The sequence below is a fragment of the Arthrobacter gyeryongensis genome (genome assembly GCF_039543785.1).
Classification (GTDB): Bacteria; Actinomycetota; Actinomycetes; order Actinomycetales; family Micrococcaceae; genus Arthrobacter; species Arthrobacter gyeryongensis.
In genome coordinates this window covers 281,875-337,206 of record NZ_BAABKK010000024.1, presented here as the reverse complement: position 1 = coordinate 337,206, position 55,332 = coordinate 281,875, and the positions used below count along the sequence as shown (strand labels likewise).

Below are 55,332 nucleotides of genomic sequence, written 5' to 3'. Positions count from 1 at the left end.
GCACTGCTTCGCGATCTGACCGTACGTCACCACCGCATCCCCGAATATTTCATCACCTCTTCCAGCGCCCAACAATCCAAGCGCCACAGGGAGGGTGATCCCGCCCAGGCAAAGGGACGGATCAAGCCCATACATTTCCCGAAGCAGGAGAATCATGGGATCGTGCTCGGCGTCGGGGCCTTCGACGATCGGTCGAAAGAAGCCGACCCTGTCTGCATGCCGGTGCAGGGTGTCTGCCAGCCCAAGGCTGACCAACGATTTGCCGGACTCCGGCGTGACAGCACTGACGTAGATACCCGTGACCATACCGCTTTGCCCTCCGTCTGCCGCTGATTCGCCCTGTCGTGAGGATCGTCCGGATCTGAAGGATTGGCCAGTGCCAAAGGTCATGCGGAGACGTGCCTCTTCAGAGCAGCCCCCGTGGCATGGACTCGGCGGCCTGGGCGGGGAGCAGATAGTGGACGAACCAGTTGGCCGCGAGTGATGCGGCGTGTTTGAGTGTTCCGGGTTCTTCGAAGAGGTGTGTGGCTCCCGGGATGATCTCCAAGCGCGTCGGGGAGCGCATCATGGCCATGGCCTGGCGGTTGAGGGCCAGGACCTGCGGATCTGCGCCACCTACGATCAGCAGGGTCGGTGTGCGCACGCTGCCCAGCCGCGGGCCAGCAAGGTCCGGGCGGCCGCCTCGTGAAACAATCGCGGCTATCCGCGCTTCGGGTTCGGCCGCGGCCCACAGCGCGGCACCGGCGCCGGTGCTGGCGCCGAAATAGCCGATGCGGCTGCTCGAGGTGCCATCGTTGCTGCCTAGCCAGAGGGTTGCTGCCGTGAGCCGTTGCGCGAGCAGGGCGATGTCGAAGACGTTCCCCCGGTCGACTTCCTCGGCCGGGGTCAGCAGATCCAAGAGGAGTGTGCCAAGTCCGGCGCCCTGGAGGACGGAGGCGACGAACCTGTTGCGGGGGCTGTGGCGGCTGCTGCCGCTGCCGTGCGCGAACACGACGAGGCCGTCGCACCGAGCTGGCAGGTGCAGGGTTCCCCGGAGTCTGAGGGCACCGGAGGGGATTTCCACTTCTTCGTCGACGCCGGCATGCTCCGCATTCCGGACGGAAGGCAGCCGCTGCTCTGCGGCGTCGAGCAGTTGCACCACCTCTTCGTCCCCGGTGGGGGCGAAGTCACGGTAGTGGTAGCCGACCGCCTGGAAGTCCTGCGCCGATACCAGGCAGACGACGTCGTCGGGCTCCGTCAGCGAGGACAGCAGCCGGGCCGGCGCCACCGGCACGGCCAAGATCACCCGGGTTGCGCCCAATTGCCGCGCAACCCGGCAGGCAACGCGCGCAGTGGACCCGGTCGCGCAGCCATCATCCACTACGATTGCCGCGCACCCGTGAAGGTCCCTCCGGGGCCGGCCCTGGCGGTACCTCACCACTCGGGACTCCAACAAATCACGCTCGCGACGTTCGGCGGCGCTCATGTCCTCTTGGGTGACCCCCGTGGCCGCGATGATGCGTGAGTCAAGCACACGGGCGTTTCCTTCCCCGATGGCCCCATTGCCAGTTCGGGTTGGAACGGCACGCCCAGCTTGCGCACCACAATGACGTCCAGCGGCGCGTCGAGCGCCTTTGCAACCTCGAACGCTACCGGCACCCCGCCGCGGGGCAACCCCAGAACCACCACGTCCTGCCCCTTCAACGGGGCCAGTCGTTGTCCCAGTCTCCGCCCGGCATCCACCCGGTCCCGGAATTCATGCATCACGGTCACCAACCTGCCCGGATCCCTGCCCCTTTTCTATTCCGGGCGCACGTCAAGTTGGTTGTGGACGGCGCTCACGTGGGGTGAGGACCAGGCGGCTTTGCCCGCTGCTCTGCGTTCGTTCCAGCTCGCGACCCTGCCGGTGAGTGTCACTTCGGTCCCGTCGACCGCCACTACGATCCTGTCAGCGTCCAGTGCCGCCTGCCGGGCGATCGCGTTCTTGACCCGGGTCTTGGTATCGAACGCGGATGCGCGGCCCTTGAGGGTAATGAGGTTCTGCACCGACCGGACGCCCCGAAGGTGCTCGACGGCGTGCGCTGCTGCTTCGCGTTCGTAGTTCCAATCCACGTTTCCCGTCAGGGTGATGGCGTGGTTGCGGACTTCCAAGGTGACCGCGCCCTCGGGCACGACCGCGTTGGCCCGCAGCGCACTGAGCGCGGCCTCGGCGATGTCGGTGTCAGTGACCGGCCCGCCGAGGTAGTGGACGGTGAGTTCATCGGCGAGGGCCGTGACTCCCCGGACCCGCAGGGCCGCCTTCCTGGCCGCCAGCAGTGCTGAATACGTGGGAACCTCGCCCGTGAGGGTCACGGCTCCAGACATGGCCGCGACGCCGATGTGGGACGCATCGACCTCCGGTGTCCAGTCAAGCTCATTCAGCACGGCCTGCTGCAGATCATGGTCCGGGCGGGGGCCGTTGGCGGAGGCGGTCATGACGGATCCTTGTCCGCTGCGGTTGATGGGTTCTCAGGCATGGTGCACACTCCGGCGGCTGGTAGTGACTGGGCTAGCTGTTTAGCGCGTGAGTTTCACCCGCCGCACCCGGCAAACGACGGTTGGGCAGGGCAGGGACCTGAGTACGGTGTGGGCCGTCGATCCCATGAGGAGGCGTTTGAAACTGCCTCTTCCACGGCTTCCCAGCACCAGCAATGTGGCGTTCGCGGCGGCGTCCAGGAGTGCTTCCGCCGGTTCGTTGTTGGACACCAGTACCTGATGGACAACCATGTCAGGGTAGTTTTCGGCCAGACCGGCGACGGTCTCGGCGAGGACGATTTTTTCTTCTTCCAAGATGGTCTCGGCAACGTCGGCCGCCGGCATGACGCGCTGAATGAGCGGTGGGGCGGGCACGGCGTGAACTACTGTCAGCTCCTGGTTGTCCCTGTCCGCTTCCTCGGCCGCGAAGGAAACCGCTTGCGTGGATTCTTCGGAACCGTCAGAGCCGACAACGATGCCGCGGCGACCCGTCATATCCTGCTCCCCGACTACTGCCACAGGGCACAGCGCGACGGCGGCGATTTGCAGCGCCCTGTCAGCCACGGGTCCTCCTGGCCAGTTATGCCCGGTTCCGATGACAACCATCGAGGCCCCTTTCGAGTGCTTCCTCAGCGCCTGCCCGGGGCTACCGGAGAACAGCAAAGTCTTTACCTGGACCGACGGCTCCATTTCGCCTGCATATGCTGCCGTCTTGCTCAGCAGCTCGTTTGCTGCGGATCTGACCACCTCGCTCGAACTGTCCGATTCGTCGAGCCATCGAGTGTCGACCGCGTGAACCAGCAGCACCGATAGTTTCCGTCGTGCCGCCCGGTCCATCGCCCAAGCCAACGCGGCCCGGCTCGCCTGGGTGTCAACGACGCCGACAACGATTGGTTTTTTCATGACTCTGTCCGCCTCTATGAAATGTGGCTCCCGCAGTCCGGGTGCTGTTCGCACCATTTTCTGCTCGTTTGGCCCGGCCCGGCAGGGCCGGAAGTCCTGCAAGCGAAGCTTTTGCGGGCGCCGTGCCCAGCGACAAAACGCCCCCGCGGATCCTAGGCTGGTCCCTCGTCCAAGGCGGGGCTTTGTGCCCTGTTCTGACAGGCCGGAACACGCCTAGCATGCCGGTGTCGAATAAGTCTGCATGGAAGGTCTTGAATGATGTCCAGCTATCAGTCTCAGAATGTTCCGCCGGGTGGAGTCCCGCTTGAGCTGCCTTATTATGGAGCCCCGCCGATCGAAGCCGTCAAGCGATTCTGGAAGAAATACGCAATCTTCCACGGGCGGGCCAGCCGCAGCGAGTATTGGTGGTGGTTCCTCGCTTCAGCCATCGTCTCAGGAGTCATCAATGCGGCCGGAGCGACTGGGAACGGCAACACGAGCACCTCGACGGCCCTTGGCGGCCTGTGGTTCCTGGCGACGATCGTGCCTTCGCTCGCCTTGGCCGCGCGGCGCCTCCACGACGCGAATCTCAGTGCGTTGTTCTTGTTGCTCGCCCTGGTCCCGGTGCTCGGATGGATCGCGCTCCTCGTGTTTGTGCTCCTACCGGCCAATCCCGGTGGCCAGCGCTTCGACCGACTGGTGCAAGCATATCCGCCGCCATATCCGCCGAACCCGCCGCAGCCGTATCCGCCCCAAGCTTGAGGCGCAGGCAATGCCAGAGGAGCCTAGACCCTGACCCGCGAGTGTTCCCATTCATCGAGGAGGCCGGGCAGCCGGGTCATGAGGAACCGGTAGAAGGCGCCCATCTCGGTGACCCTTGCCTTGGCCGCCGATCCTTCCGGAAGGCTCGACGCGGTGGAGTCGGCGAGGTCGGCGAGGCGCTCGTAGACGGGGTTCTGCCGGAGCGAGGCGACGTACCAGGCGTTGTCGGGAAGGGCATAGCGGTCGCGCCGGCTGCCGGGTTGCGAGACCCGGTGGACGAAGCCGACCGTCTGCAAGTATCGCACGGCGCCGGAGACGGCGGCCGCGCTCGCGCCCAGCCTCTCGGAGAGCTCGGCTGCTGTCAGCCAGCCGTCGTTGGAGACCACAAGGGCCATGAGGGCACGGGCGGGCATCTTGGGGAAGCCTGCGGCCGTGAGAACGGCCGCGGACGTCTCGGCGGCCGCGGGCATCCTGGCGGTACCGTGGTCTGTCACGCCGTGCCCACCTCACGGCGGCGCACTGCCGCGAGCGAGAGCGCCGTGAGGACCGCGGCGATGCCGAGCATCCAGAAGCCGCCGCTCCAGTCGGTCCCGGTGCTTGTGGTAACGGGAGTATGGGTGAACGGCGAGAGGTCCCGGATCTTCTGGTCAAAGCCGAGGATGCCACCATAGACCCCGAGGACGACGCCGACGCCCAGAAGCGCCCACGCGGCAGGGATGGTGGCTCGGGGCCAGATGACGAACACTGCGGCGGGCAGGGCGAGGTAGATGAGTGCCGCGGGGATCTGGTCGACGGCGGTCTGCCAGACGTCGCTCGCGGCGCCTGAGGTGTCTCCGGAGGCGACAAGGGAGGCCCATGCCCCGAGGGCGGTTAACGCCATCACGAGCACGACCGAGACGGTGCCGAGTCCGAGGAAGCTGCCCAGCCAGCGCATCCGGCCCACGGCCTCGGACACCACGGGCTCGGCGGTTCCGGCCACCTCCTCCTGTCGGAGGCGAAGGACGGCCTGCAGACCGCACGCCGCGGCAAGTATTCCGGCTACCTCGAACAGCGCCGCGACGAGGAGCTGGGTCATTGACGTGCCCTGCGCCTCGATCATGCCGCGAAGCACGGCAGTGATTTGGGGGTTGGAGGTGATCGAGGACTGGATCGCGGACCCGAGCGAGCCCGTGAGAAGGCCCGTCGCGAGGCCGCCGATGCACCAGCCGATGATCGCTCCCTGCTGTAAGCGCAGCGCGAGCGAGAAGCTCCCGCGCAGCCAGGGCCGGGCGTCAGCGCGCCCGGATCGTCCCGCGAGCACGCTAGCGCCGACGTCACGGCGAGCCATGACGGCAACGACGACGGCGGTGCACGCCGCCCAGAGTGCGAGGGGAAGGAGCAATGGCCACCATCGGTTGCCTGTGTAGGCGAAAGTTTGCTGGCCCCAGCCGATGGGGGAGATCCAGCTCGGCCATGCGGCCGTCATGGTCATTCCATCGGGACCGGCTTGTCCCGTCGCGTCCCCGAAGCCGCGTAGCAGGTAAGCGAGCATCACAAGGGCCGACGAAATGCCGTTTGCCCCGCGCGACGTGCTGAAGAACTCGGCGCCCAAAAGGCCCACGCCAAGGAAGGCGAAACCCACGGCGCCCGTCGCGAAGCCGGCTACAAGCGAGCCGTCCGGGTCAAGCCCTCCGGCCATGAAGCCGAGTGCCGTCGCGACCGCCACGAGCACGTTAGCCACGGCGCCGTGAAGGACAGTGGCGCCGAGTGGCGCCCATCGCCCGGCCGCAGTCGCGGAAATGAGCGCGGCCCGGCCCGATTCCTCTTCTGCCCGGGTATGCCGGACGGCCAAGAACGTATTCATGAGTCCGGCAAGGACGCCCAGGAATGCGAAGATTTCGAAGAACGTGAACGAATCGAGCGCCGGACCGCGGGGGAGGCCGCGCAGCACCAGGATCGCGGGAGCCGCGGTCGCGAGCTGCAGCACCTGCGCGCGCGTCGCGTCGTCGCCGAAGGTCTTCGCTATGGCCGCGACGGCGAACAGCGCGAGGGCTCCGATTGAGAGCACCCAGACAATCACCTGCCAGCGGTCCCTGCGTAACCTCTGACGGTACAGGATCCACAGCGCGCCCATCTCAGGCTCCCGCTGCGGCGCGGTGGCGCCGATGGTGGGTGCCGCCGTCGTCCGCTGCCTTTGTGGTAGGCGGGGCGACCGTGTCGCCGTAGTGGCGCAGGAAGAGCTCTTCGAGCGACGGGGGCGCGACCAGTAGGCCTTTGACCCCGAGGGAGCCCAGAAGGGGCAGGACCTCGTGGACGCGGTCCGAATCGGCGCCGAACTTGACGCGCCCGTCGGCCACGGTGAGGTCGTGCACCTGCGATAGTCCGTCCAGGGCGTGTGCGTCCACGTTGTCCTGGGCGAACGAGATCTCCGTGCGGGTGAGGTGGCGCAGGGCGTCGAGCGTGCCTCCGTCAACGATCCGGCCTGCGCGGATGATGCTCACGCGGCCCGCGAGTTGCTCGACCTCGGAGAGGATATGGCTCGAGAGCAGGACCGTTGCGCCGTTCTCGTGTACGATCCGCCGGATCTCGCGAGTGAAGACGGCCTCCATGAGCGGGTCGAGGCCGCTCGTGGGCTCGTCCAGGAGATACAGCTCGGCGTCTATGACGAGGGCGGAGATGAGCGCGACCTTCTGGCGGTTTCCCTTCGAGTAGGCACGACCCTTTTTGCCCGGGTCGAAGTCGAAGAGCTCGCACAGTTGATGCTTGCGCTCTTTGTACGCGGCGTGGTCAACGGCGCCCCCGCGGAGGCGGGAGAGGAGATCGATGGCCTCGCCGCCCGAAAGGTTGGGCCAGAGGCTCACGTCTCCCGGGATGCTTGCGACGCGGCGGTGAAGTTCGACGGCGTCCGCCCAGGGATGCATGCCCAGGACCGTCGCGCTGCCCGACGACGGCCGGCCCAGCCCGAGCAGGATGCGCAGCGTGGTGGTCTTCCCCGCGCCGTTGGGCCCGAGAAAGCCGTGGATCTCGCCTTCGCGGACCTCAAGATCGAGGCCGTCGAGCGCTTTGACCCGCCCGAAGTTCTTGTGCAGGTCGACAGTCTGGATGACGGTGTCCATGACCACAAACGTATGCAGTTTTCACAAAGTATTGAATGGTCGAAAGGCCCTTGTGTTCCGGCGCGGTTCGTGCATACGGTTCAGCATTTCTACACAGCTTCTATACAGGAAACGCTTAGCCGAGGCTAACTCTGGCGATCCTACAATTGACGCAGCGACACCGGTCAAGCACCAGCCAAGGAGGCTGCCATGAACTCCAGGGACAGTGGCCACAGGATCGCCCGTCAAGTGACATCGTGGGTGGGGGCCGCGAGCGTGGTGGGCGCCGTGGTGGTGGGAGCGGCAGTCTCGGCACCCGCCGCGGCAGGCACTACGTCTTCGGATAGTACGTCTTCCGGCAACACGTCTTCCGGTAACACCGGGCAGTCGATTACTCCGAACTATGGCTCGCGCCACCACTACCCATCCACCTCGCCGGTGCAGCCTATCGGTCCCGGATCAACGGCCCCGCAGGGCCGAACGTCAGGATCCTGATGGTAACGGCGGCGCGACGCTGGGAGCTATGGAGCACCGAGGCCAGTGTCATCGTCACCGAACCATCGATGCTCGGCCAAGCCGTCGATCTAAGCAAAGCCGTATGCCATGACGTTGAGATGGCGTGCAGCCGTTTCCGCGACGATTCGGAGCTCATGACGCTCGGGAGTCAGCTAGCCGACGGCCGGGAAATCAGCGATGTGCTCGCTGCCATCGTCCGCAGCGCATTGGCTGCCGCGGAAATGACCGACGGGGACGTGGACCCGGCGCTGGGGAGTGCGCTGCTTGGCCTCGGATATGACCGCGATTTCGCTCTTCTCGATGTGCCGCACAGCCCGGGGGCGGAGACACGGGGATCAATGAGTGTGACAACAATGGCCCCGGCGCGGACCCGGATAGTACTCACCGGAAACAGGCTCAAAGTGCCCAAAGGCTTCCTGCTCGACTTTGGTGCAATCGGCAAAGCTTTGGCGGCCGACTGGGCTGCGCACAGGATTTCGTCAACACTTGGCTGCGGTTCGATGGTGAGCCTTGGCGGCGATCTGGCCACCGCTGGGGAGGCTCCGCCGGAGGGGTGGGTGGTGTTGGTCCAGGATTTGCCGGGCGATCCTTCCGGGTGCGTCCGGCTGAGCTCCGGCTACGCATTGGCCACGTCGAGTACGCAAAAGCGCAGGTGGAACCATGACGGCCGGCAAGTCCACCACATCATCGACCCGCACACCGGATTGCCTGCGGAGCCCGTTTGGCGGACGGTCACGGTGGCGGCGGAAAGCTGCGCGGACGCCAATGCAATCTCCACGGCATGCGTGGTGCGAGGGCGCCGCGCGCCGTCGTGGTTGAGGGAACTAGGCATGCCTGCCCGCTTGGTTGACAGCGCAGGCAAAGTATCCGCTTTCGGTGGCTGGCCTCCGGATGGGATGGCGGGCCGATCATGAACACGGTGTTCGATCAGGCTCTTTGGGCGGTGGGCCGTGGCTCCGGGGTCGTGGCTATTGTGCTTCTGACGCTCTCCGTCCTGCTGGGTATTGGCGTCCGGTCGGGGCGGACCGTCGTGGGGATCCCGCGGTTTGCAGTCACGTTGGTGCACCGCAATGTCTCGCTCTTTTCGCTCCTGTTTGTCGTGGTCCATATTGTGTCCTTGCTCCTTGATCCTTTTGCCCAACTGAGGCTGGTCGACTTCTTCGTTCCCTTCCTGGGCGCATACAAGCCCTTCTGGCTCGGACTTGGGACGATAGCCTTCGATCTCCTGATCGTCGTGACGATCACAGCTTTGCTGCGCAACAGGATCGGTCCCAAGATGTTCAAAGCCGTGCACTGGCTGGTCTACGCAATGTGGCCCGTGTCGGTGCTTCATGCAATCGGAAACGGCACGAACGGTCGTGATGCCTGGTTCCTCGTCCTTGCGGGGTCCTGCGTGATAGCAGTTGCAGGGGCGATCGCGTGGAGGCTGCACGAGGACTTCGTCGAATATCGGAACGTGCGCCGCCAGGAAACCCGATGACATCGGATCCAGTCACCATCAGCGTCCGCGGCCAGGTTGCCGGCCCTGCCGGGACATCGCGGTTGTTCGCCGCAGGTTCAGCTGATTTCGCCAGCCACCAGGCAGCCTTTGGTCCGCTTCCGGCAATGGACCGTGCGCCGTTGATTGACGAATTGCTGCGGTCCGGGCTCGATGGCCGTGGAGGGGCCGGATTTGCGGCCTGGCAAAAGTTGGCGTCAGTCCCGGTGGACGGCCGGCGGCCGGTGATCATCGCCAACGGTGCGGAAGGCGAACCGTTGAGCCAGAAGGACGCGGCCCTGCTACACAGTGCCCCCCATTTGGTGATTGATGGCACCTTGATCGCCGGCCAGAGCCTGGGCGCCAAGGAACTGCATCTCTACGCCGGCGCGGCTCAGCTAGCGCCCGTCGCCCGTGCCTTGAAAGAGCGTGGGGAGGCACGCATACGCCTGCACGAAGCGCCCGATACGTTTATCTCCGGAGAAGGAACGGCGGTGGTCAGCGCAATCTCCGGCGGCCTGCCTATCCCGCGTGATCGAATAGGGCGGCTGACCAACAGCGGCCTGAATGGCCGGCCGACACTGGTCCACAATGTAGAGACACTTGGCCACCTCGCACTGATCTCCCGCTTCGGTTCGGCCTGGTTCCGCAGCGTTGGAACCGGTTCCGCCCCAGGGACCCGGCTCATCACCCTGTCCGGCAACACGGCCGGACCAAGGGTCTACGAGATCCCGACCGGTGTGCGCCTGACAGAGATCCTCGTGAGTACCGGCGTCGATGTGCTTTCTGTCCGTGCAGCCCTCGTGGGCGGATACCACGGCACGTGGCTCGCGGCGGACAAGCTCGACGCACCCTTCTCAAAGGAAGGGTTGGCCCCGGTGGGTGCCCGGACCGGTGCCGGAATCATCATGATGCTGGGGTCGGGGTCGTGTGGCCTCGCAGCCACTGCTGACATTCTGACCTACCTCGCGGGCCAATCGGCACGCCAGTGTGGTCCCTGCACCAACGGCCTACCTGCCGTCTCGAGCCTCTTTGCGCGTCTGGCCTACGGGGACACCAAAGGGAAACTTCCGCAGGAGATCAGCCGGCTTGCCGCGTTGGTAACCGGCCGGGGTAGCTGCGCCCATCCAGACGGGACAGCCCGGCTTGCGCTCAGCGCCCTGATGGCTTTTGGCTCCGACGTCGAAGCACACCTGCACGGGCGATGCGAGGCGCTGCGATGACCGGCCGAAAGATGACAATGCACATCGACTGGACCCGTTGCGACGGCCGGGGCCTTTGCATCGAACTACTTCCGGAACTACTCACACGCGACGATTGGGGATACCCGGCGGGCCGCGGCGGGTCCGAAATCGCGATCCCCCAGAACCTGGAATACGCGGCCCAGGACGCAGTAGCGCTCTGCCCAACACAAGCACTCAGGCTGCGCAAGTGACGCCGTTGGCCCCAGCTCCGACGCCTATACTCCGACTATGAATGAGATGAAGCCGCGCGTTCTTTTGGTCGAGGACGACGTGCAGCTTCGAGCGATGCTGGAAGAGTTGTTCGCCGGCGAAGGCTACGAAGTTTCCAGCGCTTCGGACGGACAAAAGGGTCTCCACCTTGCCCTGACCGAGGAATTCGACGTGCTGGTTCTGGACCGGGGCCTTCCCGTCATGGACGGATTGAACCTGTTGACGAAATTGCGCAGGGAGGGCGTCGAGACCGCGGCCCTCATACTCTCCGCGTTGGGCAATCCTGCAGACAGGGTTGAGGGACTCGACGCCGGAGCGGAGGACTATCTCGCCAAACCCTTCGACGTCGATGAACTTTTGGCGCGTTTGCGTGCCTTACGACGCCGGCATATCGCCGCCGCGACGACTTTGCGGATCACGGGTGGACGTTTTGACCTCGAATCACGCAGCGTAATCCGCCCCGATGGTTCCGTCGTGGTGCTGTCCGAAAGGGAGAGCGCCCTGCTCGAGGAACTGGCACGCTGGCCGAACCGGGTGTTCGGCCGCGACGAGATTCTCGAATATGTCTTTCCGAACGCTGAAGAAGCAGGGGTGGTGGATACGTATGTCCATTACCTCCGGCGGAAGCTGGGACGGGGCAGCGTGCGCACGATCCATGGCGTCGGCTACAGGATCGGCACTCTCGCATGAAGGGCCAAGCCGAGGGGGAGTTGCAGCGGTCCTCCTGGCGGCTGGCCCGGCAGACCGGTGCTTTGCTGGTGTTGTTACTGGTGGCGATTGCCGGATCGGTACTTTTGATTGTCAATACGAGCCAGGCCAGCGCAGCCCAACGCCTCCTGACCACCGCCACGGAGCACGTAGATTCAATCGTGGACGCCCCCGCCGGAACCCGGCTGGCGATATCCAACCAAGGCACTTTGACGGTGTCCCCGGGGATGCCAACCGGGCTGCCGGATGTGAAGGCGATGGAGGCTGTCGCGGCCAACAGGGTCGCCGCCGAGGAAGACGTTTCGATAGCGGGCCGCTCGTACATCGTCCGTACCGCTGCTTCCGATGGCCGGATAGTCCAAGCGGTGTTCGATCGTCATGAGAGCCTGGAGGAACTGAACCGGCTGGGCGCGGCCCTGTTGTTGACCTGCGGGGGAGCAGTGGTGGTGGCGAGCCTTCTGGCGGTGTGGTTGGCCCGGCGAGCCATGCGGCCCATGGCCGAGGCGCTCGACCGGCAGCGGCGATTCGTCGCAGATGCAAGCCATGAACTGCGCACGCCGCTGACCTTGCTGAGTATGCGGGCGCAAATGCTGAAACGACGCATGGCTTCCTCTTCGCCGCAGGAACCGATGCTGAACATTGACGCGGATGTGGACGCCATGATCGAAGATTCGCGTTCACTGACCCGATTGCTCGAAGACCTGCTCATCTCTGCGGATTCGCGGAAGGCCGAGTTCACGAACGTCGATGTCGTGGCGCTGGCGGACGACGTCGTCGAGTCGTTTTCGGTCCAGGCCGCGCGCCGCGGCGTCACGGTTGAACGAAGCGGAATAGCCGGCCCCGTGGAGATCGCCGCTGTACCGACGGCGCTGCGCCGGCTATTCGTGGCGTTGCTGGACAACGCCGTCCGGTTCGCCGGGTCACGCGTGGACGTGGGTGTCTCTAGCGACGTTAGGTCGCTTGTCATCACGGTGCGCGATGACGGGCCCGGATTTGCGGACGATGTCAAGATGCGGGCCTTCGAACGGTTTGCAACCTCAGCGCCTGCAGACGCCACGGCAGGGGACGGCGCCGCGCCGCGCCACTACGGTCTCGGACTCGCGCTCGTGGCTGAAGTGGCCGCGCAGCACGGCGGCCGGGTGGAAATCGGCACGCAACCATCCGGAGCGGTCATCATTGTGCATCTGCCGACGATCCGACGAAATCCCGGGAACTCGTCCGCGGCCGGGTCCAAGGTTCGCGCCGCGGTTTCCAGGCTTCGAAGAATGTTCTAAGAACCCGAACCTAGCATTGCGGAATGAGCAGACCATGTGCCACCGCGGGAGAGACTAGATGACGGCCCGGGCTGGAGCAACCGGCCGGCCGACCGGTCAGCGGCGGGTGCCGCAACGGGCGCGCTATCTGCGCCGGGCCCGTTTGGCCGACTTGTTGGAGACGATTGTCTGGTTGTCGGTGGCCCTTGTACTCGCACTGTTTCTGGCGGATAGCGGACTGGTGGAATTCAAGACCGTCCCGGGCGTTTTTACCGCGGTCGGCATCATCGCCGGACTCGTGGGGGCCGATTTGATGCTGATCCAGCTCCTCCTGGCAGCGCGGCTTCCGGTCATTGACCGGGCATTTGGACACGACCGCGCCTTGTTGGTCCACCAGCGCATGGGCAAACCCGTTTTCTACCTCGTTTCCTCACATGTGCTTCTGCTGTGGATCGGCTACGCGCTGACGTCGCGATTGAATGTCTTCGCAGAAATGTGGGACATGTTCATCTCGCTGCCGGACATGAAAATCGCCTACCTAGGGTATGGATTGCTGGCGGTGGTGGCGGTCACCTCGCTGGTCCTTGTCCGGCGGAGGCTTTCCTACGAAGTGTGGCACGTTGTCCACTTCCTGGCATACGCTGCCGTGCTGGCTGCGCTGCCGCACCAGTTCAGCACCGGGCAACTGTTCGCTGATGGAACGTGGGCGCGCTACTACTGGTTGGCGCTCTATTTCGGGGTAGCCGCCGCACTGCTCATCTATCGGTTCATCATTCCCGTGTTGCGGACTCTGCGCCACGACTTTCGGGTCAGCAACATCGTCACTGAGGCGCCCGGGGTGTACTCCATCGAGATGACTGGACGTTCGCTAGCGGACCTGAAGGTCCGCGGAGGCCAATTCTTCATCTGGCGCTTCTGGTCGCGAGGGCTCTGGTGGCATGCCCACCCGTTCTCGCTCTCGGCGGCCCCGGGGGTCCTTCGCCTGAAAGTGACCGTTCGTGAGCTGGGAGGTGGCACCGCTGAGCTGGGTTCCCTCAGGATTGGCACCAGGGTGAGTATCGAGGGGCCCTATGGGCTCTTTACGGACCGGGCCCGCACCACCCGCCGGGCGGTCGCCGTCGCAGCCGGCATCGGAATAACCCCCATCATCTCGCTGCTTGAGCAGGGGGATTTTGGGCCCGGCGAGATGACGGTGATAGTCAGGGCGCCGAACGAAAAAGGGCTCTACCTCTACCAGGAACTTCAGAGACTGTGCAACAGGAAATCTGCCACGCTCTACGTCCTTCTGGGGCGTCGTCCGAAGAGGGGGAACGACAGCTGGCTGCCTGCCCGCGAGGCGAGCCATCGAATGAGCCTGTCCACGATCGTTCCGCATATCCGGGACGCCGACGTGTTCGTGTGCGGTCCGCGCGACTGGACCGACCTGGTGGTCGAGGACGCAAAACGGGCAGGCGTACCCCGGTTCCGGATCCACTACGAAAGGTTTAGCTGGTGAGAGCACGTAGCGCCGTACTTGCCGGCCTCGCTTCCGCCGCCGTCCTTCTGATTGGATGGCAGGCCGGCAACCAAGCGGATTCCGCACCGGGAGGCACTACCGCGAAGGCGGCCAGTCCGCCGTCGGGCGCCGGAAAGCCAACCGGACCGGGCAGCCCGACGGCGGGAAGCACCAGCTCCGGTCCCGCGGGGCCGGCCGCTTCCGGTGCGAAAGACGGAACCTTCGACGGCAGCCGGATCCAGACCCGATACGGCACGGTGCAGGTCCAGGCCGTGATATCCGGCGGCAAGATCGCCGACGTGGTACCGCTGCAGCTCACCGACGTCGGGTCCCTGTCCGGTGAAATCGACCAGCAGGCCGTGCCGATGCTCAAATCCGAGGTGCTATCGAGCCAGTCAGCGAACGTGGACACTGTGGGAGGTGCAACCTACACCAGCCAGGGCTACCTCAACTCGTTGCAGGCTGCACTCGATGAAGCGAATTTCAAGTGATCGCAGGCGGGACTAGCGGTGCTTGTAGTAGTCCCTCCAGATCAGGCGGTGCACGGGGATGCGGCGGGGCAGCGACCTGAGCCCGGGGATGAAGGGCACCAGGGTCAGGAGGAGTGTCAGGATCACCATGGAAAACACGACGAGGACATCGGCGTTAGGCGATGACTTGAAAGGTTCCACTTGGTAGAGGGCCGAGAAGAGCCACAACCATGACTGGCCGGGGTAGTTGCCGGTTTCATTCATCATTCCCCACTGGTCGCCGGTCAGATGCTGGGCGTCAGCGAGGTCGGGGAAGTAGCTGCCGTCGCCGAGGAACAAGATGCTGGCTTTGTAATCGGTGTTATAGAACGAACCTTTTGCGCTCAGCACCGGATCAAGGGTCCCTTGCTGCGCCATGGCAAGAAGGGCTCCGGTGAGGGCCGGTACCGGGCCGTAGTCGCCGGGCGGAACCTTCGCCGGGTCGTTGTCCGTGGCTTTGCTGAGCGCGTCCCCGTACGCGGTGGTCCAGGCGGTGTGCTGGGCGTCGCTTGCCTTCGTCCATTCGTCGATCGCCGCCGGAGGCGCCGGTAGGGTTTGGAGCGGTCCGATGACGAAGTCGTTCGCTGTGTCGATCGGAAGCCGTACGCCGGAAAGGCTTTGCAGGTCAATCGGGCCGAGCCTTTGAGTGGCATCGGGCGTCGAGTTGTAGGGCGGTCCATACCCTGCGGTGCCGCTGGTGCCCCCGAGTTCCGTGGTGGCTGTCGCCACGAAGTCAGCGGGGTCGGCCATGGCCCAGGACTTCAGGGTCACCGTGGGTTCGTCCGGCGAGCTGAAAACCGCAGAGAGTCCCAGGACAAGCAGGCCAACAACCACCAGCCCGACAGCAAGTTCCTTGAACAGGTCGTATTCGCGCGTCGTGCCGGGCCATGGCCTGCTGGCGATGTCGTTTCTTGCGCGCCACGAGGTTGACGCTAGGGACTTGGTCACTTCGTGTCCTCGCTCTCGACAGCCGGATTTGGTGCCGCTGGGCGCAGCTGGGCGTCAGATTCCGCAGCCTCCAACGGGGGCACTACGCCGTGCATCCGAACGAGAACAACATGGAGGGCGACAACGACGGCGACGGCCAGCGGGAGGAGCGTGATGTGCCACATGAGTATCTGGCCCAGATCGGCGACGTTGAACCATGCGCCCACACCGACGGCATTGAGGGCGTCTTTGGCTTGGAAGGCAATCCACTGCGAGTCGAAATTGGTTTGAAGCAGATATCCGGTAAAGGCAGTCACGATTGAGACGACGAACGCGACCATCCCGGTGATCCAGGTCAGCACGCGCCCGCCCCGCCAGGCAGCCATCCAGAATTTGCCCCAGAGGTGGATCACCATGAACATGAAGAACAGTTCAACGCTCCACAGATGGGTGCTGTTGATGAAACGCCCAAAGGCCGAGGCATGGAACCACGTGGGTCCGTTCAAGGCCAGCACGGCGCCGGAAGCGAGGATGTAGACGAACGCGGCAACGGCGCCCATGCCGAAGACGTAAATCCAGGATGACACGTAACTCGGCTGGCCTTCGGGAAGCAGCTTGTCCTGCGGTAGCCGGCGCAACGCCCAGCCCCGGGCCCTTCCTGTCCAGGTGGAGAATCGTGGTTCACGGTCGTCGGCAGTCGAAACCGGGCCGTGGTCGGCGGTCATTTCCGTTTCCTTCCACTCGGAAATGGAAGAACCAAAGCGAGAATGAAAAGCACGACCATCGTGGCAATGACCAACAGATTGCCGAATTGGATCAGGAAATCACCCCACTGGAAATAGATTCCGGTATCCGCCTGTTTTATTCCGAGCATCCTTATTCCGAGCATCACGGCCTCTTTCGATGAAAGACGAACCTTCTACGGGAAGCCTTCCTATGAATGACGCTACAAGCTTTCCGGCCAATAGACACGGGTCCAAGGGCCCTATTGGATGACGCCGGCCGCGCGCATGCTGGAATGGCTTGGAATGCCGACCATCGAAAGGACCCACCATGTCACCGGATACCGCAAACCCCGTGGAAGTCCTGAACGAAGAAGAATGCTGGAATATCCTTTTGGGTTCTACGTTGGGGCGCTTGGCACTAAGCATCGCCAACGAACCGGAGATCTATCCGATCAACTTCGTCGCCCACGACGGAAAAATCCTCCTCCGCACGAATCCCGGGGAGAAGCTGTTCGCACTCACGATCAATGACAAAGTTGCGTTGGAGACCGACGGGGTCGGTAGCCAATCCGTCTGGAGCGTCGTGGTCAAAGGCAAGGCACGGCAACTTGAGTCGGGTGCCGAGATTGAAGCCGCTGAAAGGATTCCCCGCCAACAATTGACCTCTACAAAAAAGCGGGTTTTCGTTGAGATCGTCCCGACGTCCATCACCGGGAGGCGCATTCACCGGGGACCGGAGAATGACGAGCTGGCCCCTGGCGACTTGTACTGAACACATCTGATTCACCGGGACATATCTGATTCATCGGGGGCCTGGGCTGGGTCGACGCACTAGTAGGACCGGGCATGTGGCGTGATGAAGCACAGCGTGGGCGGTCGAACCGATGGTGCCCCGAATGAGTCCGTGGCCCTGGGTCCCGACGACGATGATGGAGGCATCTTCAGCCTCCGCCAAAATTGAGCCAGGGATGGACGTGCCGATCGGTGATCTTATGTCGAGATCAAGGCCCGGAAATGTTTCGTGGGCGCTCCGCTCCGCGGCATCAAGAAGCGCCTGGACCCGGGGTTCCTCTGGGCCTTGAGCCGAGATGCCCGCTGCAGGGACAGGGCGCGGAAACCAGTGTTTCTTCCGGACGTGCACCATCCGAAGGGCCGCACCGGCCAATGCGGCCAGCTTGCACGCCTGCCGAAGCGGTAGCTCCCAGTCGTCGAAGTCGACGCCGACTACAACTGGACCGCCCAGGTGTTCTCCGCCACGGATGACAGCGACGGGGCAATCGGCTGTTGCCGCGAGTTCCAAGCTGACGGAGCCGATCAGTAGTCCCATGAAACCCCCCGCGCCCCTGGTTCCGACGACCAACAATTCGGCGCCGGAAGAGAGTTTCCTGAGGTGTTCGGCCGGCCACCCATAAAACAGCGTCGTCTTGACAGCCAATCCAGGAACCGCTTCGTGGATCCGTGCCACGCCCTCGGCAAGAATGTCCTCGGCCGCGCGTCGCAACCCGCTGCCTTCGACGCCTGGCACGGGACCCAGATCGCGGGTGATTGCCGGCCACAGGGTGCTGTGGACCAAGTGAAGTCCGCAGTTCCGCTGAGCCGCCTGACGGGCAGCCCAACGGACTGCCGGGACAGCTGCGGCGGACCCGTCGTAGCCAATGATGATTTCTTCCGCGGTGTCCATGGTCTCCTTGCCCGTGAGGATGCTTGAACGTGGAATGGCTCCAGGCTCACTCCAAATGCGGGTCACTCCAGGTGCACGTGGCGTCCGGTGACTCTGTGTGCCTGGATCCGGATGAAGAGGTTTCGTGCACCGCCGGCCCATGGCTCGGCCATCACCTTTCCCCAAAGCCGTGTCAGTAGATCCTGGTCCTCAACACGGGACGAAGCCCCGCTGACGAGCACAGACCAACCCTCGCTGCGATCGGGCCGTGAATCGTCGATCTGAAAGGACGATTCAGGCGCCGGGACTGACTCCGCAATCGAACCATCCCCGGCCGTGCGGAAGTAGATCGACTGGCCGTCGACCAGATAGTTCACAGGCAGGATCACCACGCGGCCTTGCTGGACAAAGCCGAAACGGCCGGTGGTGTTTGAGCGCAGGAGATCCCAGCACTGTTCCTGGCTGAGTTCTTCCATGACGTGCAGTCCGCCGTCAACGCGGCCTGCGTCCATGCTGGGGAGTGACATGTCTGCTCCTATGTTCGTCTAGCTCTATTCGATCGTCCGGGCACACGATCGCGGGTATGCAGACCCGCAACTCCCTGCAGCCTATTGAGCGACCTTCTCCTGCTGTAGGGCCGAAAGGCCCGGCGGTGTGACTAAATGCCCTGTGGGTGGGGGCGGAAACGGGCGACACTGGACACAGGTACGCAATCGAATTCAAAGGGAGATTGGCCATGATGTGGGGATGGGGTGGAAACATCGGCATCGGCGGCTGGATCGCCATGGGGCTGATGATGTTGCTGGTCTGGGGTGGCATTGCCACCTTGGTGGTCCTCCTGCTGCGGGGGAACCACTCGGGCGGACGGGGTCTCCAGGGGCCACCCGATGATTCCGAGCGCATCCTCAACGAGCGGTTCGCCCGGGGAGAGATCGACGAAACAGAACTCGCGGCTCGCCGGGCTGCTCTAAGGCGCCGGCAGTGAGCAGGGCTGACGCGGGGTGCGGGGCTACTTCCGCGCGTTTCGCCGCCTCTGGCACCGGTGAAGGGCTTCGATAGCGAGGATTCCGCCGAGCGCGTTTCCAAGTGCCGTCAGCAGAAGATCGTTCCGGGGCCATTCCAAGCCGAAGAAGTCTTGGAGGAAGGGCACTGCCAGCACAAAGACCAGGCCCAGGTGCATCGCTCCGATGATGGTTGTGCGTCGCAGGTTGAGCGGACGCGAAATGACTGCCAGTATCCACAGACCCGTAAGTGAAAGCGTGAGAACGGAAGCCGTGCGGGTGGCACTGCTTGTGTGGCCGCCGACAGCCGTGGAATAAAGGTTGATGGCGAAGACGGCCGCAGCGACGACGAGCCCGGCTGGCCCGGCGAAGGAGAGGGAGCGCTTGAGGAATCCCGGGGCGTAGCGGCGGTTGTTGGGCATGAGCGCAAGGAAGAACGCCGGAATTCCGATGGTGAGGCCGTCTGTGGCGGAGAGCTGGCGCGGCAGAAACGGGAAGTCCCACAAGAGTGCTCCGAAGGTGGCGGAGAGGGCGATGGCGTAGGCGGTCTTGCTAAGGAACAGGACCGAAACCCATTCAATATTCGCGATGACCCGCCTGCCTTCCGCGACCACGCCGGGAAGCCTGTCGAAGCGTCCGTCCAGAAGAACAAGTCGGGAGACTGCCTTGGTGGCGGGCGCGGCCGAGTCCATGGCGATACCGATGTCCGCTTCCTTGAGTGCCAGTGCGTCGTTGACCCCGTCCCCGGTCATGGCGACAGTATGGCCTCCCCGCTGCAGCGAAAGAACCATGTCCCTCTTCTGTTCCGGGGTGACCCGCCCGAATACCACGTTGTTCTCCAGCGCTTCGAGCATCAGGTCCGGATCTACCGGCAATTCCCGTGCGTCGTACCCGTTTTCCGCGTCCAGTCCGACCTCGCGGGCGACGGCGGCAACGGTGCGGGGATCGTCGCCGGAGATGATCCTCACCTCCACGTTCTGCTCACGGAAATAGTCAAGGATCTTTGCAGCGTCCGGGCGCACGCTCTCCCGGAAGGTCAGCAGACATACGGGGGCACAACCGTCCGGGGCTTGATCCTCCGCTGCGTCCCGTACGGGCAACGGGCCGGGCAAGTAGGCCAGGGCCATGGTGCGCAGGCCGATTGAGGCCAAGCGGCCTGCTGCCTCAACGACGCGAGCTGTGTCCGGGGTGTCTTCTCGAAGGACAATCTCCGGAGCGCCCAGCACCCAGCTGCCGCCGACGAATTGGTCTGAGCCGAAGCTGACGGCACTCCATTTCCGTGCAGAAGAGAACGGCACCGTCGAGCTCGGGCGAAGGCTGGTGCCCGAGGGGAAGGCGCCGGCAAGGCACCGGGCGGTGGCATTGGCCTGCGGGTCGGTTCCGAACCAGCCTAGAACCTGCCTCCAGCCGGGCTTCGGCGACGCACCGGCCTCGTGGACGCCGTCGAACACGAGCTTGCCTTCGGTGAGGGTCCCGGTCTTGTCCAGGCAGAACACGTCCACGCGAGCGAGGCCTTCCACGGCCGCTAACTCTTGGATCAGGACTTTCTGACGGGCCAGCCGTAACCCGCCGACAGCGAAAGCGACGCTGGAGAGGAGCACCAGGCCCAGCGGGATCATGGCTATGACGCTCGCGACCGCCCCCACGGAAGCGGTCCTCCAGCTTCCGGTTGTGATGGCTTGTTCCCAACCACCGCTCGCCTGCATTTGCCCGTTGATGACAAGAATCATGACAGGCGGCAAAAGCCAGGTGATCCAACGGAGGATCCTGTTGAGACTATTGCGCATCTCGGAGTTGACCATGGAGAAGCGTTTGGCCCCGGCGGTCAGTTTGCTGGCGAAGGAGTCGGCGCCGACGCGGACCACCCGGGCCCTGCCGTGCCCGGCGACGACGCTGGAGCCGGAGGGCACCTCGGATCCCGGTCCCTTGCTCACAGGATGTGATTCGCCGGTGAGGAGCGATTCGTCAAGTTCCAGGCCTTCGCCGTCGATGATGGAAGCATCCGCGGGCACCTGGTCGCCGACTCGCAGCAGAAGCACGTCGTCGCGGACGACGTCTTGCAGGTCAATATCCTGCGCCGTGCCGTCGCGAACCACCCGGGCGGGGGAGGCGTTGAGAATGGCGAGGCGATCCAATGACTTTTTGGCCCGGTATTCCTGAACGACACCAATGAGGATATTGCCCGCGGCTGCCAGTCCGAAGAGCGCATCCTTCCACTGGCCCAGAAGAAGCAGCAGGCAGAAGCTGCAGCCCACGATCGCGTTGAACAGCGTCAGGAGGTTTGCCCGGAAGATTTGCCCCAGCGTTCTGCTTGGAGCGTCGGAAACGGTGTTGGCCAGTCCAGCTTCCGTCCGGGCCATGACCTCGGCGCCAGACAACCCGGATCCGACGGGGGAGCGGGTCCCGTCGGTGTCGGGATGATTCACGGCTGGTTGTTGGGTCACAGTTTTCCGCACTCCTCCTCGACGGCAGCTTCCTTTCCCGACCGCTAGGTGAGGTGCGGCGACCAGACCCAGTCCCGGATTTCCGGGAGGTCTTCGAAGTGATCCCGGATGTATCGCGCATGTGCGTCCAACTGCCTGCGGCAGAAGTCCACCAGTTCATCCGCGCCCCCGAGCTGCCGGTGAATGCGACGCAGCGCTTCGAGGACCAGGTGGTAGCGGCTCATCTTGTTCAGGACCACCATGTCGAAGGGGGTGGTTGTGGTTCCTTGTTCGTTGTAGCCGCGGACATGGAACCGTTCCGGGCGGGGCCTTCCATGCAGGAGTTGGTGCAGGGCCCGGGCGTAGCCATGCCAGGCCATGATGACTTCTCCGTCTGCCGTGAACAGCTCTTCGAACTTCTCACCGGACAGTCCGTGGGGGTGGGCGTCGCGGGGCGGGAGGACCATGGCATCCATGACGTTGACAACGCGGACCACAAGTCCGGGCAGATGCTCTTGCAGCAACCAGGCTGCGGCCAGCGTCTCCTGGGTGGGGATGTCCCCTGCACAGGCCAGGACGACGTCGGGCACTGCCCGGGCGCCGTCGGGCCGCTCGTTCCCGGCCCAAGACCAGATGGACGCTCCTGCCGCGGCGTGGCGCCTCGCCTCCTCCAAGGTCAGGTACTGCGGGTGCGGCTGTTTGTCGACGACCACCAGATTGACGTAGTCCTTGCTGCGAAGGATGTGGTCGGCAGTGACGAGGAGGGTATTCGCGTCTGGTGGCAGGTAGACGCGGGTGACGGTGCCCGACAGGGACAGCACCGTGTCGATCAGTCCGGGCCCTTGGTGGCTGAATCCGTTGTGGTCGTTGCGCCAGCAGGTGGAGGTCAGGAGAATGTTCAGGCTCGGCACGGGGGCTCGCCATTCAAGTTCCCTCGCATGCTGGAGCCATTTGGCGTGTTGGACGGTCATCGACGCGCTGACCATCGCGAAGGCCTCATAGCTGGCGAACAGTCCATGGCGGCCCGTGAGGAGGTATCCCTCCAGCCAACCCTGGCACAGGTGTTCGGACAGGACTTCCACGACCCTGCCTCCCGGCGAGACATGGTCTTCGGCCACGGCATGATCGCCGGCTCGCGCAGGTTCCAGTAGGCAGCGGTCGGTGGCCTCGAAGACAGCGCCGAGCCGGTTGCTGTTGGTTTCGTCCGGGCAGAAGAGCCGGAACCGCGGATCCGAGGCCGTAGCGATGTAGACATCCCGAAGCAGTTCCCCGAGCGGCCGGGTGGTTTCGTGGACGATCGACCCTCGCGGGGACGCCGGTACCGCGTACTGTTCCAGCTCGGGGATCTCAAGGACGTTCCCGGTCCAGCCCCGGCCCGCACGGGCTGCGCCCATGCGAAGACTTCCCTCCGGAGCTAGCGCGGCCAGTTCGGAGACGAGCCGGCCCGCGTCGTCGAAGAGAGTTACCGGCTGGTAGGAGCGCATCCAGGCCTCAAGCTGCGCCAGGTGTTCGGGATTCTCGCGAACGTTTGCCAAGGGCACTTGGTGGGAGCGAAAGGTTCCTTCGACGGGAAGCCCGTCCACCATGGCTGGCCCGGTCCACCCTTTTGGCGTCCGCAGGATGATGGCAGGCCATCGCGCCGGGCCGTGCACGCCCTGGCTACGCGCCTTGGATTGCAGTTCGCGGATGCGCCCAAAAGACTCGTCCATCGCGGAGGCCAAGGCGCGGTGGACAAGCACCGGGTCCTCGCCGGAGACGGTCACCGGATCCCAGCCATGGGCACTGAGCAGCGCTTCGACGTCCTCGTCGGATTTGCGGCCCAGGACGGTCGGGCCGGAGATCTTGTATCCGTTCAGATGGAGTATCGGCAGCACGGCGCCGTCCCGGGCCGGATTGAGGAAGGATGGCGCCTTCCATGATGCTTCCAACGGGCCGGTCTCGGCTTCGCCATCGCCGATGACGCAAGCGACAATCAGTCCAGGGTTGTCCATGGCCGCGCCTGTGGCGTGCATCAAGGAGTAGCCAAGCTCGCCTCCTTCGTGGATTGATCCGGGAGTGGCCGGGCCGACATGGCTCGCGATCCCGCCCGGCGTCGAAAATTGCCGGACAAGGCGCCGGAGTCCCTGGAGGTCCATCCCCACTTTGGGATAGATCTCCGAGTAGGTGCCCTCAAGATAGACGTTGGCGACGACGGCGGGACCGCCGTGGCCCGGACCAGCGACGAACAAGACTTCCGCTGAGGTTCGCCTGATCAGGCGGTTCAAATGGGCATAGATCAACGACAGTCCGGGGCTGGTTCCCCAGTGGCCCAGGAGCCGGGGCTTGATGTGGCGCGGGAGCAACGGCTCTCTCAGCAGAGGGTTTTCCTGGAGGTAAATCTGGGCCACCGTGAGGTAATTGGCCGCGGACCAATACCGGTTCAACAGCTCGAAGTCTTCGCCTGACGCTGCGGTGACGGGGGTTCCGGTTTCCATGGGCTTGCCTCTTCCGGGTTCGACGGCGTGCCGAATGCACGCGTTTCTGGCGCCTGGACTGTCTGGTCGTCACGGTGCTGGTCTTCACGGTGTCAGATGCACGGCCGGGGCGGTTAGGGCCATAGGGCCCTAGGCTGTGCCACCGCGAGACTGCTATCACAACTCCACGTAGCCATTTCCAACCGCTCGACACAACCCAACCCACGGCACTCGTCCGCCCTTCCCAAGCCTTACCCTTATCCCAAGGGCGACTCCCTCAGGCAACGCATTCGAACGGATACGGCATGTCAGATCTCAACGTCAAGGAGCGGCACCGCATGCGGCTGCCGATCAACGAGGCCGCATGCCTTTCTCCGGAGCAAGTGCTCGAACATCTGGGCTCCAGCCCAGCCGGCCTGACAAACAAAGAAGCCGCGGAACGCCTTGCAGAACTCGGCCCGAACGCCGTTCGGACGCACCGGGCCAACGGTTGGGCGGTATTGGGCCGGCAGTTCGCCAGCCCCATCCTCATCCTGCTGATCATCACGGCAGGGCTTTCCCTCTTCCTGGGCGATGCCACGAATTCGATCGTGATCGGCGTGATCCTCCTGGTCAGCGTGGGTTTGGGCTTCACCAATGAATTCCGCGCCGAACGAGCCTCCGAAGCCTTGCATTCCCGGGTAACCCACCGCGCCGTCGTGCTGCGCGACGGAACCACGCAGGAAGTGGACGTCACCGCTCTGGTGCCGGGCGACGTCGTACACCTGAGCCTGGGCGCCATTATCCCCGCCGATATCCGCCTCCTGGGCACCAAGAACCTCCTCTGCGACGAGAGCATCCTGACGGGGGAGTCCCTGCCAGCCGGGAAGGATCCGGCCCCGGTGGCGCCCGGGTCGTCCCTGGGCGACCTCGCATCCTGCGTCTTCATGGGAACCGTCATCCAGTCCGGCGGCTGCACCGGCGTCGTCGTAGCCACCGGGGCCCGCGCCGAATTCGGCCGTATCGCGCTGGGCCTGGGAGAACGGCAGCCCCAGACCGAGTTCCAGCTTGGGCTGAAGCGGTTCTCGTTCCTGCTTTTGCAGGTGGCTATCGGGCTCACCACGCTGATCTTCATCGCGAACCTGCTGCTGCACCGCCCGCTGATCGAGTCGCTGCTCTTCTCCCTGGCAATTGCCGTCGGCATCACACCGCAGCTGCTGCCCGCCGTCGTGAGCACCAGCCTCGCTACCGGCACCCGCCAGCTGGCCCGCCGCAAAGTCCTGGTCAAACGACTGGTCTGCATCGAGGACCTGGGCGACATGGACATCCTGGTTACCGACAAGACCGGCACCCTCACCGAGGGGCGCATCAGCTTCACCGGCGCGCTGCCCGCCTCCCCGGAAGTGTCCGACGCCGAACTCCTCACCTTGGGTCTGCTGGCCACCGAAACCGACTACTCCGAGGCCAAGCAATCCACTGCCGGGCAGAACCCGCTGGATGCCGCACTGTGGGAAAGCACCGGGGCCGCCGCCTTTGATCCGGCGCACTTTGAGCGACTCGACCTGATCGACTTCGACCATCAACGCCGCCGCACCAGCGTGCTGGTGCGGGAAGCCGGCGGCCCAACACGCCTGGTCACCAAGGGTTCCCCTGAGGACGTGCTCGCTCTCTGCGGGCCGACTTCGCCCAACGTGCAGGCCATGCTGGACGAACAATTCGACGCCGGATCGCGCGTCGTCGCGGTGGCTACCCGCCCAGCCACGGGGATGAGCAACATCACGCCTGCTGACGAAAGGGACCTCGTCCTGGCCGGCTTCCTCGTCTTCCTCGACCGGCCCAAGGCAAACGCGAAAGCGTCCCTGGAACAATTGGCCACGCTGGGCATCTCCGTCAAGATCGCCACTGGGGACAACGCCAAAGTCGCCGAAAAAGTATGCTCCGAACTCGGCATTATTTCCGGCGGAACCCTCACCGGCGCGGACGTCGACGTATTGTCCGACACCGAGCTGGCCGCCGCCGCCACGGAAGCCACCATCTTTGCCCGCGTCTCGCCCGAGCAGAAGGCGCGGATCATCACCCTGCTGCGCCAGAGCGGCGGAGCAGTCGGTTTCATGGGCGACGGCGTGAACGACGCCCTGGCCCTTCACAAAGCCGACATCGGGATCTCCGTGGACAGCGCCACGGACGTCGCCAAAGACGCCGCCGACATAGTGCTTTTGGAAAAGGACCTTGGCGTCCTGGCCGAGGGCGTGATGGAGGGTCGGAGGATCTTCGCGAACACCATCAAATACGTGCTGATGGGAACGTCCAGTAACTTCGGAAACATGTTCAGCGCCGCCACGGCGTCGGTGGTGCTGAGCTTCCTGCCTATGCTGCCGGGGCAGATCCTGCTCAACAACCTGCTCTACGACAGCGGCCAGTTGGCCATCCCCGGCGACCGCGTGGACAAGGAACAGCTGCTGGCGCCCTCGCACTGGAACATCGCCTTCATCCGGCGCTTCATGTTCCTTTTCGGGCCAATCAGCTCAATCTTCGACTTTGCGACCTTCGCGCTCATGCTTTTCGTCTTCAACGCCGTCCCGGGGGAGTTCCGGGCAGGCTGGTTCATCGAATCCATCGCCACGCAGACCCTCATCATTTTCGCCATCCGGACCCGACGGGTTCCGTTCCTGCGAAGCCGTCCCTCGCTTGGACTGTTGAGTGCATCCTTGGGCGTGGTGGCCGCGGGGATCTTCCTGCCGCTGTCTCCAATGGCGGGCCTGCTGGGCTTCGATCCATTGCCGGTGCCGTTCTTCCTGTCACTACTGGGAATGATCGTTGTCTACATGGTCCTGGTGGAATTCGCCAAGCAATGGTTCTTCGCCCGGGCCGCGCAGCAGCTGCCGGAGCTTCCGACGCCTGTCCGCCGTCGGCCGGATACCCACCATATCTCCCGCCGCGCCGCCCGCTTCAGCGCGCCGGTTGCCGGGATTGTGCCACGGCGTCCATCAGTCACTCTTCGTTGAGGCTTCAAATCGCTGATTCGTCCGAAAGCACGACGGCGGCTGTCGCCTCGGCGATGGCCCGTTCCTCGTCGCTCGGGACCACCAGGACCGGAAAAGCCGATGCGTCGGTGCTGATGACGCGGACGCCGGTTTCGGCGGAGCGGTTCCTGACTTCGTCGATGAAGAGGCCGAGGGGCTCGAGCCGCGAGATAACGTGGGATCTGAACCGGCTGGAATGTTCGCCGATGCCCCCGGTAAGGACCAAGGCCGCAGCCCCGCCGACCACCATGTTGTAAGCGGCGATGTACTTGGCCAGCCGGTAGGCGGCCATGTCCGAAGCGAGGATCGCACGGGTGTCCCCGTGCCGCGCGGCGTCTTGGATTGCGCGCATGTCGGCTGATCCGGCCAGGCCAAGCAGGCCTGCCCGATGGTTGAGGAGCTCGTCGACCTCGTCCGCTCCGAGGCCGCGGCGCTGCAGCAGCGTGACAATGGACGGATCCAGATCACCGGAGCGTGTGCCCATGACCAACCCCTCCAGAGGGGTCATGCCCATCGACGTGTCGACGCTGCGGCCCTCCCGTACAGCGGTAACCGAGGCGCCATTGCCAAGATGCGCCACCACCGCATTCAAGGAGCCCGGCGGGACACCGAGGTACGTCCCCGTATCGCGGCAAACCATCTCGACGGAGATCCCGTGGAAGCCGTAGCGCTTGATCCCGTATTTCGTATATAGCTCCTCCGGAACGGCGTAGCGGGAGGCATGGTCGGGAATTGTGCGGTGAAAGGCCGTGTCGAAAACGGCTACCTGGGGCGTGCGCGGCCAACGGGCGGCCGCGGCACGCATGCACGCCACGCTTGCCGCGTTGTGGAGCGGCGCAAACTCGCCTAGTTCCTGAATGGCATCCATGACGGTCTGGTTAACACCGACCGGAGAACTGAAGCGATCCCCGCCGTGGACCACCCTGAGCCCGATTGCGTCAGGGCGATCCCTGCCCGTAATGTCCCGGATTGCCGCGTCGACCTCGTCGAACACGTTGCCAAGGAGGACGGAATCCAGCCTGCCCTCTTGCGGGTCGATGGCCCGTTCCAGCAGGATCCCAGGAGCGGCGTCGGATGGTCCGAGGCGCCGTAGCTGGTACTTCAAGGATGAGGAACCTGGATTCAATACGAGGATCAGCACACTGACGTCCTTTCACGAAGACCACGCGGCACCCGACCACCGAACGCGATACCCCTCGAGGAACATAACCTGGAAATTGCGCTCGCGGGGAGGGTCTTACGGCCCTTGCAGGTCAACGATGCAGCCGACGAAACTGGGAAGAGATTGCTGCTGGTTCCAGGAAGGCACGTGCGCTCGTGAAGACAAAGATCCTCGTTGGTGTCGATGGGTCCGTCGTCGGCAGTGCTGCCGCGGACTGGGCTGCCGAACGGGCCCGTGATCTTGGTCTTCAGCTCAACCTCGTCCATGCCGTTCCGGAACCTTGGGCGTTCCCGGAGAAGGCCCTCCACGACGGCGCGACTGCACAAGCAAAGGACCTGCTGAAAGGCGAGACAGCACGGGTCACCGCACGGTTTCCCTCCCTGGAGGTAGTGACGACACTGAGTTCCGGAGAGCCCGCCGAGACTATGCGCAAGCTTTCTGCGGACGCGGAAATGGTCGTCGTGGGAACCGATAGACGCCCCGGCAACCACGGCGAAGGATTTGGTTCGGTCAGCTTTCAGATCGCGGTCATCAGCCATTGCGCCGTCGCGATTGTGCCAGCCCCCTTAACGCGCGAGTCATCCGGCGTGGTGGTTGGTGTCGATGGTTCCTGGGACGCCGAACTCGCCGTCGAGTGTGCAGCTGACGAGGCGCAGCGAATGGGACAAGAACTCGTCATCGTCCATGCCGGTAGCGGCCGCGATCCTGCCCCGTCCGGGAGATCGGGGGGCGGGACCGGGCCTGCAGAACCTGGACTCGATGGGCACGCACTGTTGTCCAAATCGGTCCACGGCCTGGAGGGGCGGCACCCGGGTTTGGTCATACTCAAGATCCTGGACCTTGAGCGCGCGCCGGCCGAAGCGCTCCTGGACGCCAGTACACGTGCACGGCTGCTGGTCATGGGCTGCAAAGGAAGAGGCGGTGCCCGCGTGCTCGTCGGCTCCGTGGCTCAGCATGTGCTGCTCAATGTCCAGTGCCCGACGCTGATAACCCGCCCCGCCTTACAAACATAGCCGCCAGGCGTGCCGCGCCATCAAGTGTTTTCAACCTCTTGACCCACCAGCAGCACCGGGCACTGTGAGTGAGCCGCGCATGCCCGGCTCACCGAACCGATGGCCTGGCCCAGGAACCCGCCCTCCCCGTGGCGGCCAACGATGAGGAGCTGGGCGTTCCGGCTCTCCTCGACAAGGATTTTGGCCGGTGCTCCGAACTTGACCGTGATGCTCAGGTGCTCTGGTCTATTGGCGTCAAAAGCCCGGTCCAGTGCTTGTTCTACCAATTGCTTCGCGGATTCTTCCAATTCGCCGGTGAATTTGCTGATCCCTTGCTCCATGCGCGAAGAGAAAAAGAGGTCCGGTATGCCGACACAAGTGATGGCTTCCAGCGGCATGTCCAGCCTTTCAGTCATCCGCCCGGCCCATCGCAAGGCTGCCGACGAGTACTCGGAGCCGTCCACACCCACAATGATCCGATTCGACGATGGTTCTGTGTTCATTGCTCCACCCTGTCGGGCGGGCGGCCGACAGGCTAGGGCCGAAAGTCACGGTCCAATTTTCGGAGCCGGTCAAGGGGAACACGCCCCGTCGAATCGACCCCCGGCTTTCGGCTGTGCCCCAAGGCCCGGAGCGCATTCAGGATCGTCGCGAGATCCACCAACTCCTGCAGGAGGGCCCCGGCCACCGCCGGGACGAAGCCGTATGCTGCCGCGGCCATCAACCCCACGCTGAGGAGAATGCCTGTCCAGATGCTGGTGCGGGCGATGTGGATGGTGTGCCGGCCGATGTCAACGGCAGCGGCCACCTTGGATAGGTCATCGAGCATGATGACGACGTCTGCCGATTCGCTGGCCGCGGTTGCTCCCCGGGCACCCATTGCTACACCGACGTCGGACGCGGCGAGGACGGGTGCGTCGTTGACTCCATCACCGACCATCAGGACCGGGCGATCGTTCAATTCGGCGACGGCGGCCACCTTGTCGGCAGGCAGGCAATCGGCCAGGACCCGGGTTATCCCGGCTTCGGCCGCGATATGTGACGCGGTGGAACGGGTGTCACCGGTCAGGAGCATGGTTTCCCGCACGCCGAGGCGTCCCAGCTCGGCCAGGGTGGCCACCGCGTTTTCCCGCAAAGGGTCGCTCATGATGAGCGTGCCGGCGAAACGCCCGTCCACGCCGACGGAGATCCCAAGCTGTCCGCTGGCCACATCTGCCTTCTCGAAGCCGCTTGTGGCTGGGCCGACGAAGGCAGCTTTGCCCACCATCACAGTCTGGCTTCCGCAGACAGCCGTGACACCCTGGGTCGCGTGCTCGTTGGCGCTGGCGACGGGCAACAGAAGGAGGCCGCGGGACCGTGCGGCATCAATCACGGAGGCTGCCAGCACATGCGAGGAAGACTGTTCAGCGGACGCTGCGAGTTGCAGTATCCGATCGGCTGACATGCCTTGCGCGGCGGTCGCGGAAACCTGTATCGCGTGCAGGGCGGGGCGGCCGCGCGTGAGTGTCCCGGTCTTGTCGAAGACCGCCGTCCTGACGCGGGCGAGTTGTTCGAGGGTACCGGCATTCTTGATGATGATCCCCGCGTGGGCTGCCCGGCTGGTGCCGGCAAGGAACGCCACAGGTGCTGCGATCAACAAGGGACACGGTGTCGCAACGACGAGCACCTGGGCAAACCGTTCTGGATCGTGACTGAAGTACCAAGCGATTCCGGCCAGCAGGAAGGCGAATATCGTGAAGGGAACGGCGTATCGGTCCGCAAGCCTGACGGTGGGGGCGCGGCTCGCCGCGGCCTCTTGGACAAGGGCCACGATCCGGCTGTACTGGGAGTCTGCAGCGGTGGCGCTTGCAACCATGCGAACGGCTTCTTCGCCGTTGACTGACCCACTCATGAGGGTGTCGCCCTTGCCGTGCTCGACCGGCAGGCTTTCGCCAGTCAGGGAGGATTCATCGAAAGTCCCGGCGGGGGAGAGCAAGAGACCGTCTACCGGGACGATTTCGGACGGTTTGACCAACAGTGTGTCTCCCGAACGGATGCTCCCCACGGGAACCTCTTCCACAGGGTTGCCCGGGGTCTCGCGGTGCGCAGTCCGGGGAGCCCGCTCCAGGAGGGCTTTCAGCTCGTGAGTAGCCCGGCCGTGGGCAAATTCCTCCAGGGCGTCTCCTCCCGTGAGCATGAGGACGATGATGAGGGAGGCAAGGTATTCCCCGACCACGAGGGTGCTGGCGATGGCCGTCACTGCCAACAAGTCGATGCCCCACCGTCCCCGGAAGAGATCCCTGATCATGGACACGGTCCGGTACGCGGCCACGGCCAGTGCATAGATAGTCGCTGTTGCTTGTGCCGCTGGCATTTGACCGAGGCCCAGCAGTACCCCGACGCACGCTCCAGCGAGGAGCGTGGAGGCCACAAGGGGAAAACGAAGGATCAAGGCCATGGGAGCCGCCCGCTTGGGTGTGCCTCCTCAGGGAAGGAACGTCAGGGAGGTTGAAATGAAGGTGTTGCGGGTTGCCTCGTGGTGGGATTCCCGGCTGAGAATGACCTTCAGTGCGTGTGTTTCAGCCGCCCTGGAGAAGGTGTCGTAGGCGTCGATGATCTGCGCCAGGGTGAAGTGGTGGGTCGCGAATTTCTCGGCGGGGATCTTGTGCTGGGCCACCAGCCGGAGGAGCATCGGCGTCGTGTTGGTGTTGACGAGGCCCATGCTGATGTTGATGTTGCGGATCCAGAGGTCCTGGAGCCGCAGTTCAACGGATTTTCCGTGCACGCCGATGTTGGCCGCAGATTGTGGTGGTATCGATGCGGACGATCGCGTCGGTGGGGTTGACGATGTGGGGATCCGGGACGTCCGTCCAGGACTTTTGTCCGGGTCCGCCGTAGACGAGTGCTTTCATGATGCTCCATCAAAGTATGGCAAGAGGTACCGTCGGCGACGCCGGCAGCAAAGTCAGTGGAACAGCTCGGAGCGGGCATCCCACGGGGGAGTGTTCCAGATATCGGGCCGGGCGGTCTTGAACCGTCGACCAGTGAGAGCATCCAAGCTCAAACGCAGATAGTGGCTCTTGCTGCCCGGCTGCCAGGGATCCAGGTGGAGGGCATCGGCTGCGGCCTTTTCCTGCAGGTCGACGATGAGGTGCGCCTGCCCTCTGGCGACGACGCTCCAAGCCTTCCCGGTGCCCGCATCAAAACCATCGATTTCGAGCGCGCAGGGATGGCGCATCGTGTTCCAGAATTTAGTGCCGATGCCTGTGCGGAAGACGATGGATCCGTGGTCCACGACGTAGTTCACGGGGAAAATGTCCGGATGGTCCTCGACAATAACGGCTAGCCTGCCAACGGTTGCTTGGCCAAGCAACTCAAAGCATTCGTCAGGACTCAGTCTTTCGATCGCATCCGTTGATTGGGGGTTCATGACCCCGACGCTACCGGTGGCTGTCCGCCGTCGTTAGGGGCTTTAGACCCGCCGGGCGACCCCGTCATTCGAGGCCGGCGCGGGTTGCGTCATCCAGGGGACTCCACCACGTCAGGGGAGGGGTCACGGTGAAGCGGCGCCCCGTAATCGATGTCGGGACGATGCGGACGAAGTGGTCTTTGCGGCCCGCTTGCCAGGGGAAAAGCAGCAGCCCGACCGTATCGAGCACCTCCTGGGTCAGCTTGATGGCAACAGCATGACCTTTCACGACCACGCTCCACGCCACCCCGGTGTCCGGGCTGACGCCGTCGGCCTCCAGCGCAACCGGTGTTTCGCCCAGGGCCGAGTGGAGCTTGGTTCCTTCTCCGGTCCGGAAAACGAGGGTGCCATGGTCAACCTTGTAGTTGATCGGGAAGATGTCCGGATGGTCTACTACCCACACGGCGAGGCGTCCCACTGAGACGCCGCGCATGAGCTCCCAGCATTGTTGAGGTTGCAGGACCTCCGGCTCCGGGGTTGATGGTTTGTTCGTCATGTCGCAGAGGCTACGCCCGGGCGTGGGCTGGAAACAGGGCACAAAGACCCTCGCCTTACGGACGTCTGGGCGAACACGCGACTCGGGAGTAGTCTGGCATCGGATACGCCAGCTGCCACGACACGGGTACCTGCCCCGTGTGGGCTGCACCGCTCGAAAGGCAGTAAATGAACGGCTCTCTTCCAGATCCTGTGCGGCCTGATCGCGTTCATGTCACGGGAACCCGGATCGAAGACCTGCTGAGGGACTTTTTGGCCAGGGCCGGAGAACTCCTGGATGCCCAGGAACAGATGAGGGGACTTCTGGAAGCGGTGGTGGCCGTCGCCGAAGACTTGAGCCTGGAAGCCGTTCTGGACCGGGTGGTCAAGTCCGCGTGCCGGCTACTGCATGCCCGCTACGGCGCCTTGGGCGTCATCGGCGAAAACAAGTCATTGAGCCACTTCGTTACGGTCGGCATCGACGAGGACCTCGCGCGGCGCATCGGCCCGCTGCCCACCGGACACGGGGTCCTCGGCCTGCTGATCAGCGAACCGGCGCCTCTCCGCCTTCATGATTTACACCAACATCCGAAGTCTTACGGATTCCCTGAAAACCATCCACCGATGAAGTCTTTCCTTGGTGTCCCGGTGCGGGTCCGAGACGTCGTCTTCGGAAATCTGTACCTGACGGAGAAGGAGGGCGGTGGGGATTTCACCCCGGAGGACGAGGATCTTGCCGTGGCCTTGGCTGCTGCTGCCGGCGTGGCCATCGAGAATGCCCGGCTCTATGAGGACGCCCGCCGTCGGGCATCGTGGCTTGAGGCGTGCATGGATGTGACCGGCCGGATGCTCGGTGATGACCGGGCGGCGGAGCCGGAACATGTCGGGCTCGACCTGATTGCGGATAGGGCGCTCCGGGAATCGGAATCCCAGCTTGCCCTGATCCTCGTTCCGGACGGGGGCGTGGGTTCGTACGGCGTCGCGGGGGCCGCCGGGACGGGCAGCGCAAATTTCGCGGGGACCATCCTGCCCATGGATTCCGCCGTCATAAGGTCAGTCGCCGCCACCGGGACGCCAGCCTGCATGGACGAGGCCGGAGACATCCTTGGACCGGCCGACGGTTTGTCCATCGGAAAGCTCCTGGCGATCGATCTCAGCGCCCAGGGTGCCCATCATGGGCTCCTGTTTCTGGTTCGAGCCCCCGGAACGGGGCCGTTCGCGAAGACGGATGTGGAGATGGGCGCCGTCTTTGGCTCGCACGTGGCCTTGGGCCTGGAGCTTGACCGGATTCACCGGCTCCGTGAACAGTTGGTGGTTTTCTCGGACCGGGACCGCATTGCCCGGGACCTGCACGACCTCGTCATCCAACGCCTTTTCGCTGCCGGACTCAGCATCCAGAGCTTGCGGCGGTTCACGACCGGTGAACCTGCCCTGACCCGGATCGATGCGGTCACGGCGGAGCTGGATGAGACCATCCGGGACCTCCGGAACACCATCTACTCGTTGCGTTCTTCCGGGGAGCAGGAGTTGCTGAGCAGCCGGATACTGCAGACTGTCCGCACTGCCACCAGGTCCCTGCCCTTCGCCCCCCACCTGACGCTCAACGGGGACGTCGATTCGGTGCTCGACGACGGAACAGTCACCAACGCGCTGGCGGTCATCTCCGAAGGCCTCAGCAATGCGGTCCGTCATTCGGAGGCGCAGGCAATCAGCGTTTCAGTGTCGGTGGAAGACGGCATGCTGACCTTGATCATCGAAGACGACGGTAAGGGCTTCAGGGATGCCGTCCCCGGAAACGGTCTGGTGAACATGGAACAGCGGGCATCGGAGTTGCGTGGTTCGTTTGAGGTGACCAGCGCCCCGACGAAGGGCACTACCGTGGTGTGGTCGGTGCCGGTCTGCTGAAATTGCCGTCCGCCGAGATTACGTCCGCCGGTGGGTCAGCGAACCGGTCCTCTCGGCGTCTCTGTTCCATGGGCAACATAGACGGCTGCCTGGGTGCGGCGTTCGAATCCGAGCTTTGCCAACATCGAGGACACATAGTTCTTCACGGTTTTTTCGGCGAGCTGCATTAGTTCCCCGATTTGCCGGTTTGTCAGGCCTTGTCCGACGAGATCCAAGACCCGCCTCTCCTGGGGTGTCAGTGAGGCTACCCTGGGATCCACGCGCTGCGGTTCCGTGAGTCCCTGGATGATTTTGGCCTTTACTGAAGCATCAAACAAGGACTCGCCTCGCGCGGCCTGGCGCAGCGCACCTATCAGGTCGGTGCCGCCGATTTCCTTCAGGACGTACCCCGCCGCGCCGGCAAGGACGGCTCCCCGCAAGGCTTGTTCGTCGTCGTAACTGGTCAGAATCAGGCAATTCAGCGTGGGATCGACGGAGCGCACTTCACGGCAAACTTCGATGCCGGTGCCATCGGGCAGCCGGGCGTCCAGGACTGATACGTCCGGGCGCAAAGCGGGAATGCGCCGGGTCGCTTCCTCCGCGGAACCGGACATGCCCACCACCACAAAGCCTTCGCTTTCCAGTAGTTCCTGCAGCCCCCGGCGGACAAGCTCATGATCGTCAAGGACATAGACGCGGATTGGCGGCGCGCCAAGGACCCGGGCGTCGCTTTGGGGCGATAGTGGGCGTTCCATGATCCTCCTGTCCGGCAGCCCGTGGCCGCTGTCCCGCCGGTTCGTCATGCTTTCCCGGCTATGTCATTGTTCATTGCCCGCCGGCGGCAAACAAGGGCCGAAGGACCTAAGCCGGGGCCATGACTTTCGGCCCTGTTTGGCGGCGCCACTTTCTGCCCATTCTTAGAGAAACCGCGGGAACGGGAAGGAACCCCATGGCCAAGCGAACCGGGCACGACAAGATCATCGTCGGCGTCGACGGCTCGGATGCCTCCGTCGAGGCCCTGCGCCAAGCGCACCGCCTCGCATCGGCACTGGGATCAAACGTCGAGGCCTGGACCTGTTGGGACTTCCCCGTGGGTCATGAGGCCTACGAAATGATGGGGCGGGATGGATTCAGCCACCAGGCATCCGAGATACTCCATGACGCTATGACACGGGCCTTCGGCCCAGAACTTCCCCGGAACGTCCGGACCAGGCTCGTCCTCGGCGCCGCCCGGCAGTCGCTCGTCGACGCCAGCAGGTTCGCGTCTTTGCTGGTCGTCGGACGGCGCGGCCACGGCGGATTCAAAGGCCTGCTGCTTGGTTCGGTCAGCGCGGCCTGCGTCGCGCATGCCTATTGTCCCGTTCTCGTCGTCCACGAGCCCGAAGCCACCAGGCACCCCGAGCCCCGTCCCGGCGCAGCCGGGGCGGCCATCAGAAATACCCAAACCGATCAAAGGAGCACAATCTAGATGAAGAAGTGGACCCGTTGGCAGGACTGGACGGTCATCGCCGCCGGCGCCTATGCCGCGCTCTCGGTGCTGTGGACAAGTCAAGGTGGATCGTCCACAGCGTTTATGGTCATCCTCGGCGTCCTGCTGGTCGCCGCCGGGGTCACCAACCTGGCCATGCCGGGGATGCCGGCTGCCGAATGGGCGCAAGCCGCGTTCGCTGTGGTCCTCCTCCTTGCGCCATGGATTGGAAGCTTCACCTCCATGACGGGGGCCGCCTGGAGTGCGTGGATTCCGGGCGCGGTCGCGCTGGTCGTCACGGCCTTGGCGATCAAGCCCAGCACCGAGGAATACCGTCATCACCACGTGATGCCGGCCCCTTAGCCGCGCAAATCCGGAACGGGCATCCGGCAACCGCCGGATGCCCGGCACTGCCAATCTCGAGGAGACCAGCATGAACAGCGATCACCCGGCGCGCCTGCGGTTTTTTGGCGCGACCGACACTGTTACAGGGTCCCGCTATCTCCTCGAATCCCGGGACACGCGGATCCTTGTCGACTGCGGCCTTTTCCAAGGCTTCAAACGTGTCCGCGACCGAAACAGGATTCCGTTTCCCGTTGCCCCTGGTTCCATCGACGCGGTGCTGCTCACCCACGCCCATCTGGACCACACCGGATACGTTCCCGCGCTTGTGCGCGACGGCTTCACCGGGCCGGTTTACGCCACTCACGGGACCAGTGAACTATGCAAGCTACTGCTACCGGACAGCGGCCACCTCCAAGAAGAGGAAGCCCGCTACGCCGATCATCGGGGCTCCTCGTTGCATGTTCCCGCGCTTCCGGTCTACACCGCGGCCGACGCGGTCAGGTCCTTGAACTCATTCGAGCCGCAGGATTTTGATGCTCCGGTTGAAGTTGGAGATGGCATCGAGGCCACCTTCCTCCCGGCCGGACACATCCTCGGTGCCGCCCAGATCCACGTAAACGTCGATGGGCATTCCATACACTTCACGGGAGACCTGGGCCGTGCCGACGATCCGCTCATGTTCCCTCCCCGGGACTTGGAGGACACGGACATCCTTGTCACTGAATCTACGTACGGCAACCGGCGCCACCCGGATCAGGATCCGGCCGCTGAGCTTGGCGCGGTCGTGTCCCGGGTTGCCAAACGCGGGGGAGTCGTCATGATCGCCGCGTTCGCCGTCGGTCGCGCAGAAACCCTCATGCTCCATCTCTCCCGGCTCCGCCGCAAACGCCTCATTCCGGACATTCCGATCTATCTGAACAGCCCCATGGCCATCGACGCGTCCTACATGTACCGGCAGCACCCGGGCGAACACCGCCTCCTCGTGGACGAGTTCGAAGACATGTACAAGCTGGCCACCATGACGCGTACCGCCGACGATTCCAAACTTCTCAACCTGAGGGGAGGGCCCATGATCATCATCTCCGCGAGTGGCATGCTCACGGGGGGACGGATCCTTCACCACCTTGAGGCCTATGGTCCGGATCCGAAAAACGCCATCGTCCTCAGTGGCTACCAGGCCGGTGGAACACGCGGCGCCGATCTTGCCGCCGGGGCGAAGGAACTCAGAATCTACGGGCAGGACGTCCCCATCCAGGCCGAGGTGATACACCTTGAGGGATTCTCCGCGCACGCCGACGCCGACGAAATCATCCGTTGGATGCACACGGCAAACCAGGCACCGCAAATGACCTATATCACCCACGGCGAACCCGACGCCTCAGATGCCTTGCGCCGCCGCATCAAACGCGAACTCGGCTGGAACGCCAGGGTCCCCGAGCATCTCGAAGCAGTCCCGCTCGATAACCCGCTCTAGCACCCGAATTTCCACCCACGCCGGCAAAGGAGGCCAATGATGGCTCTCTCTGAATATGAAAAGAAGACCCTGGAAAAGATCGCCCAGGAACTGGAACACGATGACCCGAAGTTCGCGGCAAAGATGAGGTCGATGACCCTGCCGGCTACCGGGAGGCGCCTGGCGTCCGGCATCTTCACCGCACTGGCCGGATGCCTTGTCCTGCTGACCGGTGTCGCGGCCCGCGCCCCGGCTTTGGGAATCATCGGGTTCACCATCATGGGCACGGGGGCGTACCTGGCATCTAAATGCGTGGGTTCCCTGGCGATCCGACGGCGTCCGAGCTCTTCCCCGTCCATGGGGTCGGCGGAGATGGGGTAGCGGCGTGGCTCGGATGAGCCTGCAGGACTTCCGGCCCTAACAGCCGAGGGCGAGCGGACGGACACTGAACGTGCAACGGCCGGGCACCGGCCGGAGACAACCTCAGCGAAGATCGGATGTGCCATGAAGGTACCAATAGTTGTCGGTGTTGACGATTCCGGCGCGAACGAGGCCGCTGTGGCCTGGGCGATGCACCGGGCCGCGGCAATGAAGTTGCCCGTGGACCTCGTGCACGCGGTGGACGACCGGTGGATGTCACAGTCCCTTGCTTACAACGAGATGGCCAAGAAGTCGGCGAAAGAGCTCTTGGGCAAGGCAAAAGCCCACGCCGCCGGCGTGGAACCTGGTGTTGATGTCCAAACACTATTGATCTCAGGGAGCGCCGGGTATGCCCTCCGCAAGCGGTCCAAGAAGGCGTCGCTCTTAGTTATTGGTTCCGGCACGCGTGTCAGGCCCGGAGGTCGGCTCACCGACCGGGCGCTGCAGATCGTTGCGGTAGCGCTGTGCCCTGTGGCCGTGGTCGGAGACGGCGGGGTGACCAACCGTCAGGGGGTTCTCGTCGGGGTGGATGGTTCGGAGGAGTCGACGCAAGCGGTGGCATTCGCAGCCGCGGAAGCAGACCGTGAAGGGCAGGAGTTGACGGTGCTACACGCTTTCCGCGCGTTCCGGCCCAGGGTGAAATTGGCACGGTCGGAGGGCAGCTTAGCCGAGCAAATGCTGGAAGAAGAACGGGTCACACTTTCGGAAACGGTGGCCGGTTTGGCAGAGGATTATCCTGACCTTGTGGTTCATCAACTTCTGGAGACTGGCAAGGATCCGGCAGCTGCTTTGGTTGAAGCTGCGTCGAATTCACAGTTGCTGGTACTCGGCAGTCGAGGGCGTGGAAGTTTCAAACGCCTCCTATTGGGCTCAACTGCCCATGCCGTTCTTTCCCAGTTGCCCTGTCCGACGATCATTACCCGCGTACGCCGGGTCAAGAACAGCACATAGCGCGCGGGGTTCCTTCCTGCTCACGGAGCCGAGCGCCGTCGACGCCCGGACCCGGACCCGGACTCAGGCTAGGTGCACGTGGCGGCCAGTCACTACCGCCGCGTGGATCCGGATGAAGTCATTCCTTGCCCCGCCTGCCCAGGGCTCTTCCATTACCTGTCCCCAAAGGTAGGTCAACAGCGCAGGCTCCTCCACGTGCGAGGAAGGACCACTGACAAGGACCGACCACCCTTCGCTTCGGTCGGGCCGTGCCCCATCAATCTCGAACGATGAACTCAGGCGAGGTACGGCGTCGGCGATGGTCCCGGCAGCAGAGGTGCGGAAGTAGATCGCCCGGTCGTGGACGAGGTAGCTGACGGGCAGGATCATCACTCGGTTCTTGTAGTTGAAGCCGAAGCGGCCTGTGTCTTGTGAGCACAACAGCTCCCAACACCGCTCCTCGCTAAGCTCCTCCGTGATATGCCGGGCACCGTCAAAGCGGCCGGGGTCCATGTTGGGAAGCGACATTGGATTCTCCTCTCCTCTCTCCGCCGTCCGCATCGTTCAGCTCTCTTCCGGAGCATGGACAACAAGGACCGGGCAGTGGGCATGGGCAACGCAGGCAGAACTCACCGATCCGAGCAACAGCCCGCCAAATCCTCCGTGGCCACGCCGGCCGAGAACGATCATGTCGGCTTCCCGGCTAGCTTCAATAAGGGATTCCCGTGCGTGACCGCGGACAACGCGGGAGACGACGTTGTCCGGCAATTCCGGACCGAACACCTTCGCCAAGGATTCTTTGAGGACCTGTCCGGCGCCTTCCTCGAAGTCGTCGATGCCCATGGCCACGTATCCGCCATAGACCTGAGGGAACTCCCAATAGGCAACGGCCTCAATTTGCGCTCCCAACGGCACCGCAAGGCTCTGGGCCTGCCTCAGTGCCTCTAAGGAGGCTTCCGATCCATCAACACCAACAACGATCCTCGCCCTGGATGCTTCCCCGCCCATGACTTTCCTCTCCGCGATAAGGGTGATTCCGTACCCCGCTAGCGTGACCTGTTGCGATTCCGGATTGTAGGGCCGAAAGTCACGGCCCGGTCCATGGCCCGTACCGGGAGAGGCACGGTCCGGCCGGGCGGCCGGACCGTGTGTCTTACTCGCGTGTTATCGGGATTTTGTGCGCGGAGGAGGGTTGCACCCTTTCCGGAATCGGAGCCCTCACTTCGAGGACACCGTCCTTGTACGAAGCGGAGACGTCGTCCCGTTGGACGGTGTCCGGCAGAGGCAGCCTGCGGACAAAGGAGCCGTAACGAAATTCCGAGCGGTAGCTGCCCTTGTCCTTTTGTTCCGTCTTCTCTTGCCGCTCAGCCTTTATTTCAAGGAACCCGTCCCCAAGCGTGATTTCAACATCTTTCTCCGGATCGATCCCCGGCAGTTCTGCGCGAACGACCAGGGTAGTGCCTTCAACCAATTGTTCGACCCGGATCCCGGATGCTGCCACATCACCTTCGAAAAGCCGTTCGATCATCTCAATGGGTGAGCGACGGTTATCGAACCACCTAATTAAGTCCGACATTCCTGACCTCCTTGTCCTGGAATCTTGTCAAGCCCGAACCGGCTTGACCCTTCCAGAATGCGAAGCACGGGGAATGGATCCCAGAGTCTTTGGTCCCTTACTCCCGCTTCGGAGTTCGCATTGCGGTCAAGGATGGGACGGGGCGGCTGGATCAGTGGTGAGGAATCCTGTGGGCCCGTCATTGGGAAGGTGCGTTGATCACGAACCTTCGGCCGCTCAATTCCGCGGGCGTGACCCGGACCAGATGGTCTTTAGTGCCAGGTTCCCACGGAGACAGTTCCATTGCTGCTGACTCCTGAAGGTCGTCGGCTTTCGTGACGATCTCGGCATGACCTTTGACGATGACGCTCCAAGCGATGGTCCCATAGGTATTGAAACCGTCGGCCTCCAAGGTGATCTTTTGCCCGGCCAGGACTGCGTCCAGTTTGGTGCCCGGTCCGGTCCGGAATATCACGGTTCCCTCGTCAGGCAGGAAATTGACGGGAAAGATCTCCGCGCTGTCGCCACTGACCACGGCAACCCTGGCGACGGAGGCGGAACGGAGGTACTTCCAGCACTCATGGACGCTGAGTACTTCGGTATCGGGACTCGACTCTGAATTCTCCATGGGCTGAGCCTACCGGGATGGTCCACGGGGAAGTAGAGGAATAAGTCCCCGGAACCGGATACTGAAGCACCCCACGGTCAGTCGATGCCGCCGCGAGCCGATGGCATCGTCGGCTGACCCCCTGGATTACTAGGAGCGGAATCACGACCCGTGGAATGGACCCCGTTGGACACATCCCCGGTAACCGATTCGCCACCTTGACGCGCTGCGGCGGTACCTGACACCTGGTAGGAGCAGAAGTCCGAAGCCTCACCGCCACTACACTGGGATCACCCGGGCAGAGGCAAGGTGACCGGCTGTCGAGGGAGGTCCGTGATGGCAGGTCCGTTGCTTGAGACCAAACTGCACGTCCCCGGGCCACGACGCGGTCTCGTGAGGCGCCCCAGGCTCAGCGACCGTCTGACCCAGGCCGACGAGCAAACGCTGATCCTCGTCTCAGCGCCCGCCGGCTTCGGGAAAACGACGGTGCTGACCGAATGGCTGGCAGAAGCAACCGCCCATGGCCGATCGGTCGCCTGGCTCTCGCTCGACCAGCGGGACAACGATCCCACGCTGTTCTGGACCTACCTTGTAGCTGCGCTGGATAAGGCATCGAACGGTCTCGGCGCGAAGGCGCTCGCAACACTCCGATCCCCGCAACCAGGCATTGATGCCTTCCTGACCACCCTGATCAACGAGTTGCAGGCCGTCACGGACAGATTTATTTTGGTGCTCGACGACTACCACGTCATGGAGAATCAGGACGTGCAGGAAGGTCTGGCCTTTCTCGTCGAGAACCTGCCCGCGCAGCTACAACTGGTCATCGCGAGCCGCGCAGATCCAGCTTTGCCGCTCCCGCGACTCCGATCACGCGGCAGGCTCCTTGAGATCCGTGCCGCGGATCTCCGCTTCACCCCGGAGGAAGCTGCGGCCTACTTCAACGGCGTGATGGGACTGAGTCTCACCGCGCAGGAGATTGCCGCCCTCGAAGGCCGGGCCGAGGGCTGGATCGCCGCGCTCCAATTGGCGGCGCTCTCGATGCAGGGAAGGGAGGACGTCGCCGGCTTCATCGCGGGCTTCGCAGGCGATGACCGCTACATTTTCGATTACCTCGCGGAAGAGGTACTCCAGCGCCAGAACGACGACGTCCGGAACTTCCTGCTGCAGACCTCCATCCTGAACCGGCTCAACGGTCCGCTTTGCGACGCCGTGACCGGGCAAAACACCGGAAAAGCAATGCTCGAGTCGATCGATCGAGGGAACCTGTTCGTGGTGCCGCTCGACGACCGCCGCTGGTGGTACCGCTATCACCACCTCTTCGCCGACGTGCTACGGGCGCGACTGATGGACGAGCAGCCGGTCCGCATTAGCGAACTGCATAAGCGCGCAAGCCTCTGGCACGAACGTAACGGCAACATCCCGGAAGCTATCCACCACTCAATGGCCGGCAAGGACTTCGAACGGACCGCGGACCTGATCGAGCTCGCGATCCCCGCCATGCGCAAGGACCGCCAGGAAGCCACGCTGAGCCGCTGGCTCCAAGCGCTCCCCGGCGAGCTGATACAAGCGCGGCCCGGGCTGGGCGTTGCCTACGCCGGGGCGCTCCTCGCAAGCGGCGAGCTCACTGGCGTCGACGCCCGCCTTAAGGAGGCCGAGCAGTGGGTAAGTACGACGGCGGAAGGCGGCGACGACGGGAACCTCACCGGTTCGATCGCGATCTACCGTGCAGCGCAGGCGCTCGCAGTCGGGGACACCGCCGGGGCAATGACGCACGCGACTACCGCGCTCGGCCTGGTCGGGAAAGACGATCATCTCGAGCGCGGAGCGGCATCCGGGCTGTTGGCGATCGGCCACTGGACGAACGGCGAACTGGGCGTAGCGTACGGACTTTGGTCCGATTCCTATTCCAACCTCGAACGGGCCGGGCACCACTCGGACATGCTCGGTTGCTCAATCGCCCTGGCCGACATCCGGATTACCCAAGGCCGGCTCGGCGACGCAATGGCCATCTATGAGCGGGGTCTCAAAATCGCGGGCAGGCACCCTGCGCAAATGCTCCGCGGAACCGCCGACATGCACGTAGGAATGGGCATGCTCCTTCTTGAACGCGGCGAACTTGAAGCCGCAAGGCAGCACCTGCTGACCAGCCAGAAGCTCGGCGAAGATGCCGGGCTGCCCCAAAACCCGTATCGCTCCCGGGTCGCGATGGCCCAGGTCCTCCAAGCAGAAGGGGAAGTGGGCGGCGCGCTCGAGCAACTCGCCGAAGCGGAGCGCCTCTACGTCGGCGACTTCTTTCCGGAGGTACATCCGGTCGCGGCCATGCGGGCGCGGATGTGGATCTCGCACGGAAGGACGTCCGACGCTCTACGCTGGGCGCGTGAGCGCGGCATTTCCGCCGAAGATGAGCTCTCCTACCTGAAAGAGTTCGAACACATCACCTTGGCCAGGGCACTCCTCGCACAGCACAAGGCAGGGCCGTCGGAGGACTCTGTAGGACAGGCCACCGCCCTGCTTGACCGTCTCCTTCGGGCCGCGGAAGAAGGTGGCAGGACGGGGACCGTCGTCGAACTTCTGGTTCTTATGGCACTTGCCCACCAAAAAGAAGCGGACGACGGCGGGGCGCTGGCAGCGCTGCAACGCGCGGTAGCGCTCGCCGAACCAGAGGGCTACGTTTCGTGGTTCGTCGATGAGGGTGAGGCTATGGCCAACTTGCTGGAAGCGCTCAAGAAGCAGGGGAGCGCCTCGGACTACGTAAACCGGCTCTTGGAGTCGTCCCGGACAAAGACGCGTAGTACCCGAGACCGCAGCACCCCGGCACCGCAACGCTTAGTCGAGCCCCTGAGTGAACGCGAGCTGCAAGTGCTTCGGCTTCTTTCCTCGGAGCTGGACGGCCCGGACATCGCGCGCGAGTTGCTCGTCTCCCTCAACACCCTCCGGACACACACCAAGAACATCTATGCCAAGCTCGGCGCGAACAACCGCCGCTCGGCCGTGCGCCGGGCCGAAGAGCTGGGTCTCTTGTCGCGGAGCCGCGACGAGCGCTAATCCAGGCGGGCGGTTCGCCCGGCACTTCTTCCGAAAAGATCACCACAACAATCACCAGATGTGGTGATCCCTGCTCACCACATCTCCTTCTACCTTCAAGGCATCAAGGAAGTCATCCGCAAAGGCGGCTGAAATCCACTAAGGCAGAAGGAGGGGCGATGAACGCGAGATCGGAAGGCCGGGACGCGCCGGTCGAGTACGAGGTCCGCGTCGAAGGCCATCTTGATTCCCGCTGGGCCGCTTGGTTCGAAGGGCTGAGCCTCACCAACGAACGCGACGGAACCACCGTCATCCGCACCCGGAACGCCGACCAAGCCGCGCTCCACGGTCTGCTGCAAAAGCTCCGGGACCTGGCGCTGCCGCTCTTGGCAGTCAACCCAGCCGGGGCCACGCAACCCAGCCGGCCGGCGTCGAACACTGAGCTACCGGCGCCGAACACCCGTATCTTCATCCCCAAGAAGGACCACACCATGAAAACCACAACCCCGACCCCGACAACTGAGCGTGTCCGGATGGACCCGCTGCGGAAGACCGCGATGGTCGCAGGCATCCTGTACCTGGTCACCTTCGTCAGTTCGATCCCGGCACTGTTCCTGATTTCCCCCGTACTGAACGATCCGCACTACATCACGGGCCCCGGCGCCGACTCGACCGTCATCTTCGGCTGCTTCCTCGATCTCGTCAATGCGGTTTCCGCCGTGGGCACCGCCGTCGCACTGTTTCCTGTTGTCAAACGGCAGAACGAGGGCATCGCGCTCGGCTTCGTCACCGCCCGGATGTTTGAAGCCGCGGTCATCGTGATCGGCGTCGTCAGCCTCCTGGCTGTGGTCACTCTGCGCCAGCACGGCGGAGCGGACCCTGCCTTGGTTCCCGTGGGCCAGGCGTTCGTGGCGGTCCGCGACTGGACGTTCATTCTCGGGCCGAGCCTGGTTCCGGGGGTGAGCGGGCTGTTGCTCGGGTACCTGATGTACCGTTCGGGGCTCGTGCCGCGCGTCATTCCTCTGCTTGGACTGATCGGCGGCCCGCTGCTGCTTTCGTCGACGATCTCAACGATGTTCGGTATCAACCAGGGGATCTCGGTGTGGTCGGGACTCGCAACCTTGCCGATCTTCGTTTGGGAGTTGTCGCTGGGCGTGTGGATGGCGGTCAAGGGCTTCAGGCCGTCGCCCATCACCACCGGGCAAGTACGCACAGCCTGAGGGCCCACAAACTCCATGGAATGAGTCCCGCGGCCAACCCCCAAGCCAAGCCGGCCGCCCCGGAGATAGCTCCGCAGTAGGTCTTGCCACCGTCCGCGGCCAAGCGGATGCATCGCGCCCAAGTGAGCCACTTCGACGAGTCTTAGCGGGAACCCTTCCACAGTTCGCGCTCCCAGGCGCGGGGGTCGAAGACGAGGCGCGGACCTGTGTTGAAGACCATGGTGGTCCTGCGTTCTGGCTCGTAGCCGGGCCAGCCGGGATCGCCGGTGGTGGCGAAAGAAACCCAGGCGGCGTGCATGGCGTCGGCCAGTTCCTGGGGCGGGTCTGTTCCGAGCAGCGGCGCGAACAGCCTGGAGTTCGTGTCCAGGGTGTCGAACACGAACGGCACCTCGACAGCGTGGACGGCGCCCAGGCCGGGGGCGGCCCAGCCGAACTCGTACATGTACGTCCGCGCCGAAGTCGCCGAGGCTGCCATTGCGTGGGCGTCGGCGAGGCGGATCGCCGGGATCCTTACCCACCAGTCGGTTTCGACGGCGGCTAGCAGCTCGCCTGGTGAACTGTCCGGGTAGTGGGAGCGATACTCGCGGAGTGTGGTCTCCGGGGGAAGCCCGTAGATGGCCAGGGGCGGGAAGCCGTTCACCCTGCGGTTTTCCGCCAGGTCCCGCTCCGTGACCTTCCCGATCACGCCCGTGATGGCAAGGAACAGCTTCCAGTCCTCGGTGTTGGTCCCCACCATCACATCCGCCATCGATCCAGCGCCGGCGGCGATCCTTTGAATGGGGGGCAGCGGAATCGTGTCGCCGTCGATTGTCGGCTGCCAGAGCATCTGGCTGGCGAGCACGTCGGCTCCCCAGCGTTCCGGGTCCGGATTGGCAATAAGGTCCGCCTTCAACTTCGCCTGTGCTGCGAGGAACCGTTGGACGGGCACCGCCGCCAGGGCCTTCCGGGTTGGCGGGACTCCCAGTTTCTCGGCGAGGAACCCGCCGATTCGTTGGGTGGTCTCGGAGGATAGCGCGTGGTGGGCTGCCCCGCTCTGCAGGATGGCCCTCCGGAACAACCCCTCGGCTCGGGGCATCGAAAGAAGGACGCCGATGCTCATTGCACCGGCTGACTCGCCGAAGACAGTGACGTTGCCGGGATCACCGCCGAAAGCTGCGATGTTCGCGCGGGTCCACTCCAGGGCAGCGATCTGATCGAGGAGGCCCACGTTGGCTTGCCCGTCGCCGAGGTCCAGGAACCCGTCGGCGCCTACCCGCCAGTTAAGCACCACGCATACGACGCCGTCCCGGGCAAAGTTCCGGCCGTCATACGCCGCCGTGGAGCTGAATTCGAACCCGCCGCCCTGAATCCAGACCATGACCGGGAGGCCCGCTCGGCCTGGATCCGGTGTCCAGACATTGAGATTCAGGCAGTCCTCGCCGGTCAGGGCGGTATCCCACTCTGTGCCCGCACCTTCCGGTGGAGCCAGTTGGAAGGGCGATGGCCCATAGTGAGTGGCGTCGCGGGTTTCCTTCCAAGGCTGGACCGGCCGAGGCGGGCGGAGCCGGTTCCCGCCTTATGTGGGCGCCCCGAAGGGTATGCCAAGAAAACAGTGCACGCCGTGGTCTGCGCTGCCGCGCACGGGGCCATGGGTGGTATTGACTACGCTGTCCATGCCTGCCGCCTTCGCGCCCCGGACTTTCCGGGGTCGGCTTCCACACTTGCAGTAGCAGCGCCTTGCTTGAAGGGCCGAAGGTCACGGCCGCGAGATCGATCGTGAGGCGAGTCCGAAGTAGCCCCCGGACATCTATGCGGGCCTTGGGCGGGCGCGTACGTGCATCCGCTCGCCCTGCTGTCCAAACAAGCTGATGAATTCGACGGTATTTCCGTCGGCGCTGGCGAACCAGTGGGGTGTGCGGGTGTCGAATTCCGCGGCTTCGCCAGCGCGGAGTTCGAAGTCTTTGTCGCCCAGCACCAGCCGCAGCCGTCCGTTGAGGATGTAAAGCCATTCGTAGCCTTCGTGAACACGCGGATCGGGCTCGGACCCACGGGCATCACCGGCGAGCACCATCTTGAAGGCCTGCAAACCACCTGGGCGGCGCGTGAGGGGAACAGCCGTCATGCCGCCATGGGTGATGGGCCGCAGGTGAATCCTCGGATCCCCGGTGGGCGGGGCGCCGACCAGATCATCAAGAGGAACGCCGTACAACCTTGCCAGGGGCAGCAGGATTTCCAGGTTTGGCCTGCGTTGGCCGGATTCCAGCCGGGACAAGGTGCTCACCGATACTCCGGACGCCGAGGACACCTCTCCGAGGGTGAGATCCCGTTCCGTACGGAGTGCCCGAAGCCGGGGCCCGACGGCCCCGAGAACATCATCAAGCTCATTTGTCATACCCACAGTTTGCCATAACAGCAAATTGGTTTGCCAGAGTTCCCGCATTAGATGAAAGCTGGTCTAACAAGCCAAGGACGCTGGCTGCGGACTTTCAGGACACCATGAAGGGAAAATCAGTATGGACACCACACGGTATGACGTCGCGATTATCGGGGGCGGCGCTGCGGGACTTAGCGCGGCCACGACGCTGAGCCGCGCGCTGCGCTCGGTGCTGGTCATCGATTCCGGAACGCCACGCAATGCGCCCGCGGCGGGCGTGCACGGTTATCTTTCACGGGACGGCATGAACCCCCGGGAACTCCTGTCGATCGGACGCAACGAAGTGCTCTCCTACGGAGGAACTGTCATTGACGGCGAAGCCGTTTCGGCACAGCGCACCACTGATGGATTCGAGGTGGTGCTCGGAGATGCCCGCCGGTTCTCGTGCAGGCGCCTCCTGGTCACCACTGGTCTGACTGACGGGCTGCCACCCATCGACGGACTGCAGGAGCAATGGGGCAAGGGCGTTGTGCACTGCCCCTATTGCCATGGCTGGGAAATCCGCGGGAAACGGATCGGGGTGCTGGGTACGGGTCCGATGTCCGTCCATCAGGCACTGTTGTTCAGGCAGTGGTCCCCGAACATCACCCTTTTCCTCAACGACACCGTGGAACCCGCCGACGAAGAGTGGGACAAGCTCAGCGCCCGGTCCGTAGTAGTCGTCGACGGCGCAGTGGCCTCCGTTGACGCTGTCGACGGCGTCCTCACGGGCCTCACGCTCCGCCAGGGCTCCTCCTTCGACATACAGGCCCTGGCTGTCAGTACACGGATGGAAGCCAGGTCCGCGCTTCTGGAATCACTCGGGCTAAGTACTCAAATGCACCCTATGGGGGCCGGGCGGTTCGTCGAGACCGACACCACGGGTGCGACGGCCGTCCAGGGTGTTTATGCAGCAGGCAATGTCTCCAATGTGATGGCCCAAGTGATCACCGCGGCGGCCGAGGGCGTCATGGCCGGCGCACGGATCAACGCCGATCTCATTGAAGAGGAAACCCGGTGGGCCCTTGAGGGGCGGTTCGGCCCCTTCTCGGCGGCCTCCGAGGCAGCCGTTTCCAGGATCGTGCAGGGTCATCGACAGGATGGTCTTGACGACGGGCAGAAAGCAACCGACATTGGCCCTGCGGTCACGGCAAAAGGATGATGAACACCCGCCCGTCCACATGAATCTGCCCGAGGAATTCGAGGCGCTCGAGCCTAAGCCATGTTGTTCTAGGCTTCGGGGATGACCATGGCGAAGCGTTCCTCGCGGGCTTCGTCCGGGTCCGGACCGCTGCGGTTGCCGGTGTCGAGCGCGTCGATGGCGGCGAGTTCGGCCGCACTGAGTTCGAAGTCAAAGAGGTCGAAGTTCTCGGCGATGCGTGCCGGGTTGGTTGATTTCGGGATGGCTGAGCGGCCTTGCTGCAGGTGCCACCGGAGCATGACCTGGGCCGGACTCTTGCCGTGAGTCCCTGCGATGGTGGCGATTGCCGGGTCTTCCATGACGTTTCGCCGCTCCTGGCCGCCCCATCCTGGGTAGAAGGTGATCCCTCCGATCGGCGACCAGGCCTGGGTGAGGATGCCGTGTTCGGCGTCGGCGGCTTGGACGGCCGGCTGGGTGAAGTAGGGGTGAAGTTCGATCTGGTTCACGGCCGGGACGACGTCGGTCGAGCCGAGCAGTTGCGTCAGGTGGTGGGGCATGAAGTTGCTGACGCCGATCGCCCGCACGCGCCCGTCGGCGAGCAGGGTTTCCAGTGCTTTGTATGCGGCGATGGTTTTCTCGAACCGGTCGGGCGCGGGCTGGTGCAGGATGAGCAGGTCCAGATAGTCGACGCGGAGCTTGCCCCTCGCCTTGTCCCAGGCATGCAGGGTCTGGTCGTAGCCATAGTCACTGACCCAGACCTTGGTCTCGATGAAGACCTCCGCCCGATCCAGGCCCGAGCGGCGGATGCCTTCGCCGACTTCCCGCTCGTTGCCGTACGCGGCGGCAGTGTCGATGTGCCGGTAGCCGGTGGCCAGCGCGGCCTCGACTGCCGCCGTCGTTTGCTCCGGGGCGCTTTGAAAGACGCCCAGGCCCAGGGCTGGCATTGTGACGCCGTTGTTGAGAGTAAGTTCCATGTCCATGCCTTTCACGGTATTCAGATGTGCGGGGATGTGGGAGTGCACGTCAGTACCCCCCTTTGAAATGGGCGGTCCGGATATTCAGCGGGCGGTTTCGAGCTGCGGCGCCGGCACAACTTCACGGAGTGTTACTGCGCGGCGGGCGGCCACGTCTGCGGGCAGGATGAGGGCCGCTGTAACGGCCAGGGCGAGGAGCAGGAGAATGCTGCCCGTCGTGAGGTCGGCGCTGACCTGGGCGGCCAGGTGCGCGACGGCGGAACTCGTGGTCGGTACCGTCGCTGCCGCAGCGACTGCGATGCCAAGTCCAAGGCAGGTGCCGACTTGGTGGAAGGTGTTCACCAGGCCGGATGCCGCGCCGGCGTCGGACGCGGGGGCACCTATGATGCCGAACGAGGTCAGGGGCGCAAACGCGAGACCCTGTCCCGCGCCGATGAGGACCATCGGCAGGGCAACCCCGGTCAGGTATGCGGAGTCGACACCGACTCGGCTGAGCCAGGACATCCCGGCAAGAGTGATCAGGATGCCGGCCACGAGCGAAATGGATCCCGGCAAGCTGCCGATGAGCCGCGGGATGCCCATCGCGACGGCGAAGTTCACTGCGGTCATGGGCAGGAATCCGAGGGCCGGCCTGCAGGGGGTCGAATCCGAGCACTTCCTGCAGGAACTGCGTGGTGAAGAAAAAGAACCCGATCATTGCGCCCAAGTACAGAAAGCGGGCGACATAGGCGCCGGTTCGGCGGCGGCTCGCGAACAGCCGCAGCGGCATGATCGGCTGGGCCGCCGTGCGCTCGATCAGCACGAATACGACCAGGAGGACGACGCCGGCACTGACGGCCGTGACCGTGACCGGCGAGTTCCAGCCGGCGTCGACGGTGTTGATGATGCCGAACACGAGAGCGCCGACACCCAGGGTGGCACTGAGCGCGCCGAAGCCGTCGAAGCGGCCACGAGCCCGGCCTGATTCCGGGATGAACCGCGGCGCGAGTGCGATCATCGCGGCGCCGATGGGTACGTTGACGAAGAACCCTGCCCGCCAGGAGATCCAGTGGGCGAGCGCCCCGCCGATCACCAGCCCCAAGCTCGCGCCGATCCCCGCAGTCGCACCGTACAAGGCCACGGCCCGGGTGCGCTCACTGCCTTCCGGGAAGCTCGCCGTGAGCAGGGACAGGGAGGCGGGCGCGACGATCGCAGCCCCGATACCCTGCACAGCGCGGCCGGCGATCGCCCACCAGCCCGCCGGCGCGACGCCGATCAGCAGCGACGCGATCGAGAACACCACCAGCCCGACCACGAAAACCCGCCGGCGCCCGAGCAAGTCTCCCGCCCGGGCTCCGAGGAGCAGCAGGCCCCCGAAGACCAGCGTGTACGCATCCTGGACCCAGGAGAGCTCGCCGGTGCTCAGCCGCAGCTCTGCCTGCAGGCGCGGCAGGGCAGTGAAGATGACCGAGTTGTCCAGGAGGATCATGAAGTAGCTGAGGAGGATGATCGCCAGGATCGCCCCCGGGCGGGAGGCTGTTTTGGGTTCAGGGTTCATGCTCTCCATGCAACCGTGATTCCTTACCGGCCGGGAGTCATGGCCGTTCCGGGTAACGCCAGTGCCTCCCTCGTCCGATCGACCGGGCGTAGCGTGGATGCCATGACACACAGCGAGGACGTGCGGAAGTTCCTGACCTCCCGCCGGGCAAGGATCACGCCGGACGAGGCCGGGCTTCCCGTCTACGGCGGCAACCGGCGCGTTACCGGGCTGCGCCGCGAGGAAGTCGCGATGCTCGCCGGGATGAGCATCGACTACTACATACGCCTTGAGCGGGGAAACCTCTCCGGCGCCTCGGACAGTGTCCTCGAAGCCCTCGCGCGTGCGTTGAAGCTCGACGACGCCGAAACGGCGCACCTTTTTGACCTGGCCCGCGCCGCCGCGGCCTCTCCCCGGGTACGGCGCAGGCACAGCCCGCAGACGGTCCGGCCGAGCGTGCAACGCGTCATCGACGCGATCACGGCCGCACCGGCCTGGGTCCGCAACGACCGTGGGGATGTCCTTGCCGCCAACGAACTGGGCCGTGCCCTCTATCTGGACATGATGGCAGAGATGACCGCCCCGCCGAACAGCGCGCGCTTCACCTTCCTGAACCCGAAAGCGCGGGAGTTCTTCGCCGACTGGGAACGCGCAGCGGATGACATCGTCGCAGTCCTGCGCTCCACTGCAGGAAGGAACCCGTACGACAAGGACCTCACGGACCTGATCGGTGAAATCTCCACGCGGAGCGAAGAGTTCCGCACGCGGTGGGCCCGTCATGACGTGAAGTACCACCGCGCCGGCCGCAAACACCTCCACCACCCGATCGTCGGCGACCTCGACCTGAGCTTTGAAGCGTTGGAACTCCCCGCGGATCCGGGACTGCGCATCAACGTCTACACGGCAGATCCCGGGACCCCCTCGGAGGACGCCCTGAAAGTTCTCGCCAGCTGGGCAGCCACCCAGCGCGACACGTCACAAATAACGGTCAAGGAGAAGAAATGAACGACTGCCGCACCACGTTGTCGACCTAAGCAGCAGTGAGTGATACCGTCGTCGCTGGCTAGACATTTGGGATTTCAGCACGCAATCGCAGGGGGATTTATATCCCCCACTATTCACGTGAATTCCGTTATTCGTCTCAGGGGGGACAAATGAAGAAGTCTATTGCAGCGCTTGCACTTGCAGGAACAATGGCACTGGCTGGCACCGCGCCGGCCGTAGCAGCCACTACCTACCCGGCGCCGGGCAATGAGTACGGAACCGTTTCTGACGGAACCATAGCTCGCGGCGAAACCATCACTTTCTCCGGCAGCGGCTACATCGCCGGCGAAACCATCAACATCACGTTCGAGCGGACCGGCGGCAAGAAGGCTTCGGATGGTGGGAGGCCCGCTCCGTCCAACTTCAGCGTTATTGCTGACAGCACCGGCGCTTTCTCCACGCCCATTACCTTCACGGACGGTGGCAATTACATGATCGGCGCTGTCGGCGCCACGTCCGGCAACAAGCGCTGGGCAGCCGTGGTTGTGAATTCCGGCAACGGCGGAGGCAACAATAACGGGGGCGGCAACCATGGCGGCGGCAACGGCAAGGGCAATTCCGGACTTGCTGCGGTTTCCAGCGTTACCGCCGCTGGCACAGCAAGCGGCGACGCCAACACGAATGCCGAGTCCAACCTGGTCCTGTGGTCGCTTGTCGGCGCAGGCGCTTTGGCCGCCAGCGCAGCATCCACAGCGGTGATTCGCCGCCGCGCCAAGAAGTAACACGTCTTCATAGGGGGCAGGTGCTTCTCCGCGAAACCGGGAAGCACCTGCCCTTTTTGGGGCTGTGGATGTAAGGATCGGTTATGACTCACCGCCTCATGCTCCTCGATACGGCCTCGCTGTACTTTCGCGCCTTCTTCGGTGTGCCCGATTCGATCCGCAGCGCCGACGGCACTCCGGTGAACGCCGTTCGCGGACTACTGGACATGATCGCACGGCTCACTACCGACTATGGGGCGACGCATCTCGTGGCGTGCTGGGACGAGGACTGGCGTCCGCAATGGCGGGTGGACCTCATCCCGTCGTACAAGTCGCAGCGGGTCGCGGAGACGGTGGAGGGTGCTCCCGACGTCGAAGTGGTTCCGGATGCGCTGCAGCTGCAGGTTCCCCTGATCCGGCAGGTCCTCCGCCTTGCGGGGATCGCCGTCGTCGGGGCTGCCGCCCATGAAGCCGACGATGTCATCGGCACCTACGCCAGCCACGCAAAGCTTCCTGTCGACGTCGTGACGGGCGACCGCGATCTGTTCCAGGTGGTCGACGACGCCCGCCAGGTGCGGGTCATCTACACGGCGCGAGGCATGAAGAACCTCGAGATCGTAACCGACGCCGTCGTCGTGGGCAAGTATCGTGTGTTGCCCGAGCAGTACGCCGACTTTGCGACGCTGCGCGGCGATGCCTCCGACGGGCTGCCGGGGGTCGCGGGGATCGGCGAAAAGACCGCGGCGTCGTTGCTCGCGGAGTACGGCACACTCGACGCGTTGCTCGCGGCCGCGATCGATCCAGGCAGCGGACTGTCCGCGCCTGCGAGGTCGAAACTCGACGCCGCCGCCAAGTACCTGGCGGTTGCGCCCATTGTTGTGAACGTCGTGCGCGACCTCGCGCTGCCCACCCTTGAAGAGGCGGGAGCGCTGTTGCATCCCGTCGTCGGAGATTCACGAATTGAACTTGAGCGTCTCGCTACAGACTGGAACCTCGGCGGCTCGGTGAAGCGATTGCTCGACGCTCTCGAACTCCGCCAGTGAGGGGATACAAGCCCCGCGACATGATCGGCTGCTGACAAGTCAGCGGGCTGGTGAAACCGGGCGGGTGCCTGCTTTGGCTCGCACCTTGAGCAGGAGCGCGGCGAGGGCGAGCATTTCGAGTCCGGTCCATACGAGCGTCCCGCCCCAGATTTCGGGGGAGAAGCTGAGTGCCCCGTCGCGGAGCGCTACACCGGTGAAGTACGGGGCCCAGAACACGACCGGGGAGAGGCCTATCGCGGTCATGAGCCTTGCGTGACGGTCCGGCTTGGGTCGCACCACCGCCCACACCACTCCGACGAGGACGGCACCGACAACGGCCACCGGCACGAGCCAGGCGTCGCGCAGCGCGACCATGATCTGCAGGGCAACGGAGGGGAGCAGCGCCATGGCCGCGGGCACCGCGGCGTGCAGGCGCCAACGCAGCGACAGCAAGAGGACGGGCACGAAGATCACGGCCGTCGAGACGAAGAACGACGCCAACGAGACCATGATGCTCGACGACGTCGGAACCGTCACCGCGGGCTGCGCCCCAGTAGCGCCGCTGTATGTCTGGATGAGTCCATGGCGGGCGAAGACCGCGAACTCCTGCAGGATGAACGCCGCAACCATGCCGGAGAGCATGGCGCTCACGATGGCGGGCATCAGCCGCGGCCATGGCCGCTGAGGTGAGTGCCATGCAGAGGAGAAGGGCGCGCTGAGGATGAGGAATCCGCCGGCGGCGAGCC

The 55,332-nt window shown here is 64.2% G+C and carries 55 protein-coding genes and 3 pseudogenes (2 of these 58 cut by a window edge); 26 read left to right on the top strand and 32 right to left on the bottom strand.

What is annotated here, in order from left to right; all coding sequences use genetic code 11:
• From pta to ABEA18_RS17370, 5 genes are all read right to left on the bottom strand, one after another.
• A protein-coding gene (pta, locus tag ABEA18_RS17390; RefSeq protein ID WP_345451157.1) for a phosphate acetyltransferase crosses the window boundary here: on the bottom strand, positions 1-306 show its 5' end (the start). Its footprint begins 1,773 nt before the window's first position; the window shows 306 of its 2,079 coding nt (coding positions 1-306); it begins with the start codon at positions 304-306; its stop codon lies off the left edge, out of view.
• 100 nt (positions 307-406) lie between these two features.
• Positions 407-1,513, bottom strand: a complete 1,107-nt coding sequence (locus tag ABEA18_RS17385) for a dienelactone hydrolase family protein (RefSeq protein ID WP_345451155.1) — start codon at positions 1,511-1,513, stop codon at positions 407-409.
• Complete coding sequence (locus tag ABEA18_RS17380; RefSeq protein WP_345451153.1) at positions 1,462-1,743, bottom strand: phosphoribosyltransferase family protein; 282 nt, start codon at positions 1,741-1,743, stop codon at positions 1,462-1,464. Before ABEA18_RS17380 ends, ABEA18_RS17385 begins: the two co-directional genes overlap by 52 nt.
• 36 nt (positions 1,744-1,779) lie before the next feature.
• Positions 1,780-2,454: a BON domain-containing protein gene (locus ABEA18_RS17375; RefSeq protein ID WP_345451151.1), complete on the bottom strand. Its 675-nt coding sequence runs from the start codon at positions 2,452-2,454 to the stop codon at positions 1,780-1,782.
• 81 nt (positions 2,455-2,535) lie between these two features.
• Complete coding sequence (locus ABEA18_RS17370) at positions 2,536-3,396, bottom strand: universal stress protein (RefSeq protein ID WP_345451149.1); 861 nt, start codon at positions 3,394-3,396, stop codon at positions 2,536-2,538.
• Positions 3,397-3,654: 258 nt separating this feature from the next.
• Here ABEA18_RS17370 and ABEA18_RS17365 point away from each other — a divergent pair, with 258 nt between their 5' ends.
• On the top strand, positions 3,655-4,137 hold the full coding sequence (locus ABEA18_RS17365) for a DUF805 domain-containing protein (RefSeq protein ID WP_345451147.1): 483 nt from the start codon (positions 3,655-3,657) through the stop codon (positions 4,135-4,137).
• 23 nt (positions 4,138-4,160) lie between these two features.
• On the opposite strand, the gene ABEA18_RS17360 is transcribed toward ABEA18_RS17365, so the two are convergent.
• From ABEA18_RS17360 to ABEA18_RS17350, 3 genes are read right to left on the bottom strand one after another with little or no spacing between them, the layout of a single operon-like run.
• Positions 4,161-4,631: a GbsR/MarR family transcriptional regulator gene (locus ABEA18_RS17360; protein WP_345451145.1), complete on the bottom strand. Its 471-nt coding sequence runs from the start codon at positions 4,629-4,631 to the stop codon at positions 4,161-4,163.
• Complete coding sequence (locus ABEA18_RS17355; protein WP_345451143.1) at positions 4,628-6,250, bottom strand: ABC transporter permease; 1,623 nt, start codon at positions 6,248-6,250, stop codon at positions 4,628-4,630. Before ABEA18_RS17355 ends, ABEA18_RS17360 begins: the two co-directional genes overlap by 4 nt.
• Position 6,251: 1 nt before the next feature.
• Positions 6,252-7,232 (bottom strand): ABC transporter ATP-binding protein, encoded by a 981-nt coding sequence (locus ABEA18_RS17350; protein WP_345451141.1) that lies wholly within the window; start codon positions 7,230-7,232, stop codon positions 6,252-6,254.
• A 189-nt stretch (positions 7,233-7,421) separates the two neighbouring features.
• On the opposite strand from ABEA18_RS17350, the gene ABEA18_RS17345 reads away from it, so the two are divergent.
• Genes ABEA18_RS17345 through ABEA18_RS17305 form a run of 9 tightly spaced genes read left to right on the top strand, consistent with a single transcriptional unit; the run spans position 7,422 to position 14,605 of the window.
• Complete coding sequence (locus tag ABEA18_RS17345) at positions 7,422-7,706, top strand: hypothetical protein (protein WP_345451139.1); 285 nt, start codon at positions 7,422-7,424, stop codon at positions 7,704-7,706.
• Positions 7,706-8,641 (top strand): FAD:protein FMN transferase, encoded by a 936-nt coding sequence (locus ABEA18_RS17340; protein WP_345451137.1) that lies wholly within the window; start codon positions 7,706-7,708, stop codon positions 8,639-8,641. The genes ABEA18_RS17345 and ABEA18_RS17340 overlap by 1 nt, the downstream gene beginning before the upstream one ends.
• Entirely contained in the window at positions 8,638-9,207 is a 570-nt protein-coding gene (locus ABEA18_RS17335) for a ferric reductase-like transmembrane domain-containing protein (RefSeq protein ID WP_345451135.1), read from the top strand. The genes ABEA18_RS17340 and ABEA18_RS17335 overlap by 4 nt, the downstream gene beginning before the upstream one ends.
• Positions 9,204-10,427: an NADH-ubiquinone oxidoreductase-F iron-sulfur binding region domain-containing protein gene (locus ABEA18_RS17330; RefSeq protein WP_345451132.1), complete on the top strand. Its 1,224-nt coding sequence runs from the start codon at positions 9,204-9,206 to the stop codon at positions 10,425-10,427. Before ABEA18_RS17335 ends, ABEA18_RS17330 begins: the two co-directional genes overlap by 4 nt.
• Positions 10,424-10,639: a ferredoxin gene (locus ABEA18_RS17325; RefSeq protein WP_345451130.1), complete on the top strand. Its 216-nt coding sequence runs from the start codon at positions 10,424-10,426 to the stop codon at positions 10,637-10,639. Before ABEA18_RS17330 ends, ABEA18_RS17325 begins: the two co-directional genes overlap by 4 nt.
• A gap of 37 nt (positions 10,640-10,676) precedes the next feature.
• Positions 10,677-11,348: a response regulator transcription factor gene (locus ABEA18_RS17320; RefSeq protein WP_345451128.1), complete on the top strand. Its 672-nt coding sequence runs from the start codon at positions 10,677-10,679 to the stop codon at positions 11,346-11,348.
• Positions 11,345-12,640 carry a sensor histidine kinase gene (locus tag ABEA18_RS17315; protein ID WP_345451126.1) on the top strand — a complete coding sequence of 432 codons (1,296 nt, stop codon included), beginning with the start codon at positions 11,345-11,347 and terminating at the stop codon, positions 12,638-12,640. The genes ABEA18_RS17320 and ABEA18_RS17315 overlap by 4 nt, the downstream gene beginning before the upstream one ends.
• 58 nt (positions 12,641-12,698) lie before the next feature.
• Positions 12,699-14,114 (top strand): ferredoxin reductase family protein, encoded by a 1,416-nt coding sequence (locus ABEA18_RS17310; RefSeq protein ID WP_345451124.1) that lies wholly within the window; start codon positions 12,699-12,701, stop codon positions 14,112-14,114.
• A complete protein-coding gene (locus ABEA18_RS17305) occupies positions 14,111-14,605 on the top strand; it encodes an FMN-binding protein (RefSeq protein ID WP_345451122.1) in 495 nt (164 codons plus the stop codon). Before ABEA18_RS17310 ends, ABEA18_RS17305 begins: the two co-directional genes overlap by 4 nt.
• 12 nt (positions 14,606-14,617) lie before the next feature.
• Here the strand turns inward: ABEA18_RS17305 and ABEA18_RS17300 are convergent, their stop codons facing one another.
• Both ABEA18_RS17300 and ABEA18_RS17295 read right to left on the bottom strand, forming a co-directional pair.
• Positions 14,618-15,571: a hypothetical protein gene (locus ABEA18_RS17300; protein ID WP_345451120.1), complete on the bottom strand. Its 954-nt coding sequence runs from the start codon at positions 15,569-15,571 to the stop codon at positions 14,618-14,620.
• A complete protein-coding gene (locus ABEA18_RS17295; RefSeq protein ID WP_345451118.1) occupies positions 15,568-16,275 on the bottom strand; it encodes a cytochrome b N-terminal domain-containing protein in 708 nt (235 codons plus the stop codon). Before ABEA18_RS17295 ends, ABEA18_RS17300 begins: the two co-directional genes overlap by 4 nt.
• A gap of 328 nt (positions 16,276-16,603) precedes the next feature.
• Here ABEA18_RS17295 and ABEA18_RS17290 point away from each other — a divergent pair, with 328 nt between their 5' ends.
• Positions 16,604-17,047 (top strand): pyridoxamine 5'-phosphate oxidase family protein, encoded by a 444-nt coding sequence (locus ABEA18_RS17290; RefSeq protein WP_345451116.1) that lies wholly within the window; start codon positions 16,604-16,606, stop codon positions 17,045-17,047.
• A gap of 30 nt (positions 17,048-17,077) precedes the next feature.
• Here the strand turns inward: ABEA18_RS17290 and ABEA18_RS17285 are convergent, their stop codons facing one another.
• Both ABEA18_RS17285 and ABEA18_RS17280 read right to left on the bottom strand, forming a co-directional pair.
• The gene (locus tag ABEA18_RS17285) at positions 17,078-17,956 is read right to left on the bottom strand and encodes a universal stress protein (RefSeq protein ID WP_345451114.1); all 879 of its coding nucleotides are present in this window, start codon (positions 17,954-17,956) and stop codon (positions 17,078-17,080) included.
• A gap of 62 nt (positions 17,957-18,018) precedes the next feature.
• Entirely contained in the window at positions 18,019-18,462 is a 444-nt protein-coding gene (locus ABEA18_RS17280; RefSeq protein ID WP_345451110.1) for a pyridoxamine 5'-phosphate oxidase family protein, read from the bottom strand.
• Between the two features lie 209 nt (positions 18,463-18,671).
• On the opposite strand from ABEA18_RS17280, the gene ABEA18_RS17275 reads away from it, so the two are divergent.
• Positions 18,672-18,920 (top strand): SHOCT domain-containing protein, encoded by a 249-nt coding sequence (locus tag ABEA18_RS17275; RefSeq protein ID WP_345451108.1) that lies wholly within the window; start codon positions 18,672-18,674, stop codon positions 18,918-18,920.
• 24 nt (positions 18,921-18,944) lie between these two features.
• Here the strand turns inward: ABEA18_RS17275 and ABEA18_RS17270 are convergent, their stop codons facing one another.
• Together ABEA18_RS17270 and ABEA18_RS17265 are read right to left on the bottom strand one after the other, a co-directional pair.
• Positions 18,945-21,380 (bottom strand): HAD-IC family P-type ATPase, encoded by a 2,436-nt coding sequence (locus ABEA18_RS17270; RefSeq protein ID WP_345451106.1) that lies wholly within the window; start codon positions 21,378-21,380, stop codon positions 18,945-18,947.
• 44 nt (positions 21,381-21,424) lie between these two features.
• On the bottom strand, positions 21,425-23,833 hold the full coding sequence (locus ABEA18_RS17265; RefSeq protein WP_345451104.1) for a phosphoketolase family protein: 2,409 nt from the start codon (positions 23,831-23,833) through the stop codon (positions 21,425-21,427).
• A 284-nt stretch (positions 23,834-24,117) separates the two neighbouring features.
• On the opposite strand from ABEA18_RS17265, the gene mgtA reads away from it, so the two are divergent.
• The gene (mgtA, locus tag ABEA18_RS17260; protein WP_345451103.1) at positions 24,118-26,796 is read left to right on the top strand and encodes a magnesium-translocating P-type ATPase; all 2,679 of its coding nucleotides are present in this window, start codon (positions 24,118-24,120) and stop codon (positions 26,794-26,796) included.
• A 4-nt stretch (positions 26,797-26,800) separates the two neighbouring features.
• On the opposite strand, the gene ABEA18_RS17255 is transcribed toward mgtA, so the two are convergent.
• The gene (locus ABEA18_RS17255; protein ID WP_345451101.1) at positions 26,801-27,955 is read right to left on the bottom strand and encodes an acetate/propionate family kinase; all 1,155 of its coding nucleotides are present in this window, start codon (positions 27,953-27,955) and stop codon (positions 26,801-26,803) included.
• Between the two features lie 176 nt (positions 27,956-28,131).
• Between ABEA18_RS17255 and ABEA18_RS17250 the strand changes: the two genes are divergently transcribed.
• Positions 28,132-28,989 (top strand): universal stress protein, encoded by an 858-nt coding sequence (locus ABEA18_RS17250; RefSeq protein WP_345451099.1) that lies wholly within the window; start codon positions 28,132-28,134, stop codon positions 28,987-28,989.
• Positions 28,990-29,009: 20 nt separating this feature from the next.
• On the opposite strand, the gene ABEA18_RS17245 is transcribed toward ABEA18_RS17250, so the two are convergent.
• From ABEA18_RS17245 to ABEA18_RS17220, 6 genes and pseudogenes are all read right to left on the bottom strand, one after another.
• Complete coding sequence (locus ABEA18_RS17245; RefSeq protein WP_345451097.1) at positions 29,010-29,471, bottom strand: universal stress protein; 462 nt, start codon at positions 29,469-29,471, stop codon at positions 29,010-29,012.
• Between the two features lie 32 nt (positions 29,472-29,503).
• A complete protein-coding gene (locus ABEA18_RS17240; protein WP_345451095.1) occupies positions 29,504-31,405 on the bottom strand; it encodes a heavy metal translocating P-type ATPase in 1,902 nt (633 codons plus the stop codon).
• Positions 31,406-31,432: 27 nt separating this feature from the next.
• A pseudogene (locus ABEA18_RS17235) lies at positions 31,433-31,759 on the bottom strand (hypothetical protein); the annotation flags it as partial.
• Positions 31,713-31,859 carry a hypothetical protein gene (locus ABEA18_RS17230; protein WP_345451093.1) on the bottom strand — a complete coding sequence of 49 codons (147 nt, stop codon included), beginning with the start codon at positions 31,857-31,859 and terminating at the stop codon, positions 31,713-31,715. The gene ABEA18_RS17230 and the pseudogene ABEA18_RS17235, both read right to left, overlap by 47 nt.
• A 53-nt stretch (positions 31,860-31,912) precedes the next feature.
• The gene (locus tag ABEA18_RS17225; protein WP_345451091.1) at positions 31,913-32,377 is read right to left on the bottom strand and encodes a pyridoxamine 5'-phosphate oxidase family protein; all 465 of its coding nucleotides are present in this window, start codon (positions 32,375-32,377) and stop codon (positions 31,913-31,915) included.
• A gap of 64 nt (positions 32,378-32,441) precedes the next feature.
• Complete coding sequence (locus tag ABEA18_RS17220) at positions 32,442-32,912, bottom strand: pyridoxamine 5'-phosphate oxidase family protein (protein WP_345451088.1); 471 nt, start codon at positions 32,910-32,912, stop codon at positions 32,442-32,444.
• Positions 32,913-33,079: 167 nt separating this feature from the next.
• Here ABEA18_RS17220 and ABEA18_RS17215 point away from each other — a divergent pair, with 167 nt between their 5' ends.
• Positions 33,080-34,795: a GAF domain-containing sensor histidine kinase gene (locus ABEA18_RS17215; protein WP_345451086.1), complete on the top strand. Its 1,716-nt coding sequence runs from the start codon at positions 33,080-33,082 to the stop codon at positions 34,793-34,795.
• 35 nt (positions 34,796-34,830) lie between these two features.
• Here the strand turns inward: ABEA18_RS17215 and ABEA18_RS17210 are convergent, their stop codons facing one another.
• Positions 34,831-35,529, bottom strand: a complete 699-nt coding sequence (locus ABEA18_RS17210) for a response regulator (protein WP_345451084.1) — start codon at positions 35,527-35,529, stop codon at positions 34,831-34,833.
• A 194-nt stretch (positions 35,530-35,723) separates the two neighbouring features.
• On the opposite strand from ABEA18_RS17210, the gene ABEA18_RS17205 reads away from it, so the two are divergent.
• From ABEA18_RS17205 to ABEA18_RS17185, 5 genes are all read left to right on the top strand, one after another.
• Positions 35,724-36,242 (top strand): universal stress protein, encoded by a 519-nt coding sequence (locus ABEA18_RS17205; RefSeq protein ID WP_345451082.1) that lies wholly within the window; start codon positions 35,724-35,726, stop codon positions 36,240-36,242.
• Positions 36,243-36,605 (top strand): SPW repeat domain-containing protein, encoded by a 363-nt coding sequence (locus tag ABEA18_RS17200; RefSeq protein WP_345451080.1) that lies wholly within the window; start codon positions 36,243-36,245, stop codon positions 36,603-36,605.
• 70 nt (positions 36,606-36,675) lie between these two features.
• Positions 36,676-38,061, top strand: coding sequence for an MBL fold metallo-hydrolase RNA specificity domain-containing protein (locus ABEA18_RS17195; protein ID WP_345451079.1), 1,386 nt, complete (start codon positions 36,676-36,678; stop codon positions 38,059-38,061).
• 39 nt (positions 38,062-38,100) lie between these two features.
• On the top strand, positions 38,101-38,421 hold the full coding sequence (locus tag ABEA18_RS17190) for a DUF3040 domain-containing protein (RefSeq protein ID WP_345451077.1): 321 nt from the start codon (positions 38,101-38,103) through the stop codon (positions 38,419-38,421).
• A gap of 123 nt (positions 38,422-38,544) precedes the next feature.
• Positions 38,545-39,411: a universal stress protein gene (locus ABEA18_RS17185; RefSeq protein WP_345451075.1), complete on the top strand. Its 867-nt coding sequence runs from the start codon at positions 38,545-38,547 to the stop codon at positions 39,409-39,411.
• Between the two features lie 63 nt (positions 39,412-39,474).
• On the opposite strand, the gene ABEA18_RS17180 is transcribed toward ABEA18_RS17185, so the two are convergent.
• From ABEA18_RS17180 to ABEA18_RS17165, 4 genes are all read right to left on the bottom strand, one after another.
• Positions 39,475-39,918, bottom strand: a complete 444-nt coding sequence (locus tag ABEA18_RS17180) for a pyridoxamine 5'-phosphate oxidase family protein (RefSeq protein ID WP_345451073.1) — start codon at positions 39,916-39,918, stop codon at positions 39,475-39,477.
• 36 nt (positions 39,919-39,954) lie between these two features.
• Positions 39,955-40,398 carry a universal stress protein gene (locus ABEA18_RS17175; protein WP_345451071.1) on the bottom strand — a complete coding sequence of 148 codons (444 nt, stop codon included), beginning with the start codon at positions 40,396-40,398 and terminating at the stop codon, positions 39,955-39,957.
• 145 nt (positions 40,399-40,543) lie between these two features.
• Positions 40,544-40,966 carry an Hsp20/alpha crystallin family protein gene (locus ABEA18_RS17170; RefSeq protein ID WP_345451069.1) on the bottom strand — a complete coding sequence of 141 codons (423 nt, stop codon included), beginning with the start codon at positions 40,964-40,966 and terminating at the stop codon, positions 40,544-40,546.
• Positions 40,967-41,144: 178 nt separating this feature from the next.
• The gene (locus tag ABEA18_RS17165; protein WP_345451067.1) at positions 41,145-41,573 is read right to left on the bottom strand and encodes a pyridoxamine 5'-phosphate oxidase family protein; all 429 of its coding nucleotides are present in this window, start codon (positions 41,571-41,573) and stop codon (positions 41,145-41,147) included.
• A gap of 315 nt (positions 41,574-41,888) precedes the next feature.
• On the opposite strand from ABEA18_RS17165, the gene ABEA18_RS17160 reads away from it, so the two are divergent.
• Both ABEA18_RS17160 and ABEA18_RS17155 read left to right on the top strand, forming a co-directional pair.
• The gene (locus ABEA18_RS17160; protein WP_345451065.1) at positions 41,889-44,597 is read left to right on the top strand and encodes a winged helix-turn-helix domain-containing protein; all 2,709 of its coding nucleotides are present in this window, start codon (positions 41,889-41,891) and stop codon (positions 44,595-44,597) included.
• Between the two features lie 158 nt (positions 44,598-44,755).
• A complete protein-coding gene (locus ABEA18_RS17155; protein ID WP_345451063.1) occupies positions 44,756-45,796 on the top strand; it encodes a DUF4386 domain-containing protein in 1,041 nt (346 codons plus the stop codon).
• A 142-nt stretch (positions 45,797-45,938) separates the two neighbouring features.
• Here the strand turns inward: ABEA18_RS17155 and ABEA18_RS17150 are convergent.
• Positions 45,939-47,288: pseudogene (locus tag ABEA18_RS17150) on the bottom strand (carboxylesterase/lipase family protein); the annotation flags it as partial.
• Between the two features lie 294 nt (positions 47,289-47,582).
• The gene (locus tag ABEA18_RS17145) at positions 47,583-48,167 is read right to left on the bottom strand and encodes a helix-turn-helix domain-containing protein (RefSeq protein ID WP_345451061.1); all 585 of its coding nucleotides are present in this window, start codon (positions 48,165-48,167) and stop codon (positions 47,583-47,585) included.
• 121 nt (positions 48,168-48,288) lie between these two features.
• Between ABEA18_RS17145 and ABEA18_RS17140 the strand changes: the two genes are divergently transcribed.
• Positions 48,289-49,350 carry an NAD(P)/FAD-dependent oxidoreductase gene (locus ABEA18_RS17140; RefSeq protein WP_345451059.1) on the top strand — a complete coding sequence of 354 codons (1,062 nt, stop codon included), beginning with the start codon at positions 48,289-48,291 and terminating at the stop codon, positions 49,348-49,350.
• A gap of 68 nt (positions 49,351-49,418) precedes the next feature.
• On the opposite strand, the gene ABEA18_RS17135 is transcribed toward ABEA18_RS17140, so the two are convergent.
• From ABEA18_RS17135 to ABEA18_RS17125, 3 genes and pseudogenes are all read right to left on the bottom strand, one after another.
• Positions 49,419-50,303, bottom strand: coding sequence for an aldo/keto reductase (locus ABEA18_RS17135; protein ID WP_345451057.1), 885 nt, complete (start codon positions 50,301-50,303; stop codon positions 49,419-49,421).
• 84 nt (positions 50,304-50,387) lie between these two features.
• Entirely contained in the window at positions 50,388-50,912 is a 525-nt protein-coding gene (locus ABEA18_RS17130) for an MFS transporter (RefSeq protein WP_345451205.1), read from the bottom strand.
• Between the two features lie 76 nt (positions 50,913-50,988).
• Positions 50,989-51,771 (bottom strand): annotated as a pseudogene (locus ABEA18_RS17125) (MFS transporter); the annotation flags it as partial.
• A 171-nt stretch (positions 51,772-51,942) separates the two neighbouring features.
• Between ABEA18_RS17125 and ABEA18_RS17120 the strand changes: the two are divergent.
• The 3 genes from ABEA18_RS17120 to ABEA18_RS17110 all read left to right on the top strand — a co-directional run bounded on the left by ABEA18_RS17120 (position 51,943) and on the right by ABEA18_RS17110 (position 54,607).
• The gene (locus ABEA18_RS17120) at positions 51,943-52,824 is read left to right on the top strand and encodes a helix-turn-helix transcriptional regulator (protein ID WP_345451055.1); all 882 of its coding nucleotides are present in this window, start codon (positions 51,943-51,945) and stop codon (positions 52,822-52,824) included.
• 149 nt (positions 52,825-52,973) lie between these two features.
• Positions 52,974-53,585 (top strand): hypothetical protein, encoded by a 612-nt coding sequence (locus tag ABEA18_RS17115; protein WP_345451053.1) that lies wholly within the window; start codon positions 52,974-52,976, stop codon positions 53,583-53,585.
• 83 nt (positions 53,586-53,668) lie between these two features.
• A complete protein-coding gene (locus ABEA18_RS17110; protein ID WP_345451051.1) occupies positions 53,669-54,607 on the top strand; it encodes a 5'-3' exonuclease in 939 nt (312 codons plus the stop codon).
• Between the two features lie 39 nt (positions 54,608-54,646).
• On the opposite strand, the gene ABEA18_RS17105 is transcribed toward ABEA18_RS17110, so the two are convergent.
• A protein-coding gene (locus ABEA18_RS17105) for a hypothetical protein (protein ID WP_345451049.1) crosses the window boundary here: on the bottom strand, positions 54,647-55,332 show its 3' portion. 406 nt of this gene lie beyond the right edge of the window; the window shows 686 of its 1,092 coding nt (coding positions 407-1,092); its start codon lies off the right edge, out of view — the gene reads right to left on this strand; it ends in the stop codon at positions 54,647-54,649.

Coding starts and splice junctions, on each gene's coding strand:
- ABEA18_RS17380 (WP_345451153.1), bottom strand. CDS start 1,743: ATGCATGAATTCCGGGACCGGGTGGATGCCGGGCGGAGACTGGGACAA.
- ABEA18_RS17375 (WP_345451151.1), bottom strand. CDS start 2,454: ATGACCGCCTCCGCCAACGGCCCCCGCCCGGACCATGATCTGCAGCAG.
- ABEA18_RS17370 (WP_345451149.1), bottom strand. CDS start 3,396: ATGAAAAAACCAATCGTTGTCGGCGTCGTTGACACCCAGGCGAGCCGG.
- ABEA18_RS17365 (WP_345451147.1), top strand. CDS start 3,655: ATGTCCAGCTATCAGTCTCAGAATGTTCCGCCGGGTGGAGTCCCGCTT.
- ABEA18_RS17355 (WP_345451143.1), bottom strand. CDS start 6,250: ATGGGCGCGCTGTGGATCCTGTACCGTCAGAGGTTACGCAGGGACCGC.
- ABEA18_RS17350 (WP_345451141.1), bottom strand. CDS start 7,232: ATGGACACCGTCATCCAGACTGTCGACCTGCACAAGAACTTCGGGCGG.
- ABEA18_RS17345 (WP_345451139.1), top strand. CDS start 7,422: ATGAACTCCAGGGACAGTGGCCACAGGATCGCCCGTCAAGTGACATCG.
- ABEA18_RS17340 (WP_345451137.1), top strand. CDS start 7,706: ATGGTAACGGCGGCGCGACGCTGGGAGCTATGGAGCACCGAGGCCAGT.
- ABEA18_RS17335 (WP_345451135.1), top strand. CDS start 8,638: ATGAACACGGTGTTCGATCAGGCTCTTTGGGCGGTGGGCCGTGGCTCC.
- ABEA18_RS17330 (WP_345451132.1), top strand. CDS start 9,204: ATGACATCGGATCCAGTCACCATCAGCGTCCGCGGCCAGGTTGCCGGC.
- ABEA18_RS17325 (WP_345451130.1), top strand. CDS start 10,424: ATGACCGGCCGAAAGATGACAATGCACATCGACTGGACCCGTTGCGAC.
- ABEA18_RS17320 (WP_345451128.1), top strand. CDS start 10,677: ATGAATGAGATGAAGCCGCGCGTTCTTTTGGTCGAGGACGACGTGCAG.
- ABEA18_RS17315 (WP_345451126.1), top strand. CDS start 11,345: ATGAAGGGCCAAGCCGAGGGGGAGTTGCAGCGGTCCTCCTGGCGGCTG.
- ABEA18_RS17310 (WP_345451124.1), top strand. CDS start 12,699: ATGACGGCCCGGGCTGGAGCAACCGGCCGGCCGACCGGTCAGCGGCGG.
- ABEA18_RS17295 (WP_345451118.1), bottom strand. CDS start 16,275: ATGACCGCCGACCACGGCCCGGTTTCGACTGCCGACGACCGTGAACCA.
- ABEA18_RS17290 (WP_345451116.1), top strand. CDS start 16,604: ATGTCACCGGATACCGCAAACCCCGTGGAAGTCCTGAACGAAGAAGAA.
- ABEA18_RS17285 (WP_345451114.1), bottom strand. CDS start 17,956: ATGGACACCGCGGAAGAAATCATCATTGGCTACGACGGGTCCGCCGCA.
- ABEA18_RS17280 (WP_345451110.1), bottom strand. CDS start 18,462: ATGTCACTCCCCAGCATGGACGCAGGCCGCGTTGACGGCGGACTGCAC.
- ABEA18_RS17275 (WP_345451108.1), top strand. CDS start 18,672: ATGATGTGGGGATGGGGTGGAAACATCGGCATCGGCGGCTGGATCGCC.
- ABEA18_RS17265 (WP_345451104.1), bottom strand. CDS start 23,833: ATGGAAACCGGAACCCCCGTCACCGCAGCGTCAGGCGAAGACTTCGAG.
- mgtA (WP_345451103.1), top strand. CDS start 24,118: ATGTCAGATCTCAACGTCAAGGAGCGGCACCGCATGCGGCTGCCGATC.
- ABEA18_RS17245 (WP_345451097.1), bottom strand. CDS start 29,471: ATGAACACAGAACCATCGTCGAATCGGATCATTGTGGGTGTGGACGGC.
- ABEA18_RS17240 (WP_345451095.1), bottom strand. CDS start 31,405: ATGGCCTTGATCCTTCGTTTTCCCCTTGTGGCCTCCACGCTCCTCGCT.
- ABEA18_RS17230 (WP_345451093.1), bottom strand. CDS start 31,859: ATGAAAGCACTCGTCTACGGCGGACCCGGACAAAAGTCCTGGACGGAC.
- ABEA18_RS17225 (WP_345451091.1), bottom strand. CDS start 32,377: ATGAACCCCCAATCAACGGATGCGATCGAAAGACTGAGTCCTGACGAA.
- ABEA18_RS17220 (WP_345451088.1), bottom strand. CDS start 32,912: ATGACGAACAAACCATCAACCCCGGAGCCGGAGGTCCTGCAACCTCAA.
- ABEA18_RS17215 (WP_345451086.1), top strand. CDS start 33,080: ATGAACGGCTCTCTTCCAGATCCTGTGCGGCCTGATCGCGTTCATGTC.
- ABEA18_RS17210 (WP_345451084.1), bottom strand. CDS start 35,529: ATGGAACGCCCACTATCGCCCCAAAGCGACGCCCGGGTCCTTGGCGCG.
- ABEA18_RS17205 (WP_345451082.1), top strand. CDS start 35,724: ATGGCCAAGCGAACCGGGCACGACAAGATCATCGTCGGCGTCGACGGC.
- ABEA18_RS17200 (WP_345451080.1), top strand. CDS start 36,243: ATGAAGAAGTGGACCCGTTGGCAGGACTGGACGGTCATCGCCGCCGGC.
- ABEA18_RS17195 (WP_345451079.1), top strand. CDS start 36,676: ATGAACAGCGATCACCCGGCGCGCCTGCGGTTTTTTGGCGCGACCGAC.
- ABEA18_RS17190 (WP_345451077.1), top strand. CDS start 38,101: ATGGCTCTCTCTGAATATGAAAAGAAGACCCTGGAAAAGATCGCCCAG.
- ABEA18_RS17185 (WP_345451075.1), top strand. CDS start 38,545: ATGAAGGTACCAATAGTTGTCGGTGTTGACGATTCCGGCGCGAACGAG.
- ABEA18_RS17180 (WP_345451073.1), bottom strand. CDS start 39,918: ATGTCGCTTCCCAACATGGACCCCGGCCGCTTTGACGGTGCCCGGCAT.
- ABEA18_RS17175 (WP_345451071.1), bottom strand. CDS start 40,398: ATGGGCGGGGAAGCATCCAGGGCGAGGATCGTTGTTGGTGTTGATGGA.
- ABEA18_RS17170 (WP_345451069.1), bottom strand. CDS start 40,966: ATGTCGGACTTAATTAGGTGGTTCGATAACCGTCGCTCACCCATTGAG.
- ABEA18_RS17165 (WP_345451067.1), bottom strand. CDS start 41,573: ATGGAGAATTCAGAGTCGAGTCCCGATACCGAAGTACTCAGCGTCCAT.
- ABEA18_RS17160 (WP_345451065.1), top strand. CDS start 41,889: ATGGCAGGTCCGTTGCTTGAGACCAAACTGCACGTCCCCGGGCCACGA.
- ABEA18_RS17155 (WP_345451063.1), top strand. CDS start 44,756: ATGAACGCGAGATCGGAAGGCCGGGACGCGCCGGTCGAGTACGAGGTC.
- ABEA18_RS17145 (WP_345451061.1), bottom strand. CDS start 48,167: ATGACAAATGAGCTTGATGATGTTCTCGGGGCCGTCGGGCCCCGGCTT.
- ABEA18_RS17140 (WP_345451059.1), top strand. CDS start 48,289: ATGGACACCACACGGTATGACGTCGCGATTATCGGGGGCGGCGCTGCG.
- ABEA18_RS17135 (WP_345451057.1), bottom strand. CDS start 50,303: ATGGAACTTACTCTCAACAACGGCGTCACAATGCCAGCCCTGGGCCTG.
- ABEA18_RS17130 (WP_345451205.1), bottom strand. CDS start 50,912: ATGACCGCAGTGAACTTCGCCGTCGCGATGGGCATCCCGCGGCTCATC.
- ABEA18_RS17120 (WP_345451055.1), top strand. CDS start 51,943: ATGACACACAGCGAGGACGTGCGGAAGTTCCTGACCTCCCGCCGGGCA.
- ABEA18_RS17115 (WP_345451053.1), top strand. CDS start 52,974: ATGAAGAAGTCTATTGCAGCGCTTGCACTTGCAGGAACAATGGCACTG.
- ABEA18_RS17110 (WP_345451051.1), top strand. CDS start 53,669: ATGACTCACCGCCTCATGCTCCTCGATACGGCCTCGCTGTACTTTCGC.